The organism is Streptomyces sp. APSN-46.1, from assembly GCF_022815725.1.
GTDB lineage: Bacteria > Actinomycetota > Actinomycetes > Streptomycetales > Streptomycetaceae > Streptomyces.
The window spans coordinates 1204010-1251250 of the sequence record NZ_JALGRF010000001.1 but is presented as its reverse complement, the minus strand read 5'-3'; the positions used below and the strand labels follow the sequence as shown (position 1 = coordinate 1251250).

42 protein-coding genes and 3 pseudogenes (1 of these 45 running past the window's edge) are annotated in these 47241 nt (G+C 73.2%); 25 read left to right on the top strand and 20 right to left on the bottom strand.

Features of this window, described 5'->3' with window-relative positions; all coding sequences use genetic code 11:
* Nucleotides 1-239 (top strand): annotated as a pseudogene (locus MTF65_RS05580) (hypothetical protein); the annotation flags it as partial.
* A 40-nt stretch (nucleotides 240-279) separates the two neighbouring features.
* Here MTF65_RS05580 and MTF65_RS05575 read toward each other — a convergent pair.
* A complete protein-coding gene (locus MTF65_RS05575) occupies nucleotides 280-912 on the bottom strand; it encodes a hypothetical protein (protein WP_243627060.1) in 633 nt (210 codons plus the stop codon).
* 276 nt (nucleotides 913-1188) lie between these two features.
* Between MTF65_RS05575 and MTF65_RS05570 the strand changes: the two genes are divergently transcribed.
* Nucleotides 1189-3291: a SpoIIE family protein phosphatase gene (locus tag MTF65_RS05570; RefSeq protein ID WP_243627059.1), complete on the top strand. Its 2103-nt coding sequence runs from the start codon at nucleotides 1189-1191 to the stop codon at nucleotides 3289-3291.
* A 12-nt stretch (nucleotides 3292-3303) separates the two neighbouring features.
* Here MTF65_RS05570 and MTF65_RS05565 read toward each other — a convergent pair whose 3' ends face one another.
* The 4 genes and pseudogenes from MTF65_RS05565 to MTF65_RS30655 form a co-directional block, all read right to left on the bottom strand.
* Complete coding sequence (locus MTF65_RS05565; protein ID WP_243627058.1) at nucleotides 3304-4269, bottom strand: DUF4328 domain-containing protein; 966 nt, start codon at nucleotides 4267-4269, stop codon at nucleotides 3304-3306.
* 127 nt (nucleotides 4270-4396) lie between these two features.
* Entirely contained in the window at nucleotides 4397-6337 is a 1941-nt protein-coding gene (locus tag MTF65_RS05560; protein WP_243627057.1) for an ABC transporter permease, read from the bottom strand.
* A gap of 111 nt (nucleotides 6338-6448) precedes the next feature.
* Nucleotides 6449-7246 carry a molybdate ABC transporter substrate-binding protein gene (modA, locus tag MTF65_RS05555; protein WP_243627056.1) on the bottom strand — a complete coding sequence of 266 codons (798 nt, stop codon included), beginning with the start codon at nucleotides 7244-7246 and terminating at the stop codon, nucleotides 6449-6451.
* Between the two features lie 64 nt (nucleotides 7247-7310).
* Nucleotides 7311-7405, bottom strand: a pseudogene (locus MTF65_RS30655) (TOBE domain-containing protein); the annotation flags it as partial.
* A 173-nt stretch (nucleotides 7406-7578) separates the two neighbouring features.
* Here MTF65_RS30655 and MTF65_RS05550 point away from each other — a divergent pair.
* Nucleotides 7579-8016, top strand: a complete 438-nt coding sequence (locus MTF65_RS05550; RefSeq protein ID WP_243627055.1) for an RNA-binding S4 domain-containing protein — start codon at nucleotides 7579-7581, stop codon at nucleotides 8014-8016.
* 262 nt (nucleotides 8017-8278) lie between these two features.
* Here the strand turns inward: MTF65_RS05550 and MTF65_RS05545 are convergent, their stop codons facing one another.
* The 3 genes from MTF65_RS05545 to dhaK all read right to left on the bottom strand — a co-directional run bounded on the left by MTF65_RS05545 (nucleotide 8279) and on the right by dhaK (nucleotide 10363).
* Nucleotides 8279-8686 carry a PTS-dependent dihydroxyacetone kinase phosphotransferase subunit DhaM gene (locus MTF65_RS05545; protein ID WP_243627054.1) on the bottom strand — a complete coding sequence of 136 codons (408 nt, stop codon included), beginning with the start codon at nucleotides 8684-8686 and terminating at the stop codon, nucleotides 8279-8281.
* Complete coding sequence (dhaL, locus tag MTF65_RS05540; protein ID WP_243627053.1) at nucleotides 8683-9279, bottom strand: dihydroxyacetone kinase subunit DhaL; 597 nt, start codon at nucleotides 9277-9279, stop codon at nucleotides 8683-8685. The genes MTF65_RS05545 and dhaL overlap by 4 nt, the downstream gene beginning before the upstream one ends.
* A gap of 79 nt (nucleotides 9280-9358) precedes the next feature.
* Nucleotides 9359-10363, bottom strand: coding sequence for a dihydroxyacetone kinase subunit DhaK (gene dhaK, locus MTF65_RS05535; protein ID WP_243627052.1), 1005 nt, complete (start codon nucleotides 10361-10363; stop codon nucleotides 9359-9361).
* 263 nt (nucleotides 10364-10626) lie between these two features.
* On the opposite strand from dhaK, the gene MTF65_RS05530 reads away from it, so the two are divergent.
* Complete coding sequence (locus MTF65_RS05530) at nucleotides 10627-11271, top strand: DUF4360 domain-containing protein (RefSeq protein WP_243627051.1); 645 nt, start codon at nucleotides 10627-10629, stop codon at nucleotides 11269-11271.
* Nucleotides 11272-11343: 72 nt separating this feature from the next.
* The gene (locus tag MTF65_RS05525) at nucleotides 11344-12000 is read left to right on the top strand and encodes a DUF4360 domain-containing protein (RefSeq protein ID WP_243627335.1); all 657 of its coding nucleotides are present in this window, start codon (nucleotides 11344-11346) and stop codon (nucleotides 11998-12000) included.
* Nucleotides 12001-12098: 98 nt separating this feature from the next.
* Here MTF65_RS05525 and MTF65_RS05520 read toward each other — a convergent pair whose 3' ends face one another.
* Nucleotides 12099-12392, bottom strand: coding sequence for a YkvA family protein (locus MTF65_RS05520; RefSeq protein WP_243627050.1), 294 nt, complete (start codon nucleotides 12390-12392; stop codon nucleotides 12099-12101).
* Nucleotides 12393-12410: 18 nt separating this feature from the next.
* Nucleotides 12411-12875, bottom strand: coding sequence for a MarR family winged helix-turn-helix transcriptional regulator (locus MTF65_RS05515; RefSeq protein WP_243627049.1), 465 nt, complete (start codon nucleotides 12873-12875; stop codon nucleotides 12411-12413).
* 104 nt (nucleotides 12876-12979) lie between these two features.
* Between MTF65_RS05515 and MTF65_RS05510 the strand changes: the two genes are divergently transcribed.
* Together MTF65_RS05510 and MTF65_RS05505 are read left to right on the top strand one after the other, a co-directional pair.
* Nucleotides 12980-13558, top strand: a complete 579-nt coding sequence (locus MTF65_RS05510) for a DoxX family membrane protein (RefSeq protein WP_243627048.1) — start codon at nucleotides 12980-12982, stop codon at nucleotides 13556-13558.
* An 89-nt stretch (nucleotides 13559-13647) separates the two neighbouring features.
* Nucleotides 13648-15484: pseudogene (locus MTF65_RS05505) on the top strand (glycoside hydrolase family 15 protein).
* Here the strand turns inward: MTF65_RS05505 and MTF65_RS05500 are convergent.
* Both MTF65_RS05500 and MTF65_RS05495 read right to left on the bottom strand, forming a co-directional pair.
* A complete protein-coding gene (locus MTF65_RS05500; RefSeq protein ID WP_374207179.1) occupies nucleotides 15471-17600 on the bottom strand; it encodes a SpoIIE family protein phosphatase in 2130 nt (709 codons plus the stop codon). The pseudogene MTF65_RS05505 and the gene MTF65_RS05500 sit on opposite strands and share 14 nt — an antisense overlap.
* 158 nt (nucleotides 17601-17758) lie before the next feature.
* Nucleotides 17759-19189 (bottom strand): MFS transporter, encoded by a 1431-nt coding sequence (locus MTF65_RS05495; RefSeq protein ID WP_243627047.1) that lies wholly within the window; start codon nucleotides 19187-19189, stop codon nucleotides 17759-17761.
* A gap of 145 nt (nucleotides 19190-19334) precedes the next feature.
* On the opposite strand from MTF65_RS05495, the gene MTF65_RS05490 reads away from it, so the two are divergent.
* Nucleotides 19335-20264: a LysR family transcriptional regulator gene (locus MTF65_RS05490; protein ID WP_243627046.1), complete on the top strand. Its 930-nt coding sequence runs from the start codon at nucleotides 19335-19337 to the stop codon at nucleotides 20262-20264.
* A gap of 130 nt (nucleotides 20265-20394) precedes the next feature.
* On the top strand, nucleotides 20395-21108 hold the full coding sequence (locus MTF65_RS05485; RefSeq protein WP_243627045.1) for a class I SAM-dependent methyltransferase: 714 nt from the start codon (nucleotides 20395-20397) through the stop codon (nucleotides 21106-21108).
* 66 nt (nucleotides 21109-21174) lie between these two features.
* Here MTF65_RS05485 and MTF65_RS05480 read toward each other — a convergent pair whose 3' ends face one another.
* Nucleotides 21175-22083: an alpha/beta hydrolase fold domain-containing protein gene (locus MTF65_RS05480; RefSeq protein WP_243627044.1), complete on the bottom strand. Its 909-nt coding sequence runs from the start codon at nucleotides 22081-22083 to the stop codon at nucleotides 21175-21177.
* 210 nt (nucleotides 22084-22293) lie between these two features.
* Between MTF65_RS05480 and tdh the strand changes: the two genes are divergently transcribed.
* From tdh to MTF65_RS05465, 3 genes are all read left to right on the top strand, one after another.
* A complete protein-coding gene (gene tdh, locus MTF65_RS05475; RefSeq protein ID WP_243627043.1) occupies nucleotides 22294-23322 on the top strand; it encodes an L-threonine 3-dehydrogenase in 1029 nt (342 codons plus the stop codon).
* A 56-nt stretch (nucleotides 23323-23378) separates the two neighbouring features.
* The gene (locus MTF65_RS05470) at nucleotides 23379-24587 is read left to right on the top strand and encodes a glycine C-acetyltransferase (protein WP_243627042.1); all 1209 of its coding nucleotides are present in this window, start codon (nucleotides 23379-23381) and stop codon (nucleotides 24585-24587) included.
* A gap of 75 nt (nucleotides 24588-24662) precedes the next feature.
* On the top strand, nucleotides 24663-25577 hold the full coding sequence (locus MTF65_RS05465; RefSeq protein WP_243627041.1) for a LysR family transcriptional regulator: 915 nt from the start codon (nucleotides 24663-24665) through the stop codon (nucleotides 25575-25577).
* A gap of 94 nt (nucleotides 25578-25671) precedes the next feature.
* On the opposite strand, the gene MTF65_RS05460 is transcribed toward MTF65_RS05465, so the two are convergent.
* Complete coding sequence (locus MTF65_RS05460; RefSeq protein ID WP_243627040.1) at nucleotides 25672-26451, bottom strand: DeoR/GlpR family DNA-binding transcription regulator; 780 nt, start codon at nucleotides 26449-26451, stop codon at nucleotides 25672-25674.
* Nucleotides 26452-26644: 193 nt separating this feature from the next.
* On the opposite strand from MTF65_RS05460, the gene MTF65_RS05455 reads away from it, so the two are divergent.
* From MTF65_RS05455 to MTF65_RS05440, 4 genes are all read left to right on the top strand, one after another.
* On the top strand, nucleotides 26645-27547 hold the full coding sequence (locus MTF65_RS05455; RefSeq protein ID WP_243627039.1) for an SIS domain-containing protein: 903 nt from the start codon (nucleotides 26645-26647) through the stop codon (nucleotides 27545-27547).
* Nucleotides 27544-28380 carry a class II fructose-bisphosphate aldolase gene (locus tag MTF65_RS05450; protein WP_243627038.1) on the top strand — a complete coding sequence of 279 codons (837 nt, stop codon included), beginning with the start codon at nucleotides 27544-27546 and terminating at the stop codon, nucleotides 28378-28380. The genes MTF65_RS05455 and MTF65_RS05450 overlap by 4 nt, the downstream gene beginning before the upstream one ends.
* A gap of 187 nt (nucleotides 28381-28567) precedes the next feature.
* Entirely contained in the window at nucleotides 28568-28915 is a 348-nt protein-coding gene (locus MTF65_RS05445) for a hypothetical protein (RefSeq protein WP_243627037.1), read from the top strand.
* Nucleotides 28916-29020: 105 nt separating this feature from the next.
* Nucleotides 29021-30211 (top strand): acyl-CoA dehydrogenase family protein, encoded by a 1191-nt coding sequence (locus MTF65_RS05440; RefSeq protein ID WP_243627036.1) that lies wholly within the window; start codon nucleotides 29021-29023, stop codon nucleotides 30209-30211.
* A gap of 40 nt (nucleotides 30212-30251) precedes the next feature.
* Here the strand turns inward: MTF65_RS05440 and MTF65_RS05435 are convergent, their stop codons facing one another.
* Nucleotides 30252-30707 (bottom strand): hypothetical protein, encoded by a 456-nt coding sequence (locus MTF65_RS05435; RefSeq protein WP_243627035.1) that lies wholly within the window; start codon nucleotides 30705-30707, stop codon nucleotides 30252-30254.
* Nucleotides 30708-30798: 91 nt separating this feature from the next.
* Between MTF65_RS05435 and MTF65_RS05430 the strand changes: the two genes are divergently transcribed.
* Genes MTF65_RS05430 through MTF65_RS05420 form a run of 3 tightly spaced genes read left to right on the top strand, consistent with a single transcriptional unit; the run spans nucleotide 30799 to nucleotide 35491 of the window.
* Nucleotides 30799-31794: an oxygenase MpaB family protein gene (locus MTF65_RS05430; protein ID WP_243627034.1), complete on the top strand. Its 996-nt coding sequence runs from the start codon at nucleotides 30799-30801 to the stop codon at nucleotides 31792-31794.
* Entirely contained in the window at nucleotides 31776-33872 is a 2097-nt protein-coding gene (locus MTF65_RS05425) for a serine/threonine-protein kinase (RefSeq protein WP_243627033.1), read from the top strand. The genes MTF65_RS05430 and MTF65_RS05425 overlap by 19 nt, the downstream gene beginning before the upstream one ends.
* The gene (locus MTF65_RS05420) at nucleotides 33869-35491 is read left to right on the top strand and encodes an NAD(P)/FAD-dependent oxidoreductase (protein ID WP_279398558.1); all 1623 of its coding nucleotides are present in this window, start codon (nucleotides 33869-33871) and stop codon (nucleotides 35489-35491) included. The genes MTF65_RS05425 and MTF65_RS05420 overlap by 4 nt, the downstream gene beginning before the upstream one ends.
* 19 nt (nucleotides 35492-35510) lie before the next feature.
* On the opposite strand, the gene MTF65_RS05415 is transcribed toward MTF65_RS05420, so the two are convergent.
* The gene (locus MTF65_RS05415) at nucleotides 35511-35987 is read right to left on the bottom strand and encodes a nitroreductase family deazaflavin-dependent oxidoreductase (protein ID WP_243627032.1); all 477 of its coding nucleotides are present in this window, start codon (nucleotides 35985-35987) and stop codon (nucleotides 35511-35513) included.
* 204 nt (nucleotides 35988-36191) lie between these two features.
* Nucleotides 36192-36584 carry a DUF5997 family protein gene (locus tag MTF65_RS05410; protein WP_243627031.1) on the bottom strand — a complete coding sequence of 131 codons (393 nt, stop codon included), beginning with the start codon at nucleotides 36582-36584 and terminating at the stop codon, nucleotides 36192-36194.
* A gap of 58 nt (nucleotides 36585-36642) precedes the next feature.
* On the opposite strand from MTF65_RS05410, the gene MTF65_RS05405 reads away from it, so the two are divergent.
* A complete protein-coding gene (locus MTF65_RS05405) occupies nucleotides 36643-37446 on the top strand; it encodes a LysR substrate-binding domain-containing protein (RefSeq protein WP_243627030.1) in 804 nt (267 codons plus the stop codon).
* A gap of 25 nt (nucleotides 37447-37471) precedes the next feature.
* Here the strand turns inward: MTF65_RS05405 and MTF65_RS05400 are convergent, their stop codons facing one another.
* On the bottom strand, nucleotides 37472-39352 hold the full coding sequence (locus MTF65_RS05400) for a serine hydrolase domain-containing protein (protein ID WP_243627029.1): 1881 nt from the start codon (nucleotides 39350-39352) through the stop codon (nucleotides 37472-37474).
* Nucleotides 39353-39496: 144 nt separating this feature from the next.
* On the opposite strand from MTF65_RS05400, the gene MTF65_RS05395 reads away from it, so the two are divergent.
* The 4 genes from MTF65_RS05395 (at nucleotide 39497) to MTF65_RS05380 (ending at nucleotide 43884) form a co-directional block, all read left to right on the top strand.
* Nucleotides 39497-40603 (top strand): nitronate monooxygenase family protein, encoded by a 1107-nt coding sequence (locus MTF65_RS05395; protein WP_243627028.1) that lies wholly within the window; start codon nucleotides 39497-39499, stop codon nucleotides 40601-40603.
* A 15-nt stretch (nucleotides 40604-40618) separates the two neighbouring features.
* Nucleotides 40619-42178: an acyl-CoA synthetase gene (locus MTF65_RS05390; protein ID WP_243627027.1), complete on the top strand. Its 1560-nt coding sequence runs from the start codon at nucleotides 40619-40621 to the stop codon at nucleotides 42176-42178.
* Nucleotides 42179-42300: 122 nt separating this feature from the next.
* On the top strand, nucleotides 42301-42654 hold the full coding sequence (locus MTF65_RS05385; protein WP_243627026.1) for a hypothetical protein: 354 nt from the start codon (nucleotides 42301-42303) through the stop codon (nucleotides 42652-42654).
* A gap of 114 nt (nucleotides 42655-42768) precedes the next feature.
* Nucleotides 42769-43884, top strand: a complete 1116-nt coding sequence (locus MTF65_RS05380) for a calcium:proton antiporter (protein ID WP_243627025.1) — start codon at nucleotides 42769-42771, stop codon at nucleotides 43882-43884.
* A 111-nt stretch (nucleotides 43885-43995) separates the two neighbouring features.
* Here MTF65_RS05380 and MTF65_RS05375 read toward each other — a convergent pair whose 3' ends face one another.
* On the bottom strand, nucleotides 43996-46503 hold the full coding sequence (locus tag MTF65_RS05375) for a penicillin acylase family protein (RefSeq protein WP_243627024.1): 2508 nt from the start codon (nucleotides 46501-46503) through the stop codon (nucleotides 43996-43998).
* Between the two features lie 170 nt (nucleotides 46504-46673).
* Between MTF65_RS05375 and MTF65_RS05370 the strand changes: the two genes are divergently transcribed.
* Nucleotides 46674-46931 (top strand): hypothetical protein, encoded by a 258-nt coding sequence (locus tag MTF65_RS05370; RefSeq protein WP_243627023.1) that lies wholly within the window; start codon nucleotides 46674-46676, stop codon nucleotides 46929-46931.
* A 21-nt stretch (nucleotides 46932-46952) separates the two neighbouring features.
* On the opposite strand, the gene MTF65_RS05365 is transcribed toward MTF65_RS05370, so the two are convergent.
* A protein-coding gene (locus tag MTF65_RS05365) for a YhjD/YihY/BrkB family envelope integrity protein (protein WP_374207157.1) crosses the window boundary here: on the bottom strand, nucleotides 46953-47241 show its final stretch. The gene runs 533 nt beyond the window's last position; 289 of the gene's 822 nt are visible here — the last part of the coding sequence; the start codon falls outside the window, past its right edge; the stop codon is at nucleotides 46953-46955.

Genomic DNA, 47241 nt, shown 5'->3' with positions numbered 1-47241 from the left:
CGAAGGAGGACCTGCCGAAGGAGGACCTGCCGAAGGAGGACCTGCCGAAGGAGGACGTCCCGAAGGAGGACCTGCCGAAGGAGGACCTGCCGAAGGAGGACCTGCCGAAGGAGGACGTCCCGAAGGAGGACCTGCCGCAGCAGGACCAGCCGCAGGAGGAGGTCCCCCCGGCGAACCCCGATGACGGCGGTGACGGCGGCGACGGTGGTGACGGCGATGACGGCGGCACGGGCGAGTAGGTCCGCCGGAGTGATCGTGCGCCGGTGCCGTCCGCCCTCCTCAGTGCCCGCCGCGCGGTTCGACGCAGCCGCCCTCCATGTACGGGCCGTGCGCCTCGATCCGCACCGGGTCGGTCAGGCGGCCCGTCAGGCAGGGCCCTGACTCGGGGACCCACAAGGCGAAGCCGGGAATGCCGCCGGAGACGTACGTGGCGTCTCCGGCGACCTCGTAGCCGAGGCCCTTGAGGACGAAGCTCAGGTCGGACGCGCTCCGCGGCGCGGGCTTCCCGGCCTTCCCGGCGTCGGACAGGGCCTGGGCGATCCGCTGGGCGTGGGCTTCGCCCCGGCACGTCGCCTGGGGATTGAGCTTCCGGCGCATCTTGTAGGCGTGGTTCTCGGCGTACTTGCGCGCTTCGGGGTCCATCGAGGCGTCGCCGTTACCCGAGGGGCTGGGGGAGGCCATCGCGGTGGCCTCGGCGGCGCACCGCTCGGCCACCTCGGGGAAGAGCCTGTCATGGCGGGCCGACGCCGCCGAGGCCTGGGCGGAGGGGTCCACGGTCGGGGTGGCGGCCGGTGCGGAGACGCCGGCCGAGGTCGTGTCGGCGGTCGTGGCCGACTTGGTGCCACACGCCGTCAGCGCCAGCGCGCCCACGGCGAGAAGACAGACGGCGAGCGGGGTGTTGCGGGTTCTCACGGCTTCTCCACCATCCCTGACGGCTCCGGTCCCCGATCACCGAGGCGAAGCCCCGATTATCGCCACCCCACGGCCAGCCCCCGCCGCCGGGGCACCCCCAGCCTCGCCGGCGTTCGAGGCCCCGCCGGGCACAGTCAGCCTCGCCGGCGAGGCTAGATGTAGCGGGACCGGGGCGGTCGGCGCGCGTTGCCGACCCGCGGAGGAACACCCCGTCCGGTCCCACCCCCGGAGGGAACCGGCGTGCCGGGCACCGGGTATCAGTGAGACCCTGGCTGCATGGCCGACAGGGGACAGTCCCCCGAGCTCGACGACTGGCCCGCGCGGCCCGACACGAGCCTCGCGCTCAACCGCCTGGGCACCTTCGACTGGGACCTCGACAGCGGGCAGATGCATCTGGACGACACCGCCCTCGACGTTCTCGACCTGCGCCCGGACGAGTTCACCGGCACCGCCGCGGGTCTCGGCAGCCGGATCACCCCCAGCGAGGAAGCCCGGCTCGACGCGCGCGTCACGCAGGCGCTCAAGGCCGGCCGCAGCCACTACGGGGCCTATTTCCGCAGCCGCCGACGCGACGGAACCCCCGCCTGGACCCACATCCAGGGGCACATCCTGCGGGACCCGGACGACCGCCCGTACCGGATCATCGGGATCGTCCGCGACGCCGCGCACGACCCCGGTGAGCCGGGCGTCGGCGGGCAGGAGGCCGAGGGGCGGCGCCGGATGACGGGCGTCGTCGAGCGGACCACCGCGATCCTCGCCCACGCCCGCACCGTCAACGACGTGACCGACGTCCTGAAGGACCCGGAGGCCCTGGGCCACCTCGGCGCGGTCAGCGTCATGCTCGGCATCGTCGACGGCGGCCGGATCCACCTGGTCGCCGAGGGGCAGCTCGGCTCGTACGTGCCGGAGATCGAGTACACCCGGATCGACGCGGCATTCCCCATGAGCGAGGCCGTACGGAGCCTGCAGCCGGTGTTCCTCGGCTCGCGCGAGGAGTTCCAGCTGCGCTACCCGCAGCTGTGGCCCTACATCGAGCCGCTGTCCGTGCGCAGCGGGGTCTACCTGCCGCTGATCGCCCAGGGCCGCGCCATCGGCGCGCTCGGGCTCCTCTACACGCGGGACGGGGACTTCACCGCCGAGGAACGGAACCTGCTGGTGGCGCTCGGCAGCGGTATCGCGCAGAGCCTCCAGCGGGCCATGCTCTTCGAGCAGGAGCACGATCTCGCCGAGGGCCTCCAGCGGGCCATGCTGCCGCGCCGCATCCCGGAGGTGCCGGGCGCGCGGATCGCCGTACGGTACCGGGCCGCCCGGATGGGGCGGGACATCGGCGGGGACTGGTACGACGTGGTTCCGCTCGGCGAGGGCCGTGTCGGGGTGATGATCGGCGACGTGGAGGGCCACGACACGGACGCGGCCGCCGTCATGGGCCAGCTGCGGATCGCCCTGCGCGCGTACGTCGCCGAGGGCCACACCCCCGGCACGGCGATGGCGCGGGCCGCGGCCTTCCTGCGCGAGCTGGAGACGGAACGGTTCGCCACCTGCACGTACGCGGAGATCGACCTGAGCACCGGCATGCTGCACATCGTCCGGGCCGGCCATCTCGACCCGGTGGTGCGGCGGGGCGACGGCAGCTGCCACCGCGTTCAGGTCGCGGGCGGTCTGCCGCTGGGGCTGCCGCCGCGCGACCAGTCGGGGACCGGCTCCGGATATCCCGTCACCAGCATCGAACTGCACCCCGGGGACACCCTGCTGCTGTGCACGGACGGTCTCATCGAACGGCCCGGCGGCGACCACGACGGCGGCATGCGCGAGCTCATGGAGGCGGTGTGTACGGGGCCGGTCGACGTGGAGGAACTCGCCGACGTGCTCTGCGACCTGGTCGGGGACGCGGGCGGCGGCGATGACATGGCTCTCCTCCTGCTGCGTCGCCGCGGCGCCCCCACCCCGCGCGGCGGCGGCCCGCTGCGCCTGCGGATCACCCCCGGAGCCCCGGACGACCCGGCGACGGCCCGCCACCTGATCCGGGCGGCGGTGGCCGCGTGGGGCGCCCGGGACCAGGCGGACGAGATCGAACTGGCGGCGGACGAGCTGATGACCAACGCCCTCGTGCACACGGACGGCGGGGCCCAGGTCAGCCTGCGGCTCACCGCGGAGGGCCGGATCCGGGTCGAGGTGGAGGACGAGAGCAGCGCCCTGCCGCACCGCCGGGAGGCGGGGGACTGGGCGGTGTCGGGGCGCGGCCTGCTGCTCGTGGACCGGCTGGCGGTCGACTGGGGCGTGGAGCCCCGGGGAGGCGGCAAGTCCGTCTGGTGCGAGTTCATCGTCCCCGTACCGCCCGTACCGCCCGTACCGCCCGCACCGCCGGTCCCGCCCGCCTGAGGCCTGTTCAGATCAGACGGCGGCGACCGGGCCCTGTACCGCCTTGGTGTCCTGCATGGCCGTCAGACCGCGGACGAAGACGATGGCGAGGACGGCGGCGGCGAGCATGAGGAGCCCGTCGACGGCGCCCACCACGGCGGTGGCGCGCAGCTCTTCCGGAGTATCGGCCCGGGGGTAGAGCGCCGCGAAGGCGCGCTCCGCGATCGACGCGCCGGCGAACAGCAGCCACCAGGCCGTCAGGGGCACGGTGGAGGCCTTGCGGAGGGAGCCGTCCGGAGCGTGCTGGGTGCTGGCGGTCCAGGTCTGCTTCGCGACGAGGAAGGGGATCACGAGGTTGGCGACGGGGACGAACCAGCCGCCGATGGCCCAGCCGGGGGCGAGGGTGAACGCGTCGGGGCGGAAGATCGCGCCGTTGTGGCGGACGCGGTGGAACCAGACGAGGAAGACGACCATCGTGGGGACCAGGATCAGGCTCTGGAGGACGTCGGCGACGGAGGTCAGGTCGTCGACGCGCGCGAGGGCGCGGTCGGGGACCCCGAGCGGGTTCGTCATCAGGTCCCGCATGAGCGACCAGAGGTAGACGCAGACGCCCGTCAGGAACAGGTTGACCACGGCCGCGACCGAGAGCAGTACGGTCAGGGCCGTCGCCAGGCCCCGCGGCGAACGCAGGACGTCGACGACGGGCAGGGGCGCCGGGTACGGCTGGACGGGATACGGGTACGGCTGGCCCGCGTACTGGGGCTGCGGGTACGGCTGACCGCCGTACACCTGCGCCGCCGGAGGCTGCGCCGGATACGGGGTGGCCGGATACGCGGCCGGGTAAGCGGCCTGCGCCGGGGCCGGGTACGCGGCGTACGGCCGGTCCTGCGGCGGTATCGGCGTCGGCGGAGCCGGAGGCGCCTGCTCCGGTACTGGCGGCACGGCGCCCGGCTGACCGGGACTCTCGGGCGGCGGCGAGCCGGGCGCGCTGAAGGACATGACGGTTACCCCCCACGGGAACGTGTGGCATGCGAGCGGACCCGCTGACGTACGGGCCCCGTGAACATATGCCAACCGTTCATCCACCGTCCAAACCGACCGCGTCAAGGAGGCGGCCCTGTTGACGCTAGAGGCATACGAGGGTGACCTCGGTGGCCTTCACGCTGGTCCACACGGCCGCGCCGTCGGCCAGGCCCAGTTCGGCGGCCGCATCCGGCGTGATCTCCGCGACCAGGTCGGGCGCCTCCGCCGAGCCGATCAGCACCCGAAGGCGGCTGCCGACGGAGGTGATCTCCCGGACCGTGCCCGGCCATACGTTGCGGGGGCTGCCCGCCGGGCGCTCGCGGTGCACGGACACCGCCTCGGGGGCGATGATCGCGAGGGCCTGAGCCCCCTCGGGCAGCGCCTCGGCGACCACCAGACGCCCCCCGCCGGCCAGCGCGAGCCCGCCGCCGGACGCGGTGCCCGGCCAGGCGTTGCGGCCGAGCATCCGGGCCACCCAGGGGGAGCGCGGGTGCCGGGTCACCTCGGCCGGCGGCGCGTCCTGGAGGGTCTGCCCGTCGGCCAGTACGAGGACCCGGTCGGCCAGCGACACGGCCTCCACGGGATCGTGCGTGACGAGGAGGCAGACCCCGCCGAAGCCCGCCAGATGCGTGCGCAGGGTGTGCCGAACGCGTGCCCGGGTGGTCTGGTCGAGGGCGGCGAGCGGCTCGTCCAGGAGCAGCAGCCGCGGCCGGGCGGCGAGCGCGCGGGCCAGTGCCACCCGCTGGGCCTGCCCGCCGGACAGCTGGGCGGGCCTGCGGCGGGCGAGATGCCCGACGCCGAGCCGGTCCAGCCAGGCCTGCGCCTCGCAGCGGGCCTCGGCGCGCGGGACCCGGCGGGCGCGCAACCCGTACGCGGTGTTGGCGAGGGCGCTCAGGTGCGGGAAGAGGGCGCCGTCCTGCGGGACCCAGGCGACCTGGCGCCGGTGCGGGGGCAGCGCGCTGACATCGGCGCCGCCGAGCCGGAGTTCGGCGTGGGCGCGCGGGGTCAGCCCGAGGAGGGCGCGCAACAGGGTGGTCTTGCCGGCGCCGTTCTCGCCGACGACGGCGATGGTGGTGCCGGGTTCGGCGGACAGGGTGAGCCGGTTGAAGCCCGTCACCTCGGCGTGCAGGGGCCAGTGGCCGCCGTCGTGCGGGGCTTCGGGCGCTTCCCCGGGGGGAGGAGCGGCCGTCACCGGGGGCGGGGGCTCCTCGGCCACCGGCGGGGCCTCGGCGGCCTTGCGTACGACCGGAGCTCCGGCCCAGCGGCCGCGCAGGGCGATCAGTACGCCCATCGCGATCGCGAGCAGGAGCAGCGATACGGAGGTGGCGGCCTCCGGCTGGTCCTGGAGCAGCAGGTACACCTGGAGCGGGAGGGTCTGGGTGGTGCCGGGCAGGTTGCCGGCGAACGTGATGGTCGCGCCGAACTCGCCGAGCGCGCGGGCCCAGGTGAGGGCCGCGCCGGCGATCAGACCGGGGGCCACCATGGGCAGCGTCACGGTGAAGAACACCCGGACCGGCGAGGCACCGAGGGAGGCCGCGGTCTCCTCGTAGCTCGGCTTGAGGCCGCCGAGCGCGCCCTCCAGGCTGATGACGAGGAAGGGCATGGCGACGAAGGTGGCCGCCACGACGGCACCTGACGTGTGAAACGGCAGTGTGATGCCGAAGCCGTCCTCCAGCCAGGGCCCGAGGACCCCGCGCCGGCCGAAGCCGAGCAGCAGCGCCACACCGCCGACGGTCGGCGGCAGCACCATCGGCAGAAGCACGAGCGAGCGGACCAGTGCCTTGCCCTTGAACTCGACGCGGGCCAGCAGCCAGGCGAGCGGAACGCCGAGGAGCAGGGAGAGGCCGAGGGCCCAGAAGGAGACGACCAGCGAGAGCCGGAGGGCCTCGACCACACCGGGGCGGGTGAGGTGGGCGCCGAGATCGCTCCACCGGGTGCGGGTCAGGATGCCGACCAGCGGCAGCAGCAGGAACGCGACGGCGAGCAGCGCGGGGAGCGCCAGGGTCACGGGGGGCCTGGTCCTGCGGGTACGGGGTCTGCTCATGGGGAGAGGGGTTCCTGGATCGGGGGCGGTCCTGGCGGGCGAAGCCTTCCGGGTTTCCTGCGCCTTTCCGCGCGGACGCGGCACCGGCGCCGGCACTGGCGTCGGCGCCGGTTACGGCTTCTGGAAGCCGGCGTCCTGGAAGATCTTCTGCGCCTCCGGCGTGCTCAGCCAGGCCACGAACGCGGCCGCGGCCTCGGCGTTCTTGGACTGCTTGAGCGTGGTGGCCGGGTAGGAGGCCACGGCGTTCTGGTCGTCCGGGATCTCGATCGCGACGACCTTGTCACCGGACTTGGCGGAGTCGGTCTTGTAGACGAGACCGGCGTCGGCCTCGCCCATCTCGACCTTGCTCAGCACGGCGCGCACGTTCGGCTCCTGAGAGACCGGCTTCACCTCGATCTTCTGGGCGTCGAGGATCTGCTGGCCGTAGCGGCCGACGGGGACCTCGGGCGCGGCGAGCACGACCTTGATCTTGCTGTCGGCCAGGTCCTTCAGCTCGTCGATCTCGAACGGGTTGCCCTTGCCGGTGGCGATGACCAGGCGGTTCTTGGCGATGACCGAGGCGTCGCCGGTCTCGGCCCTGAGGCCGTCCATCGTCTTGGTGTCGGCGGTGACCAGCGCGTCGGCCGGGGCGCCCTGCTTGACCTGCGCGGCGAGCTCCTGCGAACCGGCGAAGGAGAACGTGACCTTCGTGCCCGGGTGGGACTTCTCGTAGGCGGCGCCCGCCGTCTTGAAGACATCGCTGAGGGAGGAAGCGGCGAGGACGGTGAGGTTCGCGGCCTTGGCCGTCCCGGCGGCCGCGGTCTTCTCGTCCTCGCCGCCACAGGCGGAGAGCACCGGGACGAGCAGGGCGGCGGTCAGGGCGGCGACGGCGGCGACGGCGGCGCGGCGGCCGGTCAGGGTCGGGGACATGAGCGGATGCTCCTCGTTCGGGGACGTGTGACGGTGCGCTGAGCGGTGTCGCTCGGGCCGCGGATCAGGTGCGGTCGATGTGCACGCTGGTCGACTTCACGCGGGCGGTGGCCGCATGCCGACTTCGAGCTCCTCGACGGCCTCCCGGGTGAGCAGGGCCCAGCAGGCGCGCCGCCTGTCCGATGGTGTAGGACTGCATGTGCGACAAGGTAGGGGCACTCATGGCGCATTTGCAATGTAATTGGATAATCCACATGGCAGATGCGATTCCTCTTGGTGAATCTGCCAAAAGTCGTTCCGGTCCGGGGCCCTCGGCTCGCTAGAGTCGGAGCATGGCTGACGAATCAACACGGACGGGATCGGGATCGGGACCAGGCTCGGGCTCGGCACCAGGACCCGGAGCGGAATCCGGTTCGGCGCGGGTGGACGCCTGGATCTGGTCGGTCCGTCTGACGAAGACGCGCGCGATCGCGGCGACCGCCTGCCGGGCGGGCCATGTGAAGGTCAACGGGGAGCGCGCGAAGCCGGCGCAGTCGGTGCGGGCGGGGGACGAGGTCCGGCTGTTCCACGCGGGGCGTGAACGGATCGTGGTGGTGAAGCGGCCGGTGTCGAAGCGGGTGGGCCCGCCGGTGGCGGCGGAATGCCTCATCGACAAGAGCCCGCCGCCGCCGACTCCCATCGAGGCCGCGGTGGTCGGCACCCGCGACCGCGGCGCGGGCCGTCCGACGAAGCGCGAGCGCCGCGAGATCGAGACCCTGCGCGGCCGCTAAAGCCCTGCCCGGGCGATCCAGCCAGCCCCGCGCCGGTGCGGGGCGGGCGGGGTCGGCGTGGGCCCGGGGTACCCGACGAGGAGACTCGCCCCGCCCCGCCCTTCCTCCGTTCCCTGGGACTTCGTCCCAGACTCGCTGGCCCCGGCTGGCGGGTCGAAGGTGCACCCGGGGCCCGGGCCGGCGGCCGAGAGGATGCGCCCCGCCTTCCTCCGTTCCCTGGGGCTCAGCCCCGGACCCGCTCACCCCGGGGCCGGGCCGGGGGTCAGGACTTGCGGTACGCGTATGCCTCGGTGGCGGCCGCGAGGACGGCGTCCAGGGGGGCGCCCGCGGAGGCGGCGACCACAGCCGCCACCGCCCCCTCCACGAACGGCGCGTCCACCAGCCGCGCCCCCTCCGGCAGGTCGCCCTCCACCAGCAGCGCCTTCACCGTCAGTACCGAGCTCCCCAGGTCCGCCAGCAGCGCGACCCCGGCCCCCCGGTCCACCTCCCGCGCCGCCGCCACGATCCGGTCCGCGCTCGTGCCGAGCCCGCCGTCGGGCGCACCGCCCGCCGCAGCGACCGGCGCCACCGCTCCGCCTGCCGCCAGGCCGGCCGCCATCACCGCGACCGATTCCGCCACCGCCGCGCTGTGCGACACCAGCACGATCCCGACCACCGCCGACGCGGTCATCCGGCCACATCCGCGAGCGCGGCCAGCAGCAGCGCCGAGGACGTCGCCCCCGGATCCTGGTGCCCGATGCTCCGCTCGCCCAGGTAGCTGGCCCGGCCCTTGCGCGCCCGCATCGGTACGGTCGCCAGCGCGCCGCTCTCCGCCGCGTCACTTGCCGCCCGGTACGACGTACTGAGCGCCGTGACCCCCGGCACCAGCGCGTCCAGCATCGTCTTGTCGCCCGGAGCCGAGCCGCCCAGCCGCGCCACCGCGCCCACGCCCGCGTACAGCGCCTCGCGCAGCTCCTCGTCCGAGACCTCGGAGGCCTCGCCGAGCTCCTTGCCGGTCCGCCGCAGCAGCGTCCCGTACAGGGGTCCGGACGCCCCGCCGACCGTCGAGATCAGCGTCCGCCCGGCCAGCTGGAGCACCGCCCCCGGTGTCGCGGGCGGCTCCGCCTCCAGGGCCGCCCGTACCGCGGTGAACCCGCGCAGCATGTTGCTCCCGTGGTCGGCGTCCCCGATGGGCGAGTCGAGTTCGGTCAGCCGGTCCGCCTCCCGCTCCACCGCGGCCGCGGCGGCCGTCATCCAGCGCCGGAAGAAGTCTGCGTCACGCACCGGATCTCCTCGTCTCGCATCGCCCGGCCGGCCAGTCCCGCCCGCCACCGCCACAGCCACCCTACGTTCGGCCATCCGCTCAGCGGCCCCAGCGCAGCGCGGCGGTCTGGACGGGGGCGTCCCACAGCCGCAACAACTCCTCGTCCACCCGGCACAGAGTGACCGAACACCCCGCCATGTCCAGCGAGGTGACGTAGTTCCCCACCAGCGTCCGCGCCGCCGGAACCCCTCGTTCGCCCAGCACCCGCGCCACCTCCGCGTGGAACCCGTACAGCTCCAGCAGCGGCGTCGCCCCCATACCGTTGACCAGCGCGAGCACCGGCCCGTCGGCCGGACCCACCTCCGCCAGTTCCTCCAGTACGGCGCCCAGCGCGACCTCCGCGATCTCCCGCGCCGGCATCATCGCGCGCCGCTCCCGCCCGGGCTCGCCGTGAATGCCGATCCCCAACTCCAGGTCCCCGTCCGGGAGTTCGAAGGTCGGGCTGCCCTTCGCGGGGGTGCTGCACGCGCTGAGCGCCACCCCGAAGCTCCGCGAGCCCGCGTTGACCCGCCGCGCGAGCTCCGCGACCCGCTCCAGCGGCGCCCCCTCCTCGGCGGCCGCCCCGGCGATCTTCTCCACGAACAGCGTGGCCCCGGTACCGCGCCGGCCCGCCGTGTACAGGCTGTCGGTCACGGCGACATCGTCGTTGACCAGCACGCGCTCCACGCGCAGGCCGTCCTCCTCGGCGAGCTCGGCGGCCATCTCGAAGTTCAGCACGTCCCCGGTGTAGTTCTTGACGACGAACAGCACCCCCTGCCCCGCGTCGACGGCCGCGGCCGCCCGGAGCATCTGATCGGGTACGGGCGAGGTGAACACCTCCCCGGGACAGGCGGCCGACAGCATCCCGTACCCCACGAACCCCGCATGCAACGGCTCGTGCCCGGACCCGCCCCCGGAGACGATCCCGACCCGCCCGCCGTCCCGCGCGTCCCGCCGTACGACGACCCGCCGCTCCACATCGACGTCCAGCTCGGGATGGGCGGCCGCGATCCCCCGCAGCGCGTCGGCGACCACGGTCTCCGGACTGTTGATCAGCATCCTCATGCGTATCTCCCGGTGCTTGTCAGGTGACTCTCTGAGCGGTGCGGTGCGGTGCGGTGCGGTTCGGACGGTACCGGTGCAGCGGTACCGATGCGGCAGTACCGATGCGGCGGTACCGATGCTGACATCTTTCGGCCAGGGAGTGCGGTCAGGAAGGCGTTGGCCACTTCGGGTCCTTCCCCCGACGCGCTCAGCGTGGTGGCATGTCCACGTCGAATTCGCGCACGGGTCCGAACCGAATGATCCGTATGAATGGAGAAACAACGATGCCGCTGCGCAGGATCACCATCGGCGCGGCGATCGCGGTGCTTTCCGCCGTCGCCGTCCCCGCCCAGGCCGATACGGCCTCCAACCCGCCCGGAAGAATCACCGTCGACGTGGTCGGGGTCAACGGATCGGGATGTCCCCAGGGGACCGCGAGCGTCGCCGCGGCCTCCGACAACACCTCGTTCACCGTCACGTACAGCGACTATCTCGCCCAGGCTGGCGCCGGCTCCGGAGGCACCGCGTTCCGCAAGAACTGCCAGCTCGCCCTCCAGGTCCACGTGCCCCAGGGATTCACGTACGCCATCGCCCGCGCCGACTACCGCGGTTTCGCGCACCTCCAGCGCGGGGCCTTCGGCCAGGAACGCGCCAACTACTACTTCCAGGGCATGGCGCAGACGGCCCGCACGACCCACCAGTTCAACGGCCCGTACACCGACAACTGGCAGGCGAGCGACCAGACGGAGTACACCGACCTGGTCTGGGCGCCGTGCGGCGAGGAGCGCAACCTCAACGTCAACACCGAACTGCGTGTCTACGCGGGGACGTCGAACCCGCAGGCCCTGAGCTTCATGAGCATGGACTCGACGGACGGCAGCGTCAGCACGGTCTACCACTTCGCGTGGAAGGAATGCCCCGCGGTCTGACGCGGCGTGAGTGCAAGCGCACGGAACCCGACTCATGACTCATGGTCAGGAGCGACAACGATGTCTCATTCCCTGTCCCGCACCCTGCTCGTCGGCGGCGCGGCCGCCGCCCTGATCGTCACGGCGGCGCCGGCCGGAGCCGCCGGCCCCCACCCGCCCCTCACCGCCCCGCCCGACAAGATCGTGATCGAACTCGCCACGGTGAACGGCTCCGGCTGCCGCGAAGGCACGGCCGAGGTGGCCGTCGCACCGGACAACACCGCCTTCACGGTCACCTACAGCGACTATCTCGCCCAGGTCGGCCCCGGCGCCCCGCCCACGGCCTTCCGCAAGAACTGCCAGCTCAATCTCCGCGTTCACGTTCCTTCGGGATTCACCTACGCGATTGTCCAGGCGGACTATCGGGGATTCGCATTCCTCCAGCCGGGAGCATGGGGTCAGGAACGGGCGAGCTACTACTTCCAGGGAATGCCCCAGACGTCCCAGCGCACGCATCAGTTCAACGGTCCGCTCAACGACAATTGGCAGACGAGCGACAAGACGGAATACGCCGATCTGGTCTGGGCGCCGTGCGGCGAGAAACGCAACTTCAACATCAATACCGAACTGCGCGTGAATGCCGGCACGTCCAACCCGCAGACCGCCACGAGCTTCATGGCGATGGACTCCACGGACGCGAGCGTCAGCACCCTCTACCACCTGGCCTGGCAGGTGTGCCCCGCTCGTTAGGAGCCCGGGCGTCGCCGGATGGGACGCGTGACGCGCGGAGCCCATCCGGCGCGCCGCATCCGGCGCGCCGTACTCCGCCCGCCGTACTCCGCCCGCCGTCACACCGCGCCAGGCCCCTTCGCCGGGCGGGCCGCCACCGCGGCCGCCTGGAGCGAGCGCAGGGCCAGCAGCAGGACCCCGATGTCGTCGAGGTACACCGGGTCCGGGATCAGGTCCACGGGCGAGACCGTGTACAGCACCGCCACCCAGAACAGCGCCTTGTCGCGCAGCGGGATCCCCGCGTCGAGCAGCAGCCTGCGCGCCTTGAGCACCCGTACGAGCAGCACGGCGGCGGTGACCGCCAGCCCGAGGGCGACGATCACGGCGACCGTGAACCAGACCTTTCCGTCCATAGGGTCTCTATACCCTCGTCAGGCGCCCTGTTCCCGCAGGCGGCGGGTGACCTCTCCCAGGCCGTCCGCGAGCGCGTCCAGCTGCTCGGGCGTGAGCACATTGATGAGGATCTCCCGCACGGTCGCCACGTGCCCGGGCGCCGCCTCGTCCAGGCGGGCGCGACCGGCCTCGGTGAGGACCGCGAAGACGCCCCGGACGTCGGACGGGCAGCTGCGGCGCCGGACCAGCCCGGCCTTCTCCATCTGGGTGATCTGGTAGGTCAGCCCGCTCTTGGAGTTGATCAGCCCGTTGGCCAGCTCGGTCATCCGCAGCTCGTTGTCCGGCGCCTCGGCGAGCCGTACGAGGATCTCGTACTGGGGGTGGGAGAGCCCCGAGTCGTCCTTGAGCTGCTGGTCGAGCCGGCGGTTCACCAGTGCGGACGCGGCGACGAACCCGCACCAGGCGCGCATCTCGCGGTCGTCCAGCCATCTCGGGTCAGCCATGCGCCCACCGTACATGAGTTGTTCCAATTTGAATCAGTAGCTAAGGTCGTTCCTCGTCATCCAGGTTCGAATTTGAACTACCTCCCGTCCGGAAGGCCCCCACCATGACCAGCCCCTCCGTCACCTCGACGAAGCCGCAGGCCGCCGCACCGGCCGCCCCCGCCCTCTCCACCCCTGCCCCGATCACCCTCTCCGCTACCGCCCACGACACCGGCCTGCTGCTCCTGCGCCTCGTCCTCGGCCTGACCATGGCCGCCCACGGCAGCCAGAAGCTCTTCGGCTGGTTCGGCGGCGGTGGCATCAGCGGCACCGGCCAGTTCTTCAAGGCCGCCGGCTACCCCGCCGGTGACGCCATGGCCCTGCTCGCCGGACTCTCCGAGACCCTGGGCGGCCTCGGCCTCGCCCTCGGGCTGCTCACCCCGCTCGCCGGCGCCGCCATCGTCGGCACCATGATCAATGCCATTGCCGTCCACGGTGCCGGGGCGTTCTTCGCCTCGAAGGGGGGCATCGAGTACGAGCTGCTCCTCACCGCCGGCGCTGCTGCCCTCGCCCTCACCGGCCCCGGCCGGTACGCCGTGGACCGCTTCCTGCCTGTACTGCGCGGCCACCGCCTGGCCCACGGCGCCGCGGCCCTCGCCCTCGCCGTCGTGCTCGGCGGCGCGATGCTCCTCGTACGCGACTGACGCGACTGACGCGACCCGCACCCGCGTGCGGGAAAGGGTGCCCGGGGCCGCGCTGATTGGGCCCGGGCATCCGGGGGAACAGCGCACAAATGACACAACCCGCGACGCAACCCATCGAGGACTACGCACTCATCGGCGACCTCATGACCAGCGGGCTCGTCGGCCGCGACGGGTCCATCGACTGGCTGTGCCTGCCGCGATTCGACTCGGCGGCCTGCTTCGCCGCCCTCCTCGGCGGCAAGGACAACGGCCACTGGCGCATCGCCCCGGCCGCGGCCGCCGCGGGCGCGCGGTGCACCCGCCGGGCCTATGTGGACGGCTCGCTGGTCCTGGAGTCGTACTGGGAGACCGAGGACGGCGGCGGTGCGTTCAAGGTCATCGACTTCATGCCGCAACGGGACGCCGCACCCGACGTGATGCGGATCGTCGAAGGCCTGTCCGGCGAGGTCCCCGTACTCAGCGTCCTGCGCCTGCGCTTCGACTACGGGCGCGTCATTCCCTGGGTCCGCCGCGTCGACGGGGACCGGGTCGCCGTCGCCGGTCCGGACTCGGTCTGGTTCCGCAGTGAGCCCCCCGTGAACACCTGGGGCCAGGGCACCAGTACGCGGTCCGAGTTCACCGTCTCGGCCGGGCAGAAGGTCGCCTTCATGCTCACCTGGCACCCCTCGCACGAACCGCGCCCCGAGCGCCTGGACCCGTACGGGGCCCTGGAGCAGAGCCTTGAGGGCTGGCGGGAGTGGACCGCCCAGTGCACCTACGAGGGCCCGTACCGGGAGGCGGTGACCCGCTCCCTGATCACCCTCAAGGCCCTCACCTACGCCCCGACCGGCGGGATCGCGGCCGCCGCCACCACCTCCCTCCCGGAGGAGCTCGGCGGGGTCCGCAACTGGGACTACCGGTACTGCTGGCTGCGCGACTCCACCCTCACCCTCGCCACGCTCCTCGCCACCGGCTTCCACGACGAGGCCCGCGCCTGGCGCGAGTGGCTGCTGCGCGCGATCGCCGGCGACCCCGCCGACCTGCAGATCATGTACGGGATCGGCGGCGAGCGGCGGATCCCCGAGATCGAGCTGCCCTGGCTGCGCGGGTACGCCTCCTCGGCGCCGGTCCGGGTCGGCAACGCGGCCGTGGAACAGCTCCAGCTCGACGTGTACGGGGAGGTCCTCGACGCGCTGTACGTGGCCAGGTCCGCCGGACTTCCCGCGGAGAAGCACGCGTGGCGGATCCAGCTGGCGCTCCTCGACTTCCTGCGGCGCAACTGGCACCGGCCCGACGAGGGGCTGTGGGAGGTGCGCGGTCCGCGCCGCCACTTCGTGCACTCCAAGGTGATGGCCTGGGTCGCCGCCGACCGGGCGGTGCGGACCCTGGAGGCCGACCCCGCGGTGCCGGGCGACCCGGAGCTCTGGCGGGCCATGCGCGAGGAGGTGCACCGCGACGTCTGCGCGAACGGCTACGACTCCGAGCGCAACACCTTCACCCAGTACTACGGCTCGCGTGAACTGGACGCGGCCACGCTGCTCATCCCGCGGACCGGGTTCCTGCCGCCCGACGACCCGCGCGTCATCGGCACGGTCGACCGTCCAGGCGGAGCTCGGCAGCAGCGGCCTGGTCCGGCGCTACAGCACGGAAGGCCCCTCCATCGACGGGCTTCCCGGGGACCAAGGGGCCTTCCTGGCCTGCTCGTTCTGGCTCGCGGACGCGCTGCACCTGATCGGCCGGGACAACGAGGCCCGGGCCCTCTTCGAGCGGTTGCTGGCGGTACGCAACGACGTCGGGCTGCTCGCCGAGGAGTACGACCCCGTCGCCGGACGCCAACTCGGCAATTTCCCCCAGGCGTTCAGCCACATCGGCCTGGTGAACACGGCGCTCACCCTGAGCGGGAACGGCGGTTCGCTCACGGGCGCTGCCTCCGCTATGCCGACCTGATGGCGCCGGGGGACCCGTTCGGGGTCGTGCGGGAGGCCAGCAACAGGGCGATGTCGTCCGGCCGGTCGGCCGAGTTCCCGGCCTCGCTGATCAGCCGGTCGGCCGTCTCCGTCAGCGGGGTCGGGTCGGCTGCGGCCAGCGATGCCCGCAGCCGCTCCACGCCGGTGTCGATGTCCGTACCCGGCTTCTCCACCAGCCCGTCGGTGTACAGGGCGAGCACCGCGCCGGGCTCCAGCAGCAGTTCCGTGACCGGGTACGCGGCGTCCGGGTCGATGCCGAGCACCACCCCGCCCGGCAGGTCCAGCACCTCCGTCCGCCCGTCGGCCTGCCGCAGCAACGGCTGGGGGTGCCCGGCCCGGACGGCCCATGAGCGGCCCGACTCCGGGTCGATCGACACGTAGCAGCAACTGGCGAACTGGCCGGGGTCCAAGTCGATGAGCAGCCGGTTCGTGCCGCGCATGATCTGCTCCGGGGTGTTGCCGCTGAGCGCGAAGGCCCGTACCGCGCTGCGGAGTTGGCCCATGGTCGCGGCGGCGGCCACCCCGTGGCCCTGGACGTCCCCGATGACCAGGGCCACCGTGCCCGGGCCCGTCTCGATGACGTCGTACCAGTCGCCGCCGACGTCCATGCCGACCGTGCCGGGCAGGTACCGGCCCACGGTGGCCACGTGTTCGAGCACCGGCAGGCGGTGCGGCAGCAGCGCCGCCTGGAGACCCCGGGCCAGCGCGGTCTCGCTGTCGTAGCGCTGCGCCCGCTCCAGGGCCTGCGCGATCAGCCCGGCCAGCGCGGTCAGCACCGTACGCTCCTCCGGGCTGAAGCCGCGCGGGGCGTCGAAGCCGAGGATGCACGAGCCGACCGGCCGCCCGGAGGCGATCAGCGGAAGGAACGCGCGCGCCCCGGAATGGGCGTCCAACGGGATCCCCGGATAGGCCGCGGCGAGGTGCTCCATCGACTCGAAGAACATCGGCCGGCCCGAGGTGAGGGTCTCGACGCCCGGCAGCCGCGCATCGAGGGACACCCCGTCGAACCGGTCCAGGAAGCCCCGGGGGAAGCCGGTCTCCCACGACAGGTACAGGTGGCGCTCGCTGAGCAGGTAGATCGCCAACTGGCGCCCGCCGAAGGCCGGCAGCAGCTCATCGGTGACCACGGACGACACCTGGCGGGCCGTCACCGCCTCCGTCAGCGCGATGGCGAGGGCCACGGGCCGGTACACCGCGGCCGCCCGGTCGGCCGGCGAACCGAGCCCGTCGGCGACACCCTCGCCCGGCCTGACCATCGACGAGGGCGCGTAGGAGGGCGGTTGGGTGGCGCCGATCGTCATGGTCACCCCGTCATGTCCGGGGTACAGGCAGACCGACAGCCACTCCCCGGAGGCGGCCGAGGGGTCCCGCCCGCGCCGGGCCGCGAAACGCACCGGGGCGCGGGCCAGGTAGACGGCCCGGAAGTGGTCCTCGTACGCGGGGTGGGCGAGCCAGGGAAGCGCCTCCCACAGCATCTGCCCGCGCAGCCGCGATGCCGCGATGCCGAGCAGCCCCTCGGCCGCGGAGTTGACGTACTCGACCCTGCCCAGCCGGTCCAGGGACAGCACCGCCTGGGTCAGCCGGTCCACCGCCGCGCGGACGTCCCCGTCCCGGGCCGGTGGCGGTACGGGGACCGGGTCGCCCTCCCACACCACCGGAGCCCCCGCCGCCGTGAGCGCCGCCAGCTCCTCGCCCGCCCGCTCCGCGGCCGCCCGCAGGGCCTCCCGGTCGACGGCGGAGACCGGGACGCCGGGGGTCGCGTCGCGGAGCACGAACAGCACGCCGAACCGCTGCGGCCCGGCGCTGATCGGCTCGTGCAGCGAAGCGAAGGGGAACGGAAGCCCGGCCACCAGCTGCGGGAACCGCCGCATGGTGGTCTCCGCGTCGGGCAGGAGCACCGACTGCCCCGAGCGGTACGCCTCGCCGGCCGGGAACGGGCGGTTCACGTGGACCCGCCACCACGGCCGGAACAGCGGGCCGGGCATGCCGGCGACCACGGCCATCAGCAGCAGTCCCTCGGTGCGGGAGCGCAGGTACACCCCACCCGCGTACCCGCCGGTGGCCTCCACGGCCCGCACGACGGCCCGTGCGAGCACCTGGGCCGTGGCGTCAGGGGCGGGGCCAGCGCTGTCCGGTCTCGCCGTCACACAGACAGGATGCGCCCTGCCGCCCGCGCGGCGCACCCGGGGATCCCCCGTCACCCCGCCCGCCGGGCCCCCGGGCCGCCCCGGCTCCGGCACCGGCACCGCTCCGGTCAGGAGGTGGCCCGCTCGCGGTAGCCCACCACCACCGTGGCCGCCGCCAGCAGCGCCACCACGCCCACCGTGCCCAGCGCGAACCCCATGGCGTCGGTGAACGCGGTGACCTGCGCCGGATCCCGCGGATCACCCTGGAAGCGGGAGGCCAGCATCGTCCCGAACACCGCCACCCCGAGCGCGGCGCCGATCTCGCGGGCGGCGGTGTTCAGCCCGGAGCCCAGCCCGGCCTGGTGCGCCGGCAGCTCGGTGACCACGGTCAGCGTCAGCGAGGGCGCGCTCAGCCCGGCCCCGCTCGCCATCACCAGCAGGTAGACGGCGTACACGAGGTACGGGGTGTCCTTGTCGACGGTGGCGAGCAGCAGCAGCCCCGCGCCGACCATGCACAGCCCGGCCCCGATGGGCAGCCTCGGCCCCGTCCGCTGCGCCAGCCGGGCGCCCAGCTTGGGCAGCACGGCCAGGCCGGTGGTCACCGGAATGATCGCCAGACCCGCCATCGCGGGCGAGAAGCCCTTGGCGTACTGGAGGTACTGCGCGTTCACGTAGAAGAGGGCGAAGAGCCCGAAGAAGCCGGTACCGATGCCGAGCGTCCCGGCCCGGAGCCTCGGCGAGGCGAAGATCCGCGGATCCAGCAGCGGCCGCTCGGCGCGCAGCGCGTGGCCGGTGAAGGCGGCGAGCAGCACCGCGCCCGCGGCGAAGGCGGTCAGCACGTGCACCGACCCCCAGCCGTGGCCCGGCCCCTCGATGATCCCGTACACCACGGCGAGCAGCGCTCCCGCGAGCAGCGCCGCCCCGACCGGGTCCACGGACGCCTCGGGCCGTGAGGGCGTACGGGGAACCGCGCGGGCCACGATGAGCGCGAGCAGCCCGCCGAGCGGGACGACCGCCCAGAACAGCGCCCGCCAGGTCAGGTACTCCCCGGCCAGGCCGCCGCCGATATTGCCCGTCAGGCCCCCGAGGCCGATGGTCAGCGTCCAGGTGGCCAGCGCCTGGGCGCGCCGCTCGGGCGGGCTCAGGTGGACGAGGATCGACATGGTGGCCGGCATGATCAGGGCCGCGCCCGCCCCGCACAGGCCGCGCCCGGCGATCAGCACGGCCGGGGCCGTGGCGAGTGCGCTGACCGCCCCGCCCGCCGCGAACAGGCCGAGCCCGGACATCAGGGCGCCCTTGCGGCCGTAGCGGTCGCCGAGCGCCCCGGCCGGGATCAGCAGCGCGGCGAAGACGATGACGTACGCGTCCACGGCCCACAGCAACTGGCCGGGCGTCGGGTGCAGCGTGGAGGCGGCGAGCTGCGGGATGAGCAGGTTGACGGCTGCCACCATCGCCTGGGCGACGAGGACGCAGGCGCACAGGACGAGCAGGGTCGTGCGGGTCAGCGGGGGAGTCGGCCCGGGAGCGGTCTGTTCCTGTTTTTCGGCATGGCGGAGCACGGCTCCTCCTGGGAGTCGGTGACGGCGGACGGGCGCGGACGGCAGGCGGGTGAGCGGCGGAGCGGCCACTCGCTCCCCTCATTCCCCGTCCCTCACCGTAGAGTTGGCGTGACCTGCTTTCCAGTGCAAGTTCTGCAAGGGATCAATGCGCGTGACGCAATCCGGGATGGATCTGAACCTGCTGGTCGCCCTGGACGTCCTCCTGGAGGAGTCGAGCGTCTCCAGGGCGGCGGCCCGCCTGCACCTGTCCGAACCCGCCATGAGCCGCACCCTCGGCCGCATCCGCAAGGCCCTCGGCGACCCCGTGCTCGTCCGCGCGGGCCGGACCATGGTGCCCACCCCGCACGCCCTCGCCGTGCAGTGCGAGGTCCGGGCCGTGGTGGAGCGGGCCCGGGCACTCTTCCTCACCGGCGGCCAGGTGGACCTGTCCACCCTGACCCGTACCTTCACCGTGCTGGCCAACGAGGCCTTCACCGCCGTGTCCGGCGCCACCCTGTTCACCCGGATCGCGCGGGAGGCCCCCGGGGTGCGGCTGCGGTTCCTCTCGGAGAGCCACGTGGACGTCCCCGCCCTGCGCGAGGGCATGGCCGACCTGGAACTCGGCGTCGTGGACACCCGTTCTCCCGAGGTACGCGTCGAGCACCTCTCCGAGGAGCTCATGGTGGGCGTCGTCCGCCCCGGCCACCCACTGCTCCGGGGCCGGCTCACCGCCCGCCGGTTCGCCGACGCCGAGCACCTGATCGCCTCGCGGCGCGGCCGCCTGGAAGGCCCCGTCGACACCGCGCTCGCCGAGCGGGGGCTGACCCGGCGGGTGGTGGGCAGCGTCGGGACGTTCCCCGCCTCCCTCTTCGTACTGCGCGAGAGCGACCTCGTCGGGCTGCTCACCACCCAGGCCGCGCCGCTCGCCGCCGCCCTCGGACTGGAGACCTTCCGGATCCCCCTCGACCTCCCGACGCTCCCCTTCGGCATGGCCTGGCACCCCCGGCACGACGCCGACCCGGCCCACGCCTGGCTGCGCGGGTGCGCCCGCGAGCTGCTCGCCGCTTCCGCGCGGCCCGCCCAGCCGGCGGGCTGAGCCAGCGCGCTGAGCCGTACGCCGTACGGACTGACCCGAACGCCGCCCCCGTCCGGGGGACGGTCCGGCGCGGGGGCTGTCCCTCTCCCCGCCCCCGGGAAGGCATGCGCACATGCAACAGCCGTACGACATGTCAACGCACCCGACGGCTTTCTCGGCGGCCGACCGTTTCACCCTGCGCACCGCCCTGGACGCCCTCGGCGGGGTGCGCGGGCTCGACACCCTCGACCTGGCCTGCGGGCACGGCGGCATCGTCCGGCTGCTGGCGAGCGGCGGGGCCCGGCGCTCCGTGGGCGTCGACAGCTGCCCCGAACGCATCCGCCGGGCGCGGGCGCACCAGCCCGGGCACGCCTCGGAAGCCTCGGAAGGCTCCTCCGTCGAGTACGTCGTCGCCGACACGGCCGGCATGCCGCAGCTCGGCCCCTTCGACCTCGCCACCGCCGTGTACCTCTTCAACCACGCGCCCGACCGGCCCGTACTGCACGCGATGTTCCGGTCCATCCGCGCCAACCTGCGGGCCGGCGGCCGGCTGCTGGCCATCGTGCCCAACGCGGGGGCGTTCCCGCGGGTGGACTGGTCGCCGTACGGGGTGCGGATCCTGGACCGGGTGGTCGACGGTGACGCGCCGCTGCTGAAGGCACAGTTCCTCACCGAGCCGCCGCGGCACTTCGAGTACCGCGAGTGGACGCACGCCGACTTCGCCGAGGCGGCCGTCGAGGCGGGCTTCGCCACCGTCGGCTGGCAGCCCGGCCGGCCTCCGCCCGCCGAGGCGGAGCGCGACGAGGAGTACTGGACGGCGTACCGCGCCTGGCCGGTCAGCTCGCTGATGACGTGTACGGCGTAGGGCCGCGGGATGCGGGGTGGGCGGGGTGGACGGGGTGGCACCGGTCGGGGAACCGTGGGCCTGCGGTCACCGGTCGGCGGCAGCCCTGACCAGCTCGACGATCCGGTCGCGGGCCGCCCGCCCCTCCGGCACCGGCAGCAGCGGGTAGCCGTGCGGCAGCCCCGCCTCCTCGTGGAACTCCACCTCGGCGCCGCCCGCCCGGGCCCGGCGCAGCAGCTCCCGGCTGTCGGTGGTCAGCACGTCCCGGGTGCCGGTGAACACCGTCAGCGGAGCGAGGCCCCCGAAGGACCCGTGCAGCGGGCTCACCAGCGGGTCGTCGGCGGCGAGGTTGCCCGCGTACAGCCGCCCCGCCTCGGCCAGTCCCGGCCGGGCCAGTATCGGATCGTACGCCTCGATCGCCGCCTGGTCGGGATGGCTCATGGTCACGTCCAGCCAGGGCGAGATCAGCACGATCCGGGACGGCTGCGCCCCGGTCCGGTCGCGCAGCCGCTGCGCGGCGGCCAGCGCCAGCCCGGCCCCGGCGGAGTCCCCGATGAGCACCGTCCCGCCCGCGCCACCGCTCGCGATCATGCCGCTGAGCAGGTCGGCGGCCACCGGGACGTTCCGGTCGGCGGTCCCGCGCGGGGCGAGGATGTACGCCGGTACGACCACCTGCGCCCGCGCCCGGGTGACCAAGGTCCGGATCAGCGCCCAGTGCGGCCGGACCAGCTCGTTGATGAACCCCCCGCCGTGCACGTACAGCACCTGCGCCGCCGGCTCGCCCCCGAGCGGCGAGACGTCGTACACCGGCCAGGCCCCGACGAAGGTCCGCGACACCTCGGCGACCCGGCCCAGCGAGCGCGGCGGCACGTGCGACGCGGGCCTGCGCGCCGACCGCGCCACCCGCGCCCGGACCGCCTCGGCACTCGCGAACCGTCCTCGCCGTCCCGTCGCCATCAGCGCGGCCGAAAGCGCCCTGCTGCGCAGACTCGGCACGCCCCTCACCTCCCCGTTCCCCGCCCCCGGCCCTGCCCCTGGCCCTGCCCCGTCACCTGAGGAGCATAGGCGTGAAGCTGCGCTGTGGACCCGCTTAAGAAAGTCTCGATGGACTGATCAAGGGGCCGGTCGGCAGATTGGTGCCCGTCATCGACACCGCCCGGCGGACGACGCTCGCGGTGACCCTTCCGCATGCCTGGAGCCACCCCCATGAAGGCACTCGTCAAGCACAAGGCCGAGCCCGGTCTGTGGCTCATGGACGTCCCCGAGCCCGAGTACGGTCCCGGCGATGTGCTGATCAAGGTGCTGCGCACCGGCATCTGCGGAACCGACCTGCACATCCGCTCCTGGGACGGCTGGGCGCAGGGCGCGGTCAAGACGCCGCTCGTGCTCGGCCACGAGTTCGTCGGCGAGGTCGCGGCGCTCGGCGCGGACGTCCAGGACATCGAGATCGGCGCGCTGGTCAGCGGCGAGGGCCACCTGGTGTGCGGCAAGTGCCGCAACTGCCTGGCCGGGCGCCGCCACCTGTGCCGCAGCACGGTCGGGCTCGGCGTGGGGCGCGACGGCGCCTTCGCCGAGTACGTGGTCCTGCCCGCGCAGAACGTCTGGGTGCACCGGACGGCCGTGGACCTGGACGTGGCGGCGATCTTCGACCCGTTCGGCAACGCCGTGCACACGGCGCTGTCCTTCCCGCTGGTCGGCGAGGACGTGCTGATCACGGGCGCGGGCCCGATCGGGATCATGGCGGCGGCCGTGGCCCGGCATGCCGGTGCGCGCAACGTGGTCATCACCGACGTCAGCCCGGAGCGGCTGGACATCGCCCGCAAGGCCGGCGCCACGCTCGCGCTGGACGTCCGGGAGGCGACGATCGCCGACGCGCAGGCGCGGCTGGGCCTGCGCGAGGGCTTCGACATCGGCCTGGAGATGTCCGGTCGGCCCGAGGCGATGCGCGACATGATCGACAACATGACGCACGGCGGCCGGATCGCCATGCTGGGCCTGCCCGCTCAGGAGTTCGCCGTGAACTGGGCGAAGGTCGTCACCTCGATGATCACCATCAAGGGCATCTACGGCCGCGAGATGTTCGAGACCTGGTACGCGATGACCGTGCTGCTGGAGGGCGGGCTCGACCTCAGCCCCGTCATCACCGGCCGCTACTCGCACACGGAGTTCGAGGCCGCGTTCGACGAGGCGGCGACCGCCCGCAGCGGCAAGATCATCCTGGACTGGACCGCGTAGGCCCCGTCCAGCCCCCTCCCGCCGTCGCCGCACCAGGAGAAAGAGAGCACCGCACCATGTTCGAGACCGTCCGCGAGGACCTGCGTACCACCCTCGACGAGATCCGTTCCGCCGGCCTGCACAAGCCCGAGCGCGTCATCGGCACCCCGCAGAGCGCCTCCGTCGCCGTGACCTCCGGCGGCGCCGCGGGAGAGGTCCTCAATTTCTGCGCCAACAACTACCTGGGGCTGGCGGACCACCCCGAGGTGGTCACCGCCGCGAAGGACGCCCTGGACCGCTGGGGCTACGGGATGGCCTCGGTCCGCTTCATCTGCGGGACCCAGGAGGTGCACAAGGAACTGGAGGCTCGGCTGTCGGCGTTCCTCGGCCAGGAGGACACGATCCTCTACTCCTCCTGCTTCGACGCCAACGGCGGTGTCTTCGAGACCCTCCTCGGCGCCGAGGACGCGGTGATCTCCGACGCCCTCAACCACGCCTCGATCATCGACGGCATCCGCCTGTCGAAGGCCCGCCGCTTCCGCTACGCCAACCGCGACATGGCGGACCTGGAGCACCAGCTCAAGGAGGCCGTCGCCGGCGGTGCCCGCCGCAAGCTGATCGTCACCGACGGCGTCTTCTCCATGGACGGCTACGTCGCTCCGCTGGCGGAGATCTGCGACCTCGCCGAGCGCTACGACGCCATGGTGATGGTCGACGACTCGCACGCCGTCGGCTTCGTCGGCCCCGGCGGGCGCGGCACGCCGGAACTGCACGGGGTCATGGACCGCGTCGACATCATCACCGGCACCCTCGGCAAGGCGCTCGGCGGCGCCTCCGGCGGCTATGTCGCGGCGCGCACCGAGATCGTGGAGCTGCTCCGTCAGCGCTCGCGCCCGTACCTCTTCTCGAACTCGCTCGCCCCGGTGATCGCGGCGGCGTCCCTGAAGGTGCTCGACCTGCTGGAGTCGGCCGGTGACCTGCGCGACCAGCTCGCCGCCAACACCTCGCTCTTCCGTACGAAGATGACCGAGGCCGGTTTCGAGATCCTGCCCGGAGACCACGCCATCGCCCCGGTGATGATCGGCGACGCGGCCGAGGCCGCGCGGATGGCGGAGCTGCTGCTGGAGCGCGGCGTGTACGTGATCGGCTTCTCGTACCCGGTGGTTCCCATGGGCGCGGCGCGGATCCGCGTCCAGCTCTCGGCCGCCCACTCCACGGCGGACGTGGAGCGCGCGGTCGCCGCGTTCGTGGACGCCCGCGCGGCGCTCGCGACCACCGGGGCCTGAGGGACCCGGGGTACGCGAGGTATGCGAGGTATACGAGGTACGCGAGCTACCTCCGCGCCCTGAGACAATGGCGGGGTGATCGACCCCCGCCGGCTGCGCATCCTGCGGGCCGTGGCGGACCACCGTACGGTGACCGCCGCGGCCGCAGCCCTGTACCTCACCCCTTCCGCCGTCTCCCAGCAGCTCGCCGCGCTGGAGCAGGAGACGGGGCACGCGCTGCTCACCCGCAGCGGCCGCGGTGTCCGGCTCACCGCGGCCGGTGAGATCCTGCTGGGGCACGCCCACGAGGTACTGGCCCAGCTGGAACGCGCGGAGGCCGAACTCGCGGCGTACGCGGGCGGCTCGGCGGGTGAGGTCACGGTGGCCGCCTTCGCGACCGGCATCGCCGAGGTGCTGGCCCCGGCCATCGCCCGGCTCGGGCGGGAGCACCCGGGGATCCGGCTGCGCGTGCGCGACGCGGAGGGTGACCAGAGCCTGCCGCTGCTGCTGGACGGCGAGGCCGACCTCGCGCTGGCGGTCGAGTACCGGGGCGGCCCGGGCGCGGACGACGCCCGGCTGTCCGTCCTCCCGCTGTACGCGGAGCCCTTCGACGCGGTGCTGCCCTCGGGGCACCCGCTGGCGGACCTCCCCGCCGTATCGCTGGCGGAGCTGTCCGACTCGGACTGGGTGGGTCAGTACCCCGGCAACCCGTGCCATGACGTCACCCTGCTGGCGTGCGAACTGGCGGGGTTCCAGCCCCGGTTCCTGCACTCCTCCGACGACTTCCGGGCCGTGACGGCGCTGGTGGGCGCCGGGGCCGGCGTGGCCCTGGTCCCGCGGTCCGCGCTGCGGGGCATGGACCTCAAGGAGGTCCAGGTCCGCCCCGTCGCGGGCCCGGCGGCCACCCGCCGCGTCTTCGCGGCGACCCGCCGCGGGGCCGAATCCCACCCGCTGATCGCTCCGGTGCTGGCCGCGCTGGCCCGCGAGGCGGAGCGCCTGCCGGAGCACTGACCGGCACGCCGGCGGGTCGGCGCGGGCGGGCGCGAGGGCGTGGGCGGGCGCGAGGGGCGTCGGCGGGCGCGGTGGGCCGGTCCCGCCGGTGGGCTCATACCCGTACGACCTCCACGCCCGCCGCCTCGAACGGCCGCGCGCCGGTGTCCGAGAGCCCCGTGTCCGTCACCAGGACGTCCACCGACGACGTGGCGCAGATCCGGGCGAAGGCGCGGACGCCGAGTTTGCTGGAGTCCGCGGCGATGATCACGCGGCGGGCGCGGTCGCAGAGCAGACGGTTCATCGCCGCCTCGTCCTCGTGGCGGGTGGCCGCGCCGTCGGCCGGGTCGAAGGCGTCCACGCCGACCACCGCCGTGTCCACGGTGAGCTGCGCGAGGACCCCCTGGGCCAGCGGTCCGGTCAGCTCGTAGGACTGGGGGCGGGCCACGCCGCCCGTCAGGACGATCTTGAACTGCGGTCTGATGACGAGCTCGCCCGCGATGTTCAGGGCATTGGTCACCACGGTCAGCGCCGGCGACCCCGTGGCCAGGTCGGCGCGGGCGGCGAGGGTGCGCGCGACCTCCGTCGTGGTGGTGCCGCCCGTCAGGCCGATCACCTCGCCCGGGACGATCAGCGCCGCCACCGCCTCGCTGATGCGGTGCTTCTCGGCGGCGCGGCGGGACGTCCGGTAGCGCAGGGGGAGTTCGTACGAGACCCCGTGCGGCACCGCCCCGCCGCGCGTGCGGACCAGCAGCTGCTGCTCGGCCAGCTGGTCGAAGTCGCGGCGGATGGTCGCGGCGGACACCCCGAGGGCCTCAGCCGCCGGTTCCACCTCCAGCCCGCCGCGCTCCACCAGCAGATCCAGCAGTGTCTGCCAGCGCTCCTTGCGGGTCATCCGGGCCGCCCCCTTCGGTGTTCTCCGGTGCGCTCCGGGTTCTCGGTTGGCCTACCCCCCGACACTAGCTCAGGCGATCAAGGGGTCGATGCTTGAAGTTGCGTGAAACGGACCGCTACCTTGCAGGAAAACGCAGCCACATGCGCATCACATACGCAGCCAACGCAGCCGCCGCGCTAGCCAGGGAGCCGCCATGAGCCACGTCGCGTACGAGTCGGGCACACAACCCGAGTGCTGGGAGCGCGCCGCCGAACTGGCCCCGTCCCACCGGGCGGTGCTGCCTCGGCCGGGGGAGCGTACCGCGATCGTCGGGTGCGGGACCTCGTACTACATGGCCCAGGCCGCGGCCGGGTTGCGCGAGGAGGCCGGGCAGGGCGAGACCGACGCCTTCCCCGCCTCGGAGTTCCCGCGCCACCGCCGCTACGACCGGGTCATCGCGCTCACCCGGTCCGGGACCACCACCGAGGTGCTGGACCTGCTGGCCGGACTGCGGGACTCCGGTGTGCCCACGACCGCGATCACGGGGGACCCGGCGACCCCGGTGATGGCCCTCGCGGACGGGCTCGTCGTCCTGGACTTCGCCGACGAACAGTCCGTCGTACAGACCCGGTTCGCCACCACCGCGCTGACCCTGTTGCGCGCCCACGTGGGCCGGCACACCCCCGGGGTCGTCGCCGACGCCCGGACCGCGCTGGCGGCGCCCCTGCCCGAAGGGCTCACGAGCCGTGGGCAGTTCACCTTCCTCGGCCGGGGCTGGAGCGTGGGGTTGGCGAACGAGGCCGCGCTGAAGATGCGGGAGGCCTCGCTGTCGTGGGCCGAGTCCTATCCGGCGATGGAGTACCGCCACGGGCCCGTCAGCGTCACCGGCCCCGGCACCGTCACCTGGTCGCTCGACGAAGCGCCCGAGGGGATCGCCGAACAAGTGGCCGGCGCCGGCGCCCAGTGGGTGGCCGGGCGGCTCGACCCGCTCGCGGAACTGGTACGGGTACACCGGCTGGCCATCACCGTCGCCGCCCACCAGGGGCTGGACCCGGACGCGCCGCGCCATCTGACCCGCTCGGTGATCCTCGACTCGGGTGAGGGGGCGGTCCGATGAGCATCGTCCCCGCCGGAGCGCTCGTCCTGGAGGCGGCCGTCGCGGGCCGCGCCGTCGCCGCGTTCAACATCATCACCCTGGAGCACGCCGAGGCCGTCATCGCGGGGGCCGAGGCCGCCGGGCTGCCGGTCATCCTGCAACTGAGCGAGAACGCCGTGAAGTTCAGGGGAGGGCAGCTGATGCCGATCGCTCGCGCGGCCGTCGCCTGCGCCGAAGAGGCCGCCGTGCCCGTGGGGCTGCACCTCGACCACGTCAAGAGCACCGAGCTGCTGCGGCGGGCAGCCGACGCGGGGTTCAGCTCGGTGATGTACGACGCCGCGCAGCTCCCGTACGCCGAGAACCTGGAGGCGACCCGCTCCGCCGCTGACTGGGCGCATGCCAACGGGCTGTGGATCGAGGCCGAGTTGGGGGAGGTCGGGGGCAAGAGCGGCGCCGCCCCGCTGGACCCGCACGCGCCGGGCGCCCGTACCGACCCGGACGAGGCGCGGCGGTTCGTCGCCGACTCCGGGGTGGACGCCCTGGCCGTGGCCGTCGGCAGCAGCCACGCGATGACCAGCCGGACCGCCTCGCTGGACCACATCCTGCTGGCCCGGCTGGCCAAGACCGTCGACGTCCCGCTCGTCCTGCACGGCTCCTCGGGGCTGCCGGACGCGGAGCTCGCGGCGGCCGTCGCGGGCGGCATCCGCAAGGTCAACATCGGCACCGCGCTGAACGTGGCCATGACCGGGGCCATCCGTACCCACCTCACCCCGGCGGACCCGCGCCCGTACCTCACCGCCGCCCGTACGGCGATGGCGGCGACGGCCGAGGCGATGATCCGAGCCCTGAACTGACCCGCACGGGAGGCTGCTCTACGGAGGGTGATGTGTTTTCTCGGGATCTCCCGGAATCTCCGGGAATTCCCGGGGCGATACGGCGGTAAACCACCTTTTTCGGTGGAGTGGAGGAATCGTTTGGCCACGCTGTGTGACCTCTAGTGTGGGAGCTGTCGCCGCCCTCCCACCGAAAGGGATCACCCCCATGCGTCTTCGCAGTGCCGCGGTCGCCGCCGCCAGCGCCCTCACCCTCCTCGTCGCCGTCCCCGGCTCCGCGCACGCCGCGAACGGAACGTTCTCGTACACCTACATCGGCCTGGACGGCCAGCCGCAGCGGGCCGCGCTGTCCGACCCGGAGAGCGCCGAGTGCATCACCCTCCCCGAGGTCGCCGACCCGGGTTCCTCCGCGCCCGCCTTCTCCCCGCGCAACCGGACGGACTCCTCGGCGACCGTCTTCACCGAGCCCGACTGCGAGGGCGACTACTTCACGCTGCGCCCCTACACCGGCTACGGCTCGGAGCGCCTGAAGCTGCGCTCGGTGGTCTTCTCCTGACGTCGGCCCGCTGCGCGACCCTTCCGGATTCTTGAAACAGGTTCTAGTCTGCCCTGCGCCAGCGCACTGCCGGCGACGGACGACCGCGAGATTCCCGGAGGGGCCGTGCACCTCGAATACACGCCTGAGCAGCAGCGGTTGCGCACCGAGCTGCGCGCCTACTTCGCCGAGCTGGTGCCCGCGGACGTCTACGCCCGCTACGAGGACCCGGCCGCCCAGAAGCGGTTCTACCGCCAGACCATCCGCCGCCTCGGGGCCGACGGCTGGCTCGGGGTGGGGTGGCCCAAGGAGTACGGCGGGCGCGGGATGTCGCCGATGGACCAGTTCATCTTCTTCGACGAGGCCGCGCAGGCCGTCGTACCGCTGCCGCTGATGGCGCTCAACACCGTCGGGCCGACCATCATGCAGTTCGGCACCGACGAGCAGAAGGCGTACTTCCTGCCCCGCATCCTCGCCGGCGAGATCGACTTCGCCATCGGCTACAGCGAGCCCGAGGCCGGCACCGACCTCGCCGCCCTCACGTGCAAGGCCGTCCGCGAGGGCGACGAGGAGAGCGGCACCTACGTCGTCAACGGGCAGAAGATCTGGACCACCAACGGCGACACCGCCGACTGGGTCTGGCTCGCCGTCCGCACCGACCCGGACGCCCCCGCGCACAAGGGCATCACCATGCTCCTCGTCCCGACCGCCGACCCCGGCTACTCCTGCACCCTCATCAACACCCTCGCCTCGCACGACACCACCGCCAGCTACTACGAGAACATCCGCGTCCCGGCGAGCCGCCGCGTCGGCCAGGAGAACAAGGGCTGGCGGCTGATCACCAACCAGCTCAACCACGAGCGCGTCACCCTCGCCGCCCACGGCACGATGGCCATCCGCGCACTCCACGACGTCCAGCGCTGGGCCGCCGAGACCAAGCTCGCCGACGGCCGCCGGGTCATCGACCTCTCATGGGTGCGCGGCCGCCTCGCCCGCACCCACGCCCGGCTCGACGCGATGAAACTGCTCAACTGGCAGATGGTGGGCGCCGTCCAGTCGGGCACCCTCACCCCGCAGGACGCCTCCGCGGTCAAGGTGTACGGCTCGGAGGCCCGCCGGGACGCGTACGCCTGGCTCATGGAGGTGGTCGGCGCGGCCGGCTCCCTCAAGGACGGCTCCGCCGGCGCGGTCCTGCACGGCGAACTCGAACGCGGCTACCGCAGCGCGGTGATCTTCACCTTCGGCGGCGGCAACAACGAGATCCAGCGCGAGATCATCGCCTGGATCGGCCTCGGCATGCCCCGCGTCCGCCGCTGAGGACTGGGCGCACCGTGGGACCTTGTCCGCCGGCCGCGGGTCAGGGGACGTCCGGCACGCCGCCCAACGCACCCCCTGGAGCACGTACGCGTTGGCCAGATTGACCAAGGCGGCGGGCGACCACGGGCCACATCAAAAAGGCGACGGTGCACGCCTTGCCCGCGGCGAGCCAGGCGCCGTGCAGGTCGATGAGAACCCGGTCCTTGTGGAGGGCGGGCCACGTCCACGCGGGCTCAGAACTGTGGTGTGGTTCCCGATGTTTGATGGACACCAGCTCCGGAAGCCCCTGTCGCGGGATCAGGATCACATCCGTCGAGTGCTCCACGAGTACGCCCACCAGCTGGTCGGCGAGGTGCTCCAACAAGGTGAGGGCGATGCACTCGTCCTGGTATTCGAAGCGGGCCCGGGTCTCAGGCGCGGTGTTCCGGCTGTCCGTCGGCAGCGCGCGCAATGCCTCAAGGAGTGGATCACGAGCGTCCTGGGAAGACGATGTCATGGGCGTGAGGATACGACCGACCGCCGACAGTGGCCCCGGGATGACGCGGCCATTCGCTGACACGCGGCGGCCTTCGCCGAGGAGGTGTGAGATGCGGCCGAGTACTGAGGCGGCGGACCCGGCGGGCGGCTCCGAACCCCGCACCGGCCCCGACCCGGGGCTCTACGGACCCGGGTCCGTCACCTGGCACTGCCACGGCGATCCCATGATGTGGATCGCCGGGGTCCGCGCGCTCTACCTCCAGGCCCTGCACCCGCGCGCGGTCCGCGGGGTCATGGAGAACAGCGACTTCGCCCACGACGCCTGGGGCCGGCTGCTCCGTACCGCCGACTTCGTCGGGACGGTCAGCTACGGCACCACCGAGGCCGCCGAGCGGGCCGGCGCCCACGTCCGCAAGATCCACCGGACGCTGTCGGCCACCGACCCCGCCACCGGCGAGCGCTTCCCCGTCGACGACCCCGAGCTGCTGCTCTGGGTGCATTGCGCGCAGATCGAGAGCTTCCTCCACATCCTGCGCCGCTCCGGCATCCCCCTCACCCCCGCCCAGGCCGACCGCTACGTGGACGAGAACCGGGTGAACGCCCGCCTCGTCGGCCTCGATCCCTCCGGCGTGCCGGCCGACACCGCGGCGCTGGCCGCCTACTTCGAGAAGGTCCGGCCCGAGCTCGCGGCCGGCGCCGACGCCCACGACGTGGACGCCTTCCTGCGCAGCCCGCCCGTCCAACCCCTGCTCGTCCCTGGCCGAAACCTGCTGTGGCGGCCGCTCGCCGGCCTCGCGTACGGATCCCTCCCCGGCTGGGCGCACCAGCTGTACGGGAGGCCCGCACCGGCCCCGCGCGTCGTCACCCGGCGCCTGCGCCTCACCGGACGCCTCCTGCGCAGCATTCCCGCAGGTCTGCGCTGGCAGCTGCCTCCAGGTCACATCTTGAAAGCGATGCGCCGCATGGGCCCCGGGAGCCGCCCCTCGCCGTACACACCGCGTTCATCAGCGTCCATACTGGACCGGCCGGGGAGGGCACGGGACGCAGCACGACAGACGCGGCACGACAACGGGGGCGGCTTCAAGACATGGCGGAGTCCAGACTGATCCAGGGCCGGTACCGGTCGCTCGATCTGATCGGGCGCGGCGGCATGGGCGAGGTGTGGCGGGCCCGGGACGAATCGCTCGGCCGCCAGGTCGCCGTCAAATGCCTCAAGCCGATCGGGCCCGAGCAGGACGCACACTTCACCCAGGTACTGCGCGAGCGCTTCCGCCGCGAGGCGCGCGTCGCCGCGTCGCTCCAGCACCGGGGCGTCACCGTCGTCCACGACTTCGGTGACGACAGCGCCGCCGGCGGCCCGCTCTACCTCGTCATGGAACTCCTCGAAGGCCGCAACCTCAGCCAGCTCATGGAGGACAACGAGGCACGCCCCCTCCCCGTGGACGTGGTCGTGGACATCGCCGAGCAGCTGGCGGCCGCCCTCGGCTACACCCACGACCAGGGCGTCGTCCACCGCGACCTCAAGCCCGCCAACATCATGCGGCTCACCGACGGCACGGTGAAGATCTGCGACTTCGGCATCGCCCGCCTCGCCCACGACATCGGCTTCACCGCCAAGCTCACCGGCGGCGGCATGGCCATGGGCACCCCGCACTACATGTCGCCCGAACAGATCGCGGGCGGCGAGATCGACCACCGCAGCGACCTCTACTCCCTCGGCTGCGTCCTGTACGAGATCGCCACCGGCGCCCCGCCCTTCGATCTCGGCGACTCCTGGTCCGTCCTGGTCGGGCACCGCGACACGGCCCCCGTACCGCCGCGCGAGCACCGCCCCGAGCTGCCCGGATACTTCGAACAGCTCGTTCTGGACCTGCTCGCCAAACACCCCGACGAGCGCCCGGGCGACGCCCGCCACCTGCACCGGCAGCTCGTCGAGGCCCGGCTCGGCCCCGGCGGCCTCCCCGGCGCCCAGGCCCCGCTGCCCGAGTGGGCCCGGGGAATGACCGCCGGCCGCAAGGCGGGTATCGACGCCCGCCCCGCCAGCGGCGAATGGGCCGTGCTCACCGGCTCCTGGAGCGCCGGCCGGCACAGCGGCGCGCACCGCGTGAGCGGCGCACACCGGATCCTGCGGCCCGCCGCCGCCGAGGACCCGCGGCTGACCGCTGCCTACGGGCTGCCGCGCCCCACCGGCCCGGACCCGGCCGCCGCCGACCACCCCGACCACCCCGAAGCCCTCGCCGCCGGGCACACCCGCGCGTTCACCCTCAGCCGGGCCGGCCGCCCCGAGGAGGCCCTCGCGCTGTACGCGACCGTGGCCGCCGGGCGCGCCCGCGTGCTCGGCCCGGACCACCCCGACACCCTCGCGGCGCGCCAGGAGGAGGCGTACGAACTGGGCCGTCTGGGCCGCCACCGCGAGGCGTACGAGATCTACGGAGCGGTGCTCGCCGCCCGCGCCCGGACCATGGGCCCGCGCCACCCCGACACCCTGCGCTGCCGTCACAACCTCGCCTGCGCCATGGGCGCCCTCGGCCGCTACGAGGACGCCCACCGCACCGCCGCCGAGGTGGCCGCCGACCGTGCGGCCGTGCTGGGCGCCGAACACGCCGACACGCTGCTGACCCGGTACGAAGCGGCCTACGCCCTGGGCCGCCTCGGCCGCTGGGACGAGGCCCTGGCCGCCTTCCGCGAGGTCGCGGCCGTACGCGAACGCGTGCTCGGCCGGGACCACCCCGACGCCCTCGCCGCCCGCTACGAGATCGGCATCGCGCTCGGCCGCACCGGCCGCGCCACCGAGGCCCTCGACCTGTTCCGGGGCCTGGTCCGCGACCGCACCCGGGCCTACGGCGGCGCCGACCCCGAGACGCTGCGCGCCCGGCACGTCCTCGGGGTCAACCTGGGGCGGCTGGAGCGCTGGGAGGAGGCCGCGACCGAGGCCCGCGAGGTGGCCGCGGTACGGGCCGAGGTGCTCGGCGCCGGGCACCCGGACACCCTGGTCAGCCGCCGCGAACTGGCCGTCGCGCTCGGCAGGCTCGGCCGCTGGCACGAGGCGCTGCCCGTGTACCGGGAACTCTCCGGCATCCGCGAACGGTCCCTCGGCGACGAGCATCCCGAAACCGTGGCGGCCCACGCCGACGAGGCGCACTGTCTGGAGCGGCTCGGCCAGGTGTGCTACCAAGAGCCATGACGACCTCGGCCTCGGCCCCAGCATTGGCCTCGCCCTCGCCCTCGCACGGCTTCGGTTCGGACGTGTACGACGCGGTGATCGTGGGCGGCGGGCACAACGGCCTGGTCGCCGCCGCCTATCTGGCCCGAGCGGGGAAGTCCGTACTCGTCCTGGAGCGCCTCGGCCGCACCGGCGGGGCCGCGATCTCCACCCGTCCCTTCGTGGGCGTGAACGCCCGGCTGTCGCGCTACTCGTACCTGGTCTCGCTGCTCCCGCCGAAGATCGTCCGCGAGCTCGGGCTGAAGTTCGAGGTCCGCAAGCGCACGGTCTCCTCGTACACACCCGTCGAGCGCCACGGCCGGCCCGGCGGGCTGCTCGTCGGCGGGGACGAGGCACGCACCAGGGAGTCCTTCGCGCGGCTGACCGGCTCGGAGCGCGAGTACGAGAGCTGGCGCGCCTTCTACGGGACGACCGGGCGGGTCGCCGCGAGGGTGTTCCCGACCCTGACGGAGCCGCTGCCGACACGGGAGGAGCTGCGGGCCCGGATCGACGACGAGGCGGCCTGGCGGATGCTCTTCGAGGAGCCGCTGGGCCGGGCCGTCGAGCGGAACTTCGCCGACGACCTGGTGCGGGGCGTGGTGCTCACGGACGGGCTGATCGGCACCTTCGCGGACGCGCACGACCCCTCGCTCGCGCAGAACCGATGCTTCCTCTACCACGTCATCGGCGGCGGCACCGGGGACTGGGACGTCCCGGTCGGCGGGATGGGCGCGCTCACGGACGCCCTGGCCGCCGCCGCGCGGGCCGCCGGGGCGGACATCGCCACCGGGCACGAGGTGCTCCGCATCGACACGGACGGAACGGCTCCGGCCGAGGTGACCTTCCGTACCGCGACCGGGGAGGGGCGGGTGGTCGGGCGGAACGTCCTGGTCAACGCCTCGCCGCAGGCGCTGGCCGGCCTCCTCGGCGAGAGCCCGCCCGCCCCGGCCGAGGGCGCGCAGCTCAAGGTCAACATGCTGCTGAGGCGGCTGCCCAGGCTCCGGGACACGTCCGTGGACCCGCGCCAGGCCTTCGGCGGCACCTTCCACATCGCCGAGGGGTACGCGGAGCTCGCGCGCGCCCACGCCGAGGCGGCCTCCGGCGAGCTGCCCTCCGTACCGCCCTCGGAGATCTACTGCCACTCGCTGACCGACCCGTCGATCCTCGGGCCGGAGCTGGTGGAGCAGGGCTACCAGACGCTCACGCTGTTCGGCCTGCACACCCCGGCCCGGCTCTTCGAGAAGGACAACCGGGGTGTGCGCGAGGTGCTGCTGACCGCCACCCTCGCCCAGCTCGACGCGCACCTGGCCGAGCCGATCACCGAATGCCTCGCCCTCGACGCGGACGGCCGGCCCTGCATCGAGGCCAAGACCCCGCTGGACCTGGAGCGTGAACTGCGGCTGCCGGGCGGCCACATCTTCCACCGGGACCTGTCCTGGCCGTACAGGGACGGCGCGGACGGGGCCGACGGGTCCCGGTGGGGTGTGGAGACGCCGTACGCCAACGTCCTGCTGTGCGGGGCGGGCGCGATCCGCGGCGGCGGGGTCAGCGGGGTCCCCGGCCACAACGCGGCGATGGCGGTCCTGGAACGCGAGAATTAGACCGACCGGGCCGCTCGGGTCAGGCCCGGGCGGCCTGGCGGTCGCGGTCGGGGCGGCCGGTCGGCTCGATCACCACGATCGGGATCTCCCGCTCGGTCTTGGCCTGGTACTCGTCGTACGAGGGCCAGTGCTTGACCATCAGCGGCCAGTACGCCGTGCGCTCCTCGGGCGTGGCCGTGCGGGCCGTCCCGTGCAGGATCTCGGGCCCGACCTGGATCCGGACCTCGGGGTGGGCGCTGAGGTTCTTGTACCAGAGGGGGTGGTCGGGGGCGCCGCCGGAGGACGCGACGACGAAGTAGCGGCCGTCGTCCTCACCGTAGATGAGGGGAGTCCGCACGGGATTGCCGGAGACCCGCCCCACCGTGGTGAGGAGCAGCGTCTGGGTGCCGTTCCAGTACTGGCCCTCGGCGCCGTTCGAGCCGACGTACAGCTTGACGTGGTCCAGCGCCCAGCCGGTCTTGGGGTCGTTCGGGTGGTCCCAATCGATGTCGGTCATATCGCCATGCCTGCCTTCGGTGTTGAACGGTCAACGAACTTCAACAACGACTCTCAACGCGCAGGGGCACGGTTCTATGCCGGTCCATGCCGGGCGCGGACGGCGGTCCGGGGCAATGCGAAAGTCCCCGGCGATCACATCACCGGGGACCTTCGTCGCGCGCCACGCCACGTGACGCGGCTGACGCTGTGGGTCAGGGCGCGGCTACTGCTGCTTCTGCGCGCGCTCCGCCTTCTTCTCCTTGATGCGCACGGCCTCCTTGCGGACCTCCGCCTGGGTGGCGCGCTCCTTCTGCAGCCACTCCGGGTTCTCGGTCTTCAGCGCGTCGATCTCCGCCGTGGTGAGCGGGTCGGTGATCCCGCCGCGCGCGAGGCCCGCGATGGAGATGCCGAGCTTGGCCGCGACCACCGGCCGGGGGTGCGGGCCGTTCTGTCGCAGTTCCTGCAGCCACTGGGGCGGATCGGCCTGCAGCGCACTCAACTCGGTGCGCGAAACGACACCCTCCTGGAACTCTGCGGGTGTGGCTTCGAGGTACACACCCAGCTTCTTGGCCGCGGTCGCGGGCTTCATCGTCTGGGTGGTCTGGTGCGACGTCATGGTGTCAAGAGTAGCGAGCGTGTGCGAGGCCTCCGACCACGACCGGTAATCTGGGCGGGTGACAGGCTCGGAAGTACCTCCTTCGTTCCGGCTCGCCTATGTTCCAGGGGTGACGCCCAGCAAGTGGGTGCGGATCTGGAACGAGCGGCTGCCCGACGTTCCGCTGACCCTCCTCACGGTGTCCCCCCAGGAGGCCCCCGGCGTCCTGCGGGCCGGCGGCGCCGACGCGGGGTTCGTACGGCTGCCGATCGACCGGACGGCCCTCAGCGCGATCCCCCTGTACACCGAGACGACGGTGGTCGTGGTCCCGAAGGACCACCTCGTGGCGGCGGTCGAAGAGGTGTCCACCGAGGATCTGGCCGACGAGATCGTGCTGCACCCCCTCGACGACACCCTCGACTGGGAGCGGCTGCCCGGGCGGCCCGCCATCGAGCGCCCCGCCACGACCGCGGACGCCATCGAGCTGGTGGCGGCCGGTGTGGGCGTGCTCGTGGTCCCGCAGTCGCTCGCGCGCCTGCACCACCGCAGGGACCTCACCTACCGGCCGGTCACGGACGCCCCCGAGTCGCGCGTCGCGCTGTCGTGGCCGGAGGACGAAACCACCGACCTGGTGGAGGAGTTCATCGGAATCGTCCGGGGGCGGACCGTCAACAGCTCCCGTGGCCGCGGCAAGCCCCCGGCCCCGGAGGCCCAGCCGAAGGCCAAGCGCCCCGACGCGGGCGGCGGCGCGCGGCGGAAGCCGGCCGCCGGGAAGTCGACGGGCAAGCCTCCCAGGAGCGGCGGATCGGGCGGCTCCGGCGGCGCCAAGGGTGCCAAGGGTGCCAAGGGCGCCCGCCGCGGGAAGCCTCGCGGCCGGGGCTGAGACGCCGGGTTTTCGGATCAGGGATCTAGTCGGTCGACCTGGTCCAGCCGGTGGACCCGATGAGGGCCGCGTCGCGGGGTCGGTCCTCGGCGAAGAGGAGCCGCGCACGCTCCGTCACCCGTACGGCATCCACGTAGACCCCCCGCCCCACGTAGCGGCCGGTCGCGGTGTGCCCGAAGCGCAGGCGTACCTCGCGACCCGCCCAGGCGGTGAGCGGGGCTTCGAGGCGGTGCCAGACGCGGCCGGACCAGCCTCCGGCGGAGCCGCGCGGCCACTCCTCCGGTGTGCCGCCCGTGGTCCGTACGGTGGTGAACGGCAGCGGCTCCCAGTTCTCCCCGTCGGGCGAGGCCTCCAGGTGGAAGGCGCCCTCGCCCGGCACGGTGTCCCACCACACGGCGCAGCGCAGCCGGGCGGCGGCCGTGGCCGGGGTGAGCGGGGGCAGGGTGAGGGTCCCGGAGGCGCCCGGGGTGATGCCGGAGAACCAGGCCGGGCCGCCGTGCCGGGTACGGACCGGCACGGCGCGGGCGAAACGGTTGCCGACCGCGACCCGGGGGGCGCTGCCGGCGCGCCAGGTCCGTACGGGGTGGACGGAGTTGCCCAGCAGGATCAGGAAGGAGTCGGTGGAGGGGTCCAGCACGAGGGACGTGCCGGTGAAACCGGTGTGCCCGGCGGAGTGCGGGGTGGCCATGGCGCCCATGTACCAGTGCTGGTAGAGCTCGAAGCCGAGGCCGTGGTCGTCGCCGGGGAAGGCGGTGTTGTAGTCGGTGAACAGCAGCTCGACGGAGGCGGGGCGCAGGATGCGCCTGCCCGCGTAGGCGCCGCCGTCGAGCAGGGTGCGGGCCAGGACGGCCAGGTCCCAGGCGGTGCCGAAGACACCGGCGTGGCCGGCGACGCCGCCGAGGGCGTGCGCGTTCTCGTCGTGTACCTCGCCCCACACCAGCCCTCGGTCCAGGCCGGACCAGGGCGGTCGCTGCACTTCGGTGGCGGCGGTGACGCGGCGCCAGGAGAGCGGTGGGTTGTAACGAGTGCGGTGCATCCCGAGCGGAGCGGTGATCTCGTCGTGGAGCAGGGCATCCAAAGTGCGGCCGGTGATCCGTTCCAAGAGCAGCTGGAGCGAGATCAGGTTCAGGTCGGAGTACCGGTACACCGTCCCGGGAGTCTCCTGCGGTCGCACCGACCACAGCAGCCTCAACTGCCCCTCGCGCGTGGACTGCTGGTAGAAGGGCGCCCAGGAGCGCAGTCCCGAGGTGTGCGTCAGCAGCTGTCGGACCGTGATCACCTCCTTGCCACCCCCGGTGAATTCCGGCAGGTACCGGACCACCGGAGCCTCCAGCTCCAGCCGGCCCCGCTCCATCTGCTGGACGGCCAGGATCGAGGTGAACAGCTTGGTCAGCGAGGCCAGGTCGAACACCGTGTCCTCGGCCATCGGGATGCGTTCGGCCGCCGGGAACTCCCGGACCCGGTCCGTGCGCCCGTCGTAGTCCGCGTACCGGACGGCGTACCCCATGGCCCGGTGCAGGGCGACCGTACGGCCCCGCCCGGCGAGGACCACGGCCCCGGCGTAGTAAGGGTGTTCGGGGGAGGGGCCCAGGAACCGCCGCGCCTCGTCCACCACTCCCTCCAGGTGCCGGTCCAGCAACCCGGCCTGGCGGGCCGACCCGTACCGCAGCCGCAGGCCCTGCAAGGCGCGTCGCTCGGCGGGATTCCCCTGGGCCCCGGCCGCGCCGGGCAGCGCCGCGTGCAGGAGGAGCACACCGCCGAGCGCGAGCAGCCGCGCACCGAGCCGTCTCCGGGTGAGCCCGGGCCTGGCGCCGCCGTCCGCCGTGCCGTCCGCCGCGCCTTCCGTTGCGCCGTCCGCCGCGCCGCCGGCGCCAGCCGCGTACTCCGCTCCCGTGACCCTGTCCATGCCGGCCTCCCGTACGCCGTCGCACCCTCTCGAAGTATCTGCCCGCACGCTCCGCACCCTCCGCATCAACCGGCCGTCAAAGAATCTGACACAGCATCAGAAAATCTCTTCCCTCGGCCGCCGCGCTACGGCATCCTGCGGCCCATGGAGACGGAGCTGAGCAAGAAACTGGGAGTCGAGCACGCCATCTTCGGCTTCACGCCCTTCCCGGCGGTCGCCGCCGCCATCACCCGCGCGGGCGGGTTCGGCGTACTCGGCGCGGTCCGCTACACCGACCCCGACGACCTCAAACGCGGCCTCGACTGGATGCAGGACCACACCGAGGGCAAGCCGTACGGCCTCGACGTCGTCATGCCCGCCAAGAAGGCCGTCGACGGCATCAGCGAGGCCGACATCGAGGCGATGATCCCGGCCGCGCACCGCGAGTTCGTCCGCGACACCCTCGCCAAGCACCACGTACCCGAACTCGCCGAAGGCGAGGCCTCCGGCTGGCGGATCACCGGCTGGATGGAGCAGGTCGCCCGCAACCAGCTCGACGTCGCCTTCGACTACCCCATCAAACTCCTGGCGAACGCCCTCGGTTCCCCGCCCGCCGATGTCATCCGGCGCGCCCACGACCACGGCGTCCTCGTCGCCGCCCTCGCGGGCAGCGCCAAACACGCCCGCCGCCACGCCGAGGCCGGCATCGACATCGTCGTCGCCCAGGGCTACGAGGCCGGCGGCCACACCGGCGACATCGCCACGATGGTCCTGGTCCCCGAGATCGCCGAGGCCGTCGCCCCGCTCCCCGTCCTCGCCGCCGGCGGCATCGGCAGCGGCGAGCAGATCGCCGCCGGCCTCGCGCTCGGCGCCCAGGGCGCCTGGCTCGGCTCGCTCTGGCTCACCACCACCGAGGCCGAGCTGCACTCCCGCGCCCTCACCGAGAAGCTGCTCGCCGCCGGTTCCGGCGACACCGTCCGCTCCCGCGCCCTCACCGGCAAGCCCGCCCGCCAGCTGCGTACCGAGTGGACCGACGCCTGGGACGATCCGGACGGCCCCGGCGCGCTCCCCATGCCGCTCCAGGGGCTGCTGGTGGCCGAGGCCGTCTCCCGGATCCAGAAGTACGAGGTCCAGCCGCTGCTCGGCACCCCCGTCGGCCAGATCGTCGGCCGGATGAACGCCGAACGCAGCGTCCAGGCCGTCTTCGACGACCTCACCAGCGGCTTCGAGCGCGCCATCGACCGCATCACCCGCATCGCCGGCCGGGCCTGAGGAGTGAGCAGCACGATGACAGACAACCCGTCGGCCCCCAAGGGCTTTTGGGCCCAGGCCGCCGCCGATCCGGACCGCACCGTACTGATCACCCCCGAAGGCGAGCGGTGGAGCGCCGGCCGGCTGCACGCCGACGTCAACCGCCTCGTCCACGGCCTGCGCGCCGCCGGGCTGGAGAAGGGCGACGTCTTCGCCGTCGTCCTCCCCAACGGCGTCGAGTTCTTCACCGCCTATCTCGCCGCCTCCCAGGCCGGCTTCTACCTCGTCCCGGTCAACCACCACCTCGTCGGCCCCGAGATCGCCTGGATCGTCTCCGACTCCGGCGCCAAGGTCCTCATCGCCCACGAGCGCTTCGCCGACGCCGCCACCGCCGCGGCCGACGAGGCGGGCCTCCCCGCGAGCCACCGCTACGCCGTCGGAGCGGTCGCGGGCTTCCGCCCGTACGGCGAACTCCTCGACGGACGGCCCGGGACGGCCCCCGAGGACCGCACCCTCGGCTGGGTCATGAACTACACCTCCGGCACCACCGGCCGGCCGCGCGGCATCCGCCGCCCGCTGCCCGGCAAACTCCCGGAGGAGACCCACCTCGGCGGCTTCCTCGGCATCTTCGGCATCCGGCCCTTCGACGGCAACGTCCACCTGGTCTGCTCGCCGCTGTACCACACCGCCGTGCTCCAATTCGCGGGCGCTTCCCTGCACATCGGACATCCGCTGGTGCTGATGGACAAGTGGGCGCCGCAGGAGATGCTGCGCCTGATCGACGACCACGCGTGCACGCACACCCACATGGTCCCGACCCAGTTCCACCGGCTCCTCGCGCTCCCGCAGGAGACCAAGGACGCCTACGACGTCTCCTCGATGCGGCACGCCATCCACGGGGCCGCGCCCTGCCCCGACCACGTCAAGCGGGCGATGATCGACTGGTGGGGCACCTGCGTGGAGGAGTACTACGCGGCGAGCGAGGGCGGCGGCGCCTTCGCCACCGCCGAGGACTGGCTGAAGAAGCCGGGAACGGTCGGGAAGGCCTGGCCGATCAGCGAACTCGCCATCTTCGACGACGACGGCAACCGGCTGCCGCCCGGTGAACTGGGCACCGTCTACCTGAAGATGAACACCGGCGGCTTCAGCTACCACAAGGACGAGTGCAAGACGAGGAAGAACCGCATCGGCGACTTCTTCACGGTCGGGGACCTCGGCCTGATGGACGAGGAGGGCTACCTCTTCCTCCGGGACCGCAAGATCGACATGATCATCTCGGGCGGCGTCAACATCTATCCCGCCGAGATCGAGTCCGCGCTCCTCACCCACCCGGCGGTCGCCGACGCCGCCGCCTTCGGCATTCCGCACGCCGACTGGGGCGAGGAGGTCAAGGCGGTCATCGAACCGGCGGAGGGCTTCGCCGCGAGTGCCGCGCTGGCCGCCGAGATCATGCACCACTGCGAGCGGCAGCTGGCGGCCTACAAGCGGCCCAGGACGGTCGACTTCATCGAGACGATGCCGCGCGACCCGAACGGCAAGCTGTACAAGCGGCGGCTGCGCGACCCGTACTGGGAGGGCCACGAGCGCGCGATGTGAAGTACCGCTGCGGAGCCGTGCGAGGACTTCCCTGCCGTGCTGCCGTGCTGCCGTGCTGCCCTGCTGCCGTGCGTGCCCTGCCCGCCAACGGGCAGGGCAGGGCTGCTGAGTAGGCTTGCGGCATGACTTCTGCGCTTGTGCTCGGCATAGACCCCGAGGCGGTACCCACCCTCGACGCGGGGGCCTTCCGCGCGTCCCTCGACCAGGAACTCGCCCGGTTCGGCGAGCACGGCATCGACGCCGCCATGGCGCTGATCGTCTTCGACGGTTCGGCCGAGTCCGTGATCACCGCAGCGCTGACCGAACGCCCCTGGGACGTCGTCGTGGTGGGAGGCGGGATCCGCAAGACGCCGGAACTCCTGCCTCTGTTCGAGCAGATCGTGAACCTGGTACGCCGCCACGCGCCCGACGCGGCGATCGCCTTCAACGCGACGCTCGACGACATCGTGGAGTCCGCCCGGCGCCGGCTCGTCTAGAGCCCCGTTTCTTCCGCCGGCGCCCCGGTGCTGAACAGCCCGTGGAAGTCGTCGTCGTGCCGCGCACCGCACTCGCGGGACGGGTCTGGCAGTTTGGGTGATATGCGCACGAAGATGAGCAACTCACCCCTGACCGACTGGACCGTCGTGGTCCCCGTGGTGGCGCTCGTCGCGCTCGTGTTCAGCTGGGGACGTGATCTTCCCCCGGTCGCGGTGGCGCTGGTCGCCCTCTGCCTCGGCGGCGCGGTGCTGGCGGCCGTCCACCACGCCGAGGTCGTCGCCCACCGGGTCGGCGAACCCTTCGGCTCGCTCGTCCTCGCCGTCGCCGTCACCGTCATCGAAGTGGCCCTCATCGTCACGCTGATGGCCGACGGCGGCGACAAGACCGCCTCGCTCGCCCGCGACACCGTCTTCGCCGCCGTCATGATCACCTGCAACGGCATCGTCGGCCTGTCGCTCCTCGTCGGCGCGCTGCGCAACCGGGTCGCCGTCTTCAACGCCGAGGGATCCGGCACGGCCCTCGCCACCGTCGCGACGCTCGCCACGCTCAGCCTCGTGCTGCCCACGTTCACCACCAGCAAGCCCGGCCCCGAGTTCTCCACCGCCCAACTCGCCTTCGCCGCCGTGGCCTCGCTCTGCCTGTACGGGGTGTTCATCACCGTCCAGACCGTCCGCCACCGGGACTACTTCCTGCCCGTGGACAGCACTGCCGACCGGCACCGCGCCGCCGGCCATCCGGCCCCCGAGGACGAGGGCCACGCCGCGCCGCCCACCGCCCGGGCCGCCCTGACCAGCCTCGGCCTGCTGCTCGTCGCGCTCGTCGCCGTCGTCGGCAACGCCAAGGCCGTCTCCCCGACCATCGAGGCGGGCGTCGCCCGCGCGGGCCTGCCCCACGCCGTCGTCGGTGTGATCATCGCCCTGCTCGTGCTCGCCCCCGAAACCCTGGCCGCCGTGCGCGCCGCCCGCCTCGACCGCGTCCAGACCAGCCTCAACCTCGCCTACGGCTCCGCCATCGCCAGCATCGGCCTGACCATCCCGGCCATCGCCCTCGCCTCTGTCTGGCTCTCCGGCCCCCTGCTGCTCGGCCTCGGTCCGGTCCACATGGTCCTGCTGGCCCTCACCGTCGTGGTCAGCGTCCTCACCATCGCCCCGGGCCGGGCCACCCTGCTCCAGGGCGGAGTCCACCTCGTCCTGCTGGCCGCGTACTTGTTCCTCGCCGTCAGCCCCTGAGCCGCAAGGGCGGTGAGGGGGCCCGGCGGCCGGGGCGGCCCGGCGGCCCGGCGGTGTCTCCGTCGCCCGGCCGCCGTCGCCGTCGTCCTCGCCGTCGTCCTCGCCGTCGGGTCAGCGCCGCTCGCGCGGCCAGACCACCTTCAGCTTCGGCGAGGTGAGGATGTCCCGCTCGCAGAACCGTGCCTTCACCCAGCGCTCCTCGGAGAAGAGGCCCGTCTGGTCGGCGTGGTACGGCGAGTTCGGATTCGAGGACTGGCTGTACGTCAGCAGCGTGCGCGCCACCGGGCAGCGCCCGCCGTCCCAGCCGACCGCCTGGATGTGGCTGGAGCCGTGCACGACGTCCGGGTAGCCGCCGCTCGCCGCGTTCCACGGCGCCTCGATCTTGTTCCAGACGCCGAGTGCCTCCGTGCCGCCGCCCACCGGCAGTTTCCGGCCGCCGCGCACCACGAACTGGTGCTCGCCCAGCGGGGCGTCGAGCGCGATCCCGGCCGCCTTGAGCTCGGTGACCATGTCCGCGAGGGCCCGCCCGATGCCGGGTGCCGCCCGGTTGAGCGTACGGGGCGTCCGTACCGGATCGGCCGGTGAGAACGGCACCAGCCACAGGTCCTTGGCCGGTGTGCCCGCCGTCAGCTTCCGCCAGAACCGGTCGAAGAGGAGCGCGCCCCGGCTGGCGGTGTTCGCCGTACGGTCCCAGGCCGCGAGCACTCCGCAGGCCGCGGAGACGTCCACCGCCGCCCCGTCGCTCGCCGTCGCCGTGCCGCCGGGCAGCGCGGAGCAGGCCTTCGCGGCGTCGGCCGCCGCCAGGTCACCGGCGGGTACCCGGTTCGCGAACTGCTGCTTCTGCAGGTCGGCCACCGTCAGCCAGCCCTTCGCGGCCATTCCCGCCACGTCCTCGACCGCGCCGCGGGTACGCAGCGAGCGCGGCGTGCCGACATTGCCCCAGATCCGCTCGTAGCCGGTCAGCGGCCGGTCGGCGTTGGCCAGCCAGGCGCTGTCGTTGGAGTTCTCGGCGTACGGGGCGTCGCGCAGCGTCGGCGCCTTGCCCGGGCCGAAGACGCCCGGCTGCACCGCGTCCGGGTCCGTGCCGAGCGCGCAGTCACCGCGCGAGCCGTCGAGCACCGCGAGCCCGGAGGCGGGGTACGTGGCCTTGCCGAGCGGGGTGGAACAGCGGGCGGCGAGCTCGTCGGTGATCCGCGGGAGCACCTGGGACTGGGTGAAGAGCGTGCCGCCCGCCTCGTCCGCGGCGATGGTGTTGACCCAGGGCAGGCCCTGCGTACGCTTCAGCGCGTCCTGGATCCCGGCGACCGAGCGGGCCTTGCCCAGGGCGAGGGCGGTGTCGGCGCCGCGGAGGTTCGCGGCGTTGGGGTCGTTCAGCGCGTACGCCGTGCCGGCCGTCCAGGGCAGCGGCAGGCCCGGGCCGAGGCCCGTGATGACGGGGCCGTAGCGGGTCCACCACTGGGAGCGGGTGACCGGATTCCCCTCCGCCACCTGGACGCTGACCTTGCGTTCGGTCATCCTCTCGGGTTTCCCGTCGACCAGGTAGGTGGTCGGGTCGGCCGGGTCCAGGGCCAGCTGGTGGAGGTTCACGGGGGTGCCGGTGGCCACGGTGTGGCTCCAGGCGGCCTTCTCGTTGAAGCCGATGTTCACCACCGGCGTGCCGAGCAGGGATCCGCCCGACACGTTCAGCTCGCCGGGGATGGTCTGCTGCGACTGCCAGAACCGGCGTCCGCCCTGCCAGGGGTAGTGCGGGTTGCCGAGCAGCAGGCCGCCGCCGGACGCCGTGGTGGAGCCGGCGAAGGCGACCGCGTTGGAGCCCCTGTCGTAGCGGGTGGTGTCGAAGAAGGCCTGCGCGGCCTCGGCGGCGGCCGCCGGGTCGGGCGACGGGTCGGCTGCCGGGTCAGGTGCCGGATCGATGCCCGGATCGGCTGGGGACGGGGCCGCCGTAGGGACCGCTGCCCGGCCCGGCGGCTGGGCCGCCGTGATCCCGTCGACGCCGCGCCCCTGCCCGCCGAGCACGGACACCGCGAAGGCGCGCGCGGCCACGTCGGTGGTGCTGACCGGGCGCACCCAGGCGGCGCCCTCGCAGGCCGGATCGGAGATCTTGTTCTGGGCCAGCCACGCGTTGTATCCGGCGGCCCAGCCGCGCATCAGCTCCTTGACGTCCTCGCTGGGCCCGGCCGGGGCGGGCGAGGCCAGGAGCATCTCGACCGTGCCGGACTCCCGTACGCCCTTGAAGTAGAGATCGCTGGAGAGGTTCTTGGCGGCCGAGGAGAGCGCGCCGTCGGTCACCGCGTCGGCGCCGAACCAGCGCGAACGCTCACCGGCCACGGTCACGAACCCGTCGGCGAGAACGCAGACCTGGTCCGCCGCCTGGGCCCAGCCGGTGCCGAACCCGAGGTGCGCGTAGTCCTTCGCGCGTATGTGCGGGATGCCGTTCTCGGTGTACCGGATGACGGCGGAGAGACCGCCTCCGGCGGGGCCGCCGTCCGCCGCGTCGGAAGCCGACGCGGCGACCGCGGCCTGCGGTATCGCGGCCGTGGCGGCGAGCAGGGCGGCGCCGGTGAGGGCGACGTGACGGAGGAGCGGGCGGGTGCGGCGGTGTCCATCGAAAGAGCGCAACGTACCTCCCAAGTAGCCAGTGACTGGCCGAGGTTGCCCGTGAAATGGGGCCGGCGGTGCTTCCGTGCCCCCACACTCACGCAGGTGAGCCGATGATCTGTCAACATCCCGTTTGGTATCCCGCTGCTCCGGCCCTTGACGCCTCGCGGCGCGAGCGGTTCCCTGCTGCGATGAACGATCTTCATATGGAACAGGTGGACGGCGACAGAGCTGTGCTGCGGGACTGGCGGCACGTCCACAACCTGATCATCCCCACCGCCCCCCTGACGCTCGACGAGGTGCGTGAGCGTGCGGAGGTCATCGAGACGGTGGTGCTGGAGTCGAACCCGGACGGGCTGCGGTTCGCGGTGGGCCACGGGTTCGTCGAGGTGGAGCGGTACCTGCTGCCCGGGGACACCGTGCCGTTCATCGACCTGCGGCTCGGCTGAGCCGGGGCGGGGGGCCGGGCCTCACTCGGGGAGCAGGCCGGCGTGCTGAAGGCGGCGGAGGGTGAGGTGTTCGTGGACCATGCGCCCGACGAGCGCTCCGCCGTACGTGACGAAGCCGACGCCGACCAGCCAGGACTGGACGACCAGCAGGGTGCCGAAGGGGCCGTACGTCACGGCGTTGGAGGCGATCAGTGGGGAGAACACCAGCTGCGAGAAGACCCGCAGGCCGAGCAGTCCGAGGCTGGTCGCCACCGCCCCCGGCAGCAGCGCCCGCCAGCGGACCCGGCCGCCGAGCAGCAGCCGCTGGGAC

Bases quoted from the DNA above. Each gene is read 5' to 3' on its own strand.
- MTF65_RS05570 (WP_243627059.1), top strand. From the start codon at position 1,189: ATGGCCGACAGGGGACAGTCCCCCGAGCTCGACGACTGGCCCGCGCGG.
- MTF65_RS05565 (WP_243627058.1), bottom strand. From the start codon at position 4,269: ATGTCCTTCAGCGCGCCCGGCTCGCCGCCGCCCGAGAGTCCCGGTCAG.
- MTF65_RS05560 (WP_243627057.1), bottom strand. From the start codon at position 6,337: ATGAGCAGACCCCGTACCCGCAGGACCAGGCCCCCCGTGACCCTGGCG.
- modA (WP_243627056.1), bottom strand. From the start codon at position 7,246: ATGTCCCCGACCCTGACCGGCCGCCGCGCCGCCGTCGCCGCCGTCGCC.
- MTF65_RS05550 (WP_243627055.1), top strand. From the start codon at position 7,579: ATGGCTGACGAATCAACACGGACGGGATCGGGATCGGGACCAGGCTCG.
- MTF65_RS05545 (WP_243627054.1), bottom strand. From the start codon at position 8,686: ATGACCGCGTCGGCGGTGGTCGGGATCGTGCTGGTGTCGCACAGCGCG.
- dhaK (WP_243627052.1), bottom strand. From the start codon at position 10,363: ATGAGGATGCTGATCAACAGTCCGGAGACCGTGGTCGCCGACGCGCTG.
- MTF65_RS05530 (WP_243627051.1), top strand. From the start codon at position 10,627: ATGCCGCTGCGCAGGATCACCATCGGCGCGGCGATCGCGGTGCTTTCC.
- MTF65_RS05520 (WP_243627050.1), bottom strand. From the start codon at position 12,392: ATGGACGGAAAGGTCTGGTTCACGGTCGCCGTGATCGTCGCCCTCGGG.
- MTF65_RS05515 (WP_243627049.1), bottom strand. From the start codon at position 12,875: ATGGCTGACCCGAGATGGCTGGACGACCGCGAGATGCGCGCCTGGTGC.
- MTF65_RS05510 (WP_243627048.1), top strand. From the start codon at position 12,980: ATGACCAGCCCCTCCGTCACCTCGACGAAGCCGCAGGCCGCCGCACCG.
- MTF65_RS05490 (WP_243627046.1), top strand. From the start codon at position 19,335: ATGCGCGTGACGCAATCCGGGATGGATCTGAACCTGCTGGTCGCCCTG.
- MTF65_RS05485 (WP_243627045.1), top strand. From the start codon at position 20,395: ATGTCAACGCACCCGACGGCTTTCTCGGCGGCCGACCGTTTCACCCTG.
- tdh (WP_243627043.1), top strand. From the start codon at position 22,294: ATGAAGGCACTCGTCAAGCACAAGGCCGAGCCCGGTCTGTGGCTCATG.
- MTF65_RS05470 (WP_243627042.1), top strand. From the start codon at position 23,379: ATGTTCGAGACCGTCCGCGAGGACCTGCGTACCACCCTCGACGAGATC.
- MTF65_RS05460 (WP_243627040.1), bottom strand. From the start codon at position 26,451: ATGACCCGCAAGGAGCGCTGGCAGACACTGCTGGATCTGCTGGTGGAG.
- MTF65_RS05455 (WP_243627039.1), top strand. From the start codon at position 26,645: ATGAGCCACGTCGCGTACGAGTCGGGCACACAACCCGAGTGCTGGGAG.
- MTF65_RS05450 (WP_243627038.1), top strand. From the start codon at position 27,544: ATGAGCATCGTCCCCGCCGGAGCGCTCGTCCTGGAGGCGGCCGTCGCG.
- MTF65_RS05445 (WP_243627037.1), top strand. From the start codon at position 28,568: ATGCGTCTTCGCAGTGCCGCGGTCGCCGCCGCCAGCGCCCTCACCCTC.
- MTF65_RS05435 (WP_243627035.1), bottom strand. From the start codon at position 30,707: ATGACATCGTCTTCCCAGGACGCTCGTGATCCACTCCTTGAGGCATTG.
- MTF65_RS05430 (WP_243627034.1), top strand. From the start codon at position 30,799: ATGCGGCCGAGTACTGAGGCGGCGGACCCGGCGGGCGGCTCCGAACCC.
- MTF65_RS05425 (WP_243627033.1), top strand. From the start codon at position 31,776: ATGGCGGAGTCCAGACTGATCCAGGGCCGGTACCGGTCGCTCGATCTG.
- MTF65_RS05420 (WP_279398558.1), top strand. From the start codon at position 33,869: ATGACGACCTCGGCCTCGGCCCCAGCATTGGCCTCGCCCTCGCCCTCG.
- MTF65_RS05415 (WP_243627032.1), bottom strand. From the start codon at position 35,987: ATGACCGACATCGATTGGGACCACCCGAACGACCCCAAGACCGGCTGG.
- MTF65_RS05410 (WP_243627031.1), bottom strand. From the start codon at position 36,584: ATGACGTCGCACCAGACCACCCAGACGATGAAGCCCGCGACCGCGGCC.
- MTF65_RS05400 (WP_243627029.1), bottom strand. From the start codon at position 39,352: ATGGACAGGGTCACGGGAGCGGAGTACGCGGCTGGCGCCGGCGGCGCG.
- MTF65_RS05395 (WP_243627028.1), top strand. From the start codon at position 39,497: ATGGAGACGGAGCTGAGCAAGAAACTGGGAGTCGAGCACGCCATCTTC.
- MTF65_RS05390 (WP_243627027.1), top strand. From the start codon at position 40,619: ATGACAGACAACCCGTCGGCCCCCAAGGGCTTTTGGGCCCAGGCCGCC.
- MTF65_RS05385 (WP_243627026.1), top strand. From the start codon at position 42,301: ATGACTTCTGCGCTTGTGCTCGGCATAGACCCCGAGGCGGTACCCACC.
- MTF65_RS05380 (WP_243627025.1), top strand. From the start codon at position 42,769: ATGAGCAACTCACCCCTGACCGACTGGACCGTCGTGGTCCCCGTGGTG.
- MTF65_RS05370 (WP_243627023.1), top strand. From the start codon at position 46,674: ATGAACGATCTTCATATGGAACAGGTGGACGGCGACAGAGCTGTGCTG.